The sequence below is a fragment of the Streptomyces sp. NBC_01775 genome (assembly GCF_035917675.1).
In the GTDB taxonomy this organism is placed as follows: Bacteria; Actinomycetota; Actinomycetes; order Streptomycetales; family Streptomycetaceae; genus Streptomyces.
Map to the genome: position 1 here is coordinate 2,096,322 of NZ_CP109104.1, position 57,671 is coordinate 2,153,992.

Sequence of the window (57,671 nt, forward strand, 5' to 3'; positions counted from 1 at the left end):
CCCGGAAGCGGAACGGCTCGGCGCGGGCGGGGGCCGGCGGCTCCGCCGTGAAGCCGTCACGTGCCGCCGCTGCCTGCGCTCTCGGGTCCTCGGGCGGGGTGGGTGCGAGGTTCGTCGCCGGTTCGGGGCCGGGCCCCGCAACCGGTGCGGGCCCGGCACCGAACCCCACCACAGGGCCGCCTGACTCCCCCTGGCTGGCCTGCGGCTCGATGTCGTGCCAGCGGCCGTCCCGCAGCCGGAACAGGCCGCCGGCCCCGATCCCGAAGAAGATCCGCGTCTGGCACCGGGGGTCGGCGGGCAGGAGCAGGCAGCACAGGTCGGCGGTGTACTGCTCCGGTTCGAGGCCCAGCGCCGCCGCCTGGGCGCGCAGCTTTCCGAACGTGCGGTCGGTGAGACGGTGCAGCCCGGACTTGAGCGCGCCCCTGCGCCCCGCGCGGATGTCCTCGGCGAGCCGGGCGTGGCTGCGGCCCACGGCGGACCCGATCGAGTGACACGCCTCCCGCGCCGCGCGGTGCGCCCCCGGCCCACCGTGGGCCCCGACGGCGACGGCGACGAGCAACAGCGCCCCCTCCCCCGTCCCGAACCGCGCCGTCAACAGCGCGTCCCCCCGCAACGTCCCCGCGCGCTTCGCCCCGGCCCCCCGCAGCGAAGCGGCCCGCAACGTCAGCCCGCCGTGCCGCCCCCCGTCCAGCGCGACCTCCGCCACCAACTCCGAAAGCCCGGCAGGATCGGCCAGGGGAATCACCCCGTCCTCCTCCGGGTCCTCCAGATCCTGCGGAGCCTGCGGGGGCTCCGGGAGGGCAGGATCGGGACACTCCGGGACGGGCTCCCCCCGGGCGGGCTTCCCCTCAGCGGGCTCCCCCCGAGCGGGTTCCACGGGTGCGGGGCCGTCCATGGCGGGCTCTTCCCGCGGGGCGTCTCCGTTTCCTCCCCGTGGTGCCAGGGTGTGGGTCACCGAGGCGAAGCGGTCGTCCAGGGTGTCGGGGGCGCGGGTTCTGCCGGTGTCGGAGGCGGTGGCGTCGTACAACTGGGCCCACCAATCGCCCCGTTCCCCGCCGCGCTCGCCGTGTTTCTCGTCCCGTCCCTCGCCGCGTGCCCCCTGTTCGCTCATCCGCTCATTGTCTCGCGCACGTATCGGGCGGGAAGCCCGTACGGAAGAACGGCGTGGAAGGGTCGTGGAACGCGCGGTCCGGCTCCGGTTCGGGCAGGCTTTCCCCATGGACACCTCCGGGACGCTGAGCGTGCCGCAGCCGCTGCTGGTGGGCATTGTGCTGCTGCTGGGGCTGATCGGGTCCGTGCTTCCCGGGGTGCCGGGGACGCTCGTCGTCTGGGCCTCGGTGTTCTGGTGGGCGGTGTGGGACCACAATCGCGCCGCCTGGTGGCTGCTCGTCGCGGCCACGGGACTGCTACTGCTGACGGCTGCCGTACGGATGTTCGCCCCCGCACAGCCGCGCCGGAGATCCGAGGCCGGCCGACGCCTGCTGCTCATGGCGGGGGCGTCCGGCACGGTGGGCTTCGTGCTCGTACCCGTGCTCGGCGTCCTCCCGGGCTTCCTCGCCGGGATCTACGGCAAGGAGCGGATGAGGCTCGGCAGCCACGGCGCAGCCGTCGCCTCGACCCGCACCGTCATGCGCGGCGGCGGCTGGCGGACGCTGGCCGACCTCACCGCCTCCCTGCTGGTGGCCGTCGGCTGGGTGATCATCGTGCTGTGGGGTCCCCGGGGCCAGGGGTAGGTCCGGCGGATCATGCGTGCCCGGCGCGGGGGCGGGCCCCCAAGGGGCGCGGGGAAATGCGCGACCAGCCCACAACACACCCGCACCCTGCACAGCACAGGCAGGGGCGCCCCTGCTCAGCACCCCGAGAGAGGGCAACAGAAAGATCCGCCGGACAGGCCGTAGGCCCCGTCGTCACCTTCCCGACTGCGCGGCGGCGGGCCGCGGAGCGCGGGCTTCCTCCTCGGCGAGGGTGGTCGCGTGCCACAGGTGGTGCAGGGCGTAGGAGCGCCAGGGGCGCCACAGTTCGGCCTGCCCCGCCTCGGCTCCGGCCAGCGCCAGGCCGTGACGTACGCCCACGTCGCCCGGCAGGAAGACGTCGGGGTCGCCCAGGGCGCGCATCCGCATGTAGCCGGCCGTCCACGGGCCGATGCCCGGCAGGGCCAGCAGCGCGCGCTCGGTCTCTTCGCGGTCGGCGCCCGGGTCGAGGACGACCGTCCCGTCCGCCAGCGCCTCCCCCACCACGCGGATCGTACGGCGCCGGGTCTCCGGCATGCCCAGCTCGCTCAGCGGGGCCTGGGCCAGCACCCCGGCCTCGGGGAAGAGGTGGGTGAGCGTGCCGTCCGGCGCCGCGAGCGGCTTGCCGTAGGCCACGACGAGCTTCGCCGCCAGGGTGCGTGCCGCGCCGACCGAGATCTGCTGCCCGAGCACGGCGCGCACCGCCAGCTCGTGCGCGTCGGCCGCGCCGGGCGAGCGCAGGCCAGGGGTGCGGGCCAGCAGCGGGCCCAGCGCGCTGTCACCGTCGAGGCGTTCGGCCACCGCGTACGGGTCGGCGTCCAGGTCGAACAGCCGCCGCACGCGCTGTACGGCAGTCGTCAGATCCCGCAGGTCGCCCAGGTGCAGCCGGCACTCCAGCCAGCCCTTGCCGCTGCGGGCCGGGCACTCGTCGACCTCGGCGACGCCGGTGCCGTAGGGCAGGTTCAGGGTGCGCCGGTAGGTGCGCGCACCGGGCTCGCCCCGCATCTCCTCGACGCCGGGGACGACCCGGCGCTCCAGGAAGCCGAACACCTGGCCGGTGGCGTACGGGCCCCGGTACGCCAGCCGCAGCGGCACCCCGCTGACGGCCGCTCCTCCGTGCGCCGCCGCCTCCCGCGCCTCGGGGCGCCCCGCCGGGCCGTGACCGCCGCGTGCGGACGCCTCGCGCAGGGCGGTCGGGGTGCGGGCGTAGATGTCCCGGACGGTGTCGTTGAACTGCCGCACGCTCGCGAATCCCGAGGCGAACGCGACCTCGGTGACCGGCAGCGGCGTCGTCTGGAGCAGCACCCGCGCCGTGTGCGCGCGCTGGGCGCGGGCGAGCGCGACGGGGCCCGCGCCCAGCTCAGCGGTGAGCTGGCGCTGGACCTGGCGCGCGCTGTAGCCGAGCTTGCGGGCCAGCCCGGCGACGCCCTGGCGGTCCACGACGCCGTCGGAGATCATCCGCATCGCACGGCCTACCAGGTCGGCCCGGACGTTCCACTCGGCCGAGCCGGGCACGGCGTCGGGGCGACACCTGCGGCAGGCACGGAAGCCCGCGCCCTGGGCCGCGGCGGCCGTCGGATAGAAGCGCACGTTCTCCCGCTTCGGGGTGACCGCCGGGCAGCTGGGGCGGCAGTAGATCCCGGTGGTCGTCACACCGAGGAAGAACACGCCGTCGAAGCGCGCGTCCCTGCTGCGTACGGCTTCATACCTGCTGTCTTCTGTCGTCACGCCTCCCAGTGTGCGCGCTCGCCCCGCTCAGTTCTGGCGGGAATCGGACATCACCATCCGGCGGCGTCGCGCGCGCCAGGCGCACTGCGCGCCCCGGGCTCGGCGCGGGAGCTGAGGGCGGGCGCCACGGGCAAGAACGGGAGCGCCGCGCACGCCAGCAGCCCGCCGGGACCCGCCCGTGCCGAGCCCAGCGCGTATCCGCCGTGGACGGCGACCGCCACGAGCTCCGAACCGAAGCCCGCCACCGACGCGACGGTCGCGCGGGCGCCGTCCTCGATACGGTCCTGGAGGCGGCCTCGGCGTGCGCGATCGCCCAGAAGAACGTGCCGAACGCGGTGGCGACCAGCAGGATGTCCGCCTCGTAGCCGGGCCCGCGTCGGGTGGCGTTCGGTGCCTGTGGAGGCTCAATGTCGCTTCATGGAGCCCAGGCTAGGGACGGGAGTCCGGCCCCCGCACGGAGTCTTCCGGCAGCCGCTGGAGCAGCCCCCAGGTGAACTCCGCGACCACATCGTGGAGTTCACCCTGGGTGTCGGGAGCTGTGCAGGCCAGCTGCTGGGAGAGGGGCGTGGAGCCCTCGCGAGGCCGGGCGGGAGGGAACGCCTGCGCGACCTCGTCCACGGTGCAGGACCAGGGCACCAGGTCCTCGACGGTGCGCAGCCGGGGCGGAGGCGCGCCGGGTGCCCGTACGAGCCACTCGTTCCACACCGCGCCGCCACCGGGCGCGCTCATCACCTCGAAGCGCAGGTCGGGCCACAGCGGCAGGGCCCAGCTGAGCGCCTCGCAGGTGAGGTCGCCGACCTGGCGGCGTTCGGTGGCCTCCGGCGGGCCGAGGACGGAGCGGTAGCGGGCGAGGGACCCGCGCGAGGCGCCACGCGGGGACCGGACCATGGCCTGCCAGCGCTTGTTGGCCTCGCGCATCGCGGCGAGGCCGACGCCGAGCGCGCGCAGAGCCTCCTCGACCCTGTCGCGCTGGAAGTCGGCCATTCTGCGCAGCAGGACGAGCTGGAACTCCAGCGGCCCGAACGGCGCGGCGGGTGCGGGTGTGGCCCTGGCCATCAGAAGGTCCGCGCGGTGCGGAGCGGCGACGCGTTCGGCCAAGGGGGCAACCACGGGAGCATGGAGGGGACGGTACCAACCGGCACGTAGTGCCCGGCGCCGGGCCGACCGGCGCCGTACCACCCCGGCGCCGCACCACCCGGCACGTACCGTCCCCTCCAAGACCCGCGGAGCGCTACGGCTTGCGGCGGGGGCCGCGCTTGCGTTCCGTCATGTGCCGGCCGAGTGCCTGCCGCTGCTTGAACATCTGACGCTGCTCGGCGCGCAGCCGCGCGTCGGTGCGGGCGGCCAGCCGGGTGTTCTCGCGCAGCAGCTTGCGGTAGCTGTCGAGGCGCCGCTCGGGCAGGATGCCGTCCTCGACGGCGGTCAGCACCGCGCAGCCGGGCTCGGCCTGGTGGGCGCAGTCCTGGAACCGGCACTTCCGGGCCAGTTCCTCGATCTCCGAGAACGCCTGGCCCAGGCCCTCCTCCGCGTCCCACAGGCCCACGCCGCGCAGCCCGGGGGTGTCGATGAGGACGCCGCCGCCCGACGAGGCGGGCAGCGGCAGCAGGTTACGGGTCGTCGTGGTGTGGCGGCCCTTGCCGTCCCGGTCCCGGATGGCCTGCACGGTCTGCGCCTCGTGGCCCAGCAGCGCGTTGGCGAGCGTCGACTTGCCCGCGCCCGACGGACCCAGCAGCGCGGTGGTACCGCCCGCGAGGACGGCGGCGAGGATGTCGACTGCCTCGCCGGTCTCGGCGCTGATCGACAGCACCTGCACGCCGGGCGCGACGGTCTCCGCGTCGGCGAGCAGGTGCGCGACGGTGGCCGCCTCGGGGACGAGGTCCGCCTTGGTGAGGACGAGCAGCGGCTCGGCACCGCTGCTCCAGGAGAGCGCCGACTTATGCAGCAGTGCCTCACCACTCGAACACGACATCGCGAGCGCGAGGAACCGCTCGATCCGACCAAGATCCAGATCGTCGGCGAGCGGCACACAGATGACGACGTGATCGATGTTAGTGGCCAGGACCTGGCCTTCGGAACGCTTCGACGACGTCGACCGCACGAAGGCGTTGCGGCGCGGCAGCAGCGTCCGCACGTACCGAGGGTCACAGCCCTCAGGATCGACGGCGACCCAGTCCCCCGTGCACACGACCTTCATCGGGTCTCGCGGTACGACGAACTCGGTGTCGGCACAGATGGTGCCTTCGGGGGTGACGACGTCGCACTGTCCGCGATCGACGCGTACGACGCGGCCGGGCAGGAGTCCCTGCTCGGCATACGGCGCGAACACGGCCTCCCAGTCCGCGTCCCAACCGTACGAAGTCAGCGAATCCGAGGGGGATGGGGAGGGTGAGGAGGGCGAAGATGAGCCCAGGAAAGAAGAAGAGGAAGACAAGGGGTGACCCTTCACAGGGCGGCCCCGACTGCACGTTCAACTGCGCAACTGCACGCGCCTGGGCGCGAAGAAAGGAAGCAGGTCAGCCGGTGGCCACAGAGGTGGACTTGATGAACTTCCGGATGCGGGCAGCGCCCATCTCGACAACAGCCATCGGTCACACCTCCCGGGTCCTTCTCAGAGCGTCAGCAGCGGCGAGCAGCCGCTGCACGAACAAGGGCGACCATAGCCGCACGCCCCGGGACGTGCCACCGCTTTTCCGCCGCGCCCGCGAGCCCAATCGAACCTCACGCCACCAGGCAGACATCGCCCCGCCTGCCGACCCGACGCCCCTTGACCTCAAGCACGGGCCTGCGATAGCTCACCAAGATCCCCGACCCGGTGGTGAATTCCACCAACTGATAACTCAGGACACAGTCCACTGAGGTTCCGTGCATCACACGCTCCGCCGAGGGAAGCGATTCCAGAAGCTCCCACGACGTCGAGACGAGCTGGAAAATTCCTACGTCAGGAAGACCGGCCAGCCGAAATCGCAGGCGCACCTCCGGCACCGGCCCCCGTCCTGCCTTTGCCGCCGCCTTGCGCTCCTCGACGGTGGCAGGACAGCCGCACGGACCCCCCTCGGCACCCGTGGAGTCAAGAAGATTGGCTCCATCGCAGACGTGGAACACCTCACCGGCGGCCCGCATCACCATCCGCACAGACACGGGCTGCCCGCCCGTCAGAACCACAGAGATCGATTCACATCGCGTGAGCACTTCATAACCCCGGCCGGCACCCTGGCCCGTCAGCTCCGGCTGCCCCCCGTACAACCCCGCGAGAGCATCAGCCACGTCACGGTCCCCTGTGGTGATCCGCCAAGACGACACCGCGACCGGCCTGCCGTCGACCTGTCGGCCAACATGGAAATGCCCTACCGGAGCGCCCGCCGTATCACGCAGCAGAGGAACTTCTCCTACCGCAGCCCCATGCTTCTGGTCCTTGCTGTGATCCATGGCTTCTCTCCGGTCGAGCCGTAAACAGGAGCCATGAGGATCCGCAACATCTCCCGTTTGGCGAGGCCGGATTTCCGTTGTATGCATCGGGGTGGGCTGGCCGACTACGACGGACAGCATGTAGGTCAAGTACAAGGAGACCGCGCGGGGCGGGCTCGCGATCAACGTCATCGAGTGCTGAGCGCACCACCTGTGACCAGGTGATTCACGTCTTTCAGCTCTGTCACGGTCTTGCCCTTCTGTACGGCGGAAAGTCCCTGAAAAGTCCCTGGCAATGAGCCCCGCCCTGGGTTTGAGCCTGCGTGCTCTCCCTCGTGTGCATCGATGAAGGGCTGGCGCAGCATGATCGGGGCCCCGGATCCCGCAGTCACGTACCGGTCACTCGCAAGAAGCTTGCTTGGCTCCCTCTCTCTGAGGCTTACGGGATATACCGTGATGTCCCATACGAGCCGCACGCTGGGTGCGGTACAAGAGCTGCTTCGGCGGCTCGATGGGGGGAGCAGTGGTACCTCGACCGGGAGGCGAGACCGACAAGTTCGGCAATCGCTACGAAGCCGCCTGGACAGTCCGACATGCGCTCTACGTCCTCCTCGGCAGGGGTGAATCACTCACCGTTGAGCCCGATGTCCCCCTGGGCGAGGGAGCCGAGTTCGTCTTCTACAGCAGCGGTAGGACCGAGGTACACCAGGTCAAGCGTCAGGACCGCAATGCCAACAATTGGAGCGTGGCCTCACTGCGCAGGAAGGAGATTTGGCAGCATCTGCGCACTCACGCGGAGGCGGGGCGCCACTTCCACTTCGTCTCCACGGTCCCGGCACGGCCGCTCCAAGAACTCAGCGACCGGGCTCGTCGCTCCGACGATTACCCGGCCTTTGTCGCTGGCTGGCTGACGGAAGAGCTTCGCAGTCACTTCGACGAACTCGCCTCCCCTGGTATCTACGGATCACCCGAGATGGCTTGGCGCATGCTGAGGTTCCTATGGGTGCAGTGCCACGACGAGGGGGACGTCGTCGCCATCAATACGGTCCTGGCCGAACAGACCCTCGAAGGATTCTCTGGGTGCCAGGCAGCGCTCGCCCTGGGCGATCTCCTCAATAACAACCTGGGCGCCCGCTTAGACGCAGCGGCCATCATGAGGCGGCTCGCACAGTACGGGCTTCGGCGGATGCCACAGGTGGATGCCGAGCCAGTGGTCGATGCGGTGGGAGAGGCTACCCGGCGCTGGGCCGCGAGCACCGAATCCGATTTGCTCAAGCCAGTGATTCAGCGCGAGGAAGCCAGCCGTCTGATGGCTCACGCCGGCAACGGACAGCAGATCACACTACTCACGGGCGCAGCCGGAGACGGCAAGAGCGCCGTGCTGCACCAGACGTTCGCAGCACTCGATGAGGCAAACATCCCCGTGCTCGCGTTTCGGCTCGACCGGCTGGCCTCCTTCGCGACGACCGCGGAACTGGGCGAACTCGTCGGCCTCCCTGTGTCCCCCGTCAGCGCGCTCGAAACGGTGGCGCAGGGGCGTTCTTGCTTCATGATCGTGGACCAGCTCGACGCGGTCAGCAGGATGTCCGGACGGGCGCCCGAAGCCCTCGATGCGGTGGCTGACCTGATCCGTGAAGCAACGCTACATCCCGCCATGCGAATCATCCTCGCCTGCCGCAAATTCGACGTCGATAACGATCCTCGCATCCGTCAACTGACCGAGGAGGACCGCTGCATCCGTGTCGCCGTCGGCAGCCTCACCGATACACAAATCGACGCAGCCCTCACCGCGATGGACCTGGAAGCAACCGACGTTGACCCGACTCAACGGGTACTACTGGGATCGCCGCTGAATCTGGTACTCCTCGCCTCCATCGCCCGCCAGGATGACGCCCTTTCTTTCCGCACCACTAAGCAGCTTTTCGATGCGTTCTGGGACACGAAGCGAATCAACTGCCGCCACAGGTATCCGTCCGTACGCTTCAATGATGTCGTCACGGCAGTCGCTGAGGCTATGAGCGACCGGCAGCAACTGGAAGTACCATACGCAGTACTCGACGGAGATGACCTTTCCGCCAGCGCCAACGTGCTGGTGTCAGAACACGTCTGCGTCCGCGACGGGCAACACCTCGCCTTCTTTCACGAGAGCTTCTTCGACTATGCCTTCGCCCGTGGCTGGGCCAGTCGCGGTGAATCGCTAAGCACCTTCCTCACCAGGAGCGAGCAGGAACTCTTTCGACGGGGTCAGGTCCGGCAGATTCTTACACATCTGCGCGAACTGGAACCGGAGCGATTCGCAGAAGGAATTACGGAACTGCTGGCGCGCCCAGACATCCGCTACCACATCAAACATCTTGTGCTCGCTGTCCTCCGGGACATGGAGGCACCGACCGCCATAGAATGGGATGCCGTCGCACAGGTACTGGATGGTCGGCCAGCGTTCGCGGGTCAGTTGGCGCATTCACTCAGCACCTCAGCATGGTTCCACCGGATCTATTCCGAGGGAGCCATCGAGGACTGGTTGTCGGGAAACGATCCGCGAGAGCATGACTGGGCGCTGCGGATCATGGCGGGCGGCGTCGCGGAGTACCCTGAAGAGGTGGCTGGACTTCTCGGGCCACATACGTCAGCCGCAGAGTATCCTTCGCGGCTGGCATGGATCATCCGTTTTGCCGAGATCTCGGAGAGTCGGGCGCTCTTCGATCTGCTGTTGGATGCGGTGCGAACGGGACGCTACGGAGAACACGAGCGCTTTCTATGGGTTTCCTTGGGCGACCTCGGGTCGCGTCGGCCGGAGTGGGCAGTCGAACTCCTTAGCGCCCATCTAGTGGAACGCCCCGGGGCTCTGGAACTCGACGGCACGGGGAAGGTTCGCGGGCTTCTCAGCAGAGACCATTCCGTCCTCGACCTGGTGAAGTCCGCCTCTGCTGGCGCTCCGGAAGCCTTCTGCGACTGGCTGCTTCCCACCCTACTCAAAGTCATGGAGACCACCGCGCTCTCGCCGAGACTCGGTTGGCCCGTCGCCGACCGTCACTTCGGCTTTCGTTACCCGGACGACGGCCCCAGCACACTGGACGAGGCGTTTCTGCAAGGCATCTCCGTAGCGCTGCGAACCGTCGCACAGCAGACTCCACTTCGAGCCCGCCCGTTCATGGAGCAGCTCGCGGACGTTCCCTATGACGCAGCCCAATGGCTTCTCTATCAGGCTCTGGGCGCCGCAGGGGAAGCTTCTGCTGGCTGGGCAGCCGAGCTGCTGCTTCAGGGTCGGCACCGGCTGCTTTCCCCTTACGGAAGCAACGTGTCCTGGGGAGCACGCCAGGTAATCCGCTCCATCAGCGGATTCCTCCCTGCGGCGACCCACCACCAGCTCGAAGAGGCAATCCTATACCTCCGCCTTCCCCCCAAAGAAAAGCTGTCACCGTGGACTGAGTTCAATCTACTGTCCGCCATGTCGGAGCACCAACTGTCTACGCGTGCGGCTCGCCGCCTGGGAGAACTCATCCGCCTCCACGGGGGACAGAGCCAACCAGCGGAACCACAGAAGATGACGGCACGAGTCATCGGAGCACCTATCGAAACAGAACCCGCCCAGCGCATGAATGACGACCAATGGCTCCGTGCCATGAAAACGCACCACGAGGACAAAACCGATTGGGAGCGTGGAACCGGGGGCGCCCGGGAGCAAGCCCATGTCCTGGAGAATCAGACGATGGCGGACCCAGCCCGGTTCGCCCGTCTCGCCTTGAGGTTCGACGCGGAGACCCATTCCGCTTACGGAGCATCTCTACTACTCGGCCTGGGGAAGGCTGAATCGCTGAGCAATCCAGCTCCGGTCTTCGCTGCAGTGAGGCACCTGGCCAATCTGGGCAAGCCAGAACATGACCGCTGGTTGGGTTGGTCGCTCCGGCAGTACCTCGCGTCCGTACCCCTCGACCTCGTCGGGCAGTTGCTCGACCGGGCACTCCACTCTGCAGATCCCGCGGCCGGTGACTCCGGGATCATGCAGGACGGCGAACGCGATCTACTTCACACCGGCATGAACACGGTGCGCGGAAGTGCCGCCGAGAGCCTGGGCGATCTACTCATCCACGACCCGGACGGCTCCCGCAGCGCCCTAGTGATTCCTCAGCTCGACATCCTTGCCACCGACCCATCCCCCGCGGTGAGGGCCCGTACAGCCCATACGCTCCATGCCGCGTTGCGACACTTTCGCCCCGAAGCCACTGAGGCATTCACCAAACTGATCGCCACAGACGATCAGTTGCTTGCCACACGACGCGTGGTGAACCTCGTCGCCGCCATGAGTCACGAAGGCGCAGAAACCACTAAGCCGGTGATCGAACGGATGCTGACCTCACCGGTGGACGCGGTGCGGATGACTGGGGGGGCTCCTCGCGGCACTCCGCGCCACGCAGTGGGATATGCCGGACCTGCTGGAAGCGATCCTCAGTGGGGACGATGAACTGCAGCGGCAGGGGGCCGCTCAAATGTGCGCCCAAAGAATTGCGGACACTGGCGACCTGGCAATCACACAAGCCGCGCTCGTCCAGTTCTTCCATGACCCACAAGATTCAGTACGCGAGGCAGCCTCCAAGACAGCCACCGCACTGCGAGGCAGACGGCTGCGCCCCTACCGCGAAACGCTCACCAAGCTGATCGCCTCCAGCGCCTTCAGCCATGCCCTCCCCCAACTGCTCATCACCCTGGAGCATGCGGCGGACCGCGTCGATAACTTGGTCCTGGGTTGCGTACGGCGCTTCATCGAGGTTCATGGCAGCGACGCAGCCGATTTGTCCACCCACGCAGCAGCCGACGCGTACCACATCGGAGAACTCCTGATCCGCGCCTACGCCCAGGCCAGCTCTCCAGCCCAACGTTCGGAGATTCTGGACGTGCTGGATGACCTGCTCCTCCAAGGGGCTTATGGAGTAGCCAAGGCAGTAGTTCAAGTCGAGCGTCTGTGACGACGAGCCCACCAGGTACCTGATGCGCTCATGCGACTATCCGCCATCGGCTGCCCCATCTGCCGGCCAACGGCTTACATCGCACCTAAGACCTACGCATTACGAGCACACAGGCGTCCATGCTGGCTCGTGATCGCTGGTGCCGCAGGGTGACGTCGTGCCTGATCAGGGCACGTATACCCGTCCAGGCCGCTCCCTCTCGTGTTGCACCGTCCGCAAGCGTCCGTCCAACCACGGTCCAATCGCGCCCCGCGCCCGTCCCCTCTTGGACCGAGTCAGGGCTGTTGTCGTCTCCCTCCAAACCGCTGCCGCCCGGGGGTCTCATTACGGCGAGCGGGCCGATACGACGCGGTCTTCGCTATGCGGAGATCTCTCCTGACCCACTGCCGCACAGTCTCACGATGGTTTCGGGGGACAGGCTGCTGTCCCCAGCCTGGTCAGGCATTCTCCGGAGGATGGCCTGCCACAGCTCCGCGCTGAGGCGTGCAGGAGGCTTCTCGGCGGTGGTACGCAGTTCCAGAACGGCTGTCTTGTCAGGGTCTTCGAGTACGAAATGTTGGTCGCGGTTCGGCCCCTCATCGGTGTCGCCACGAAACCGGGTCAGCCGCAGCGGCACGCCGAAGACCGGGTCCAGAAGTGCTGCGACGATGTGGTGGGGCCCGGGGCCCCGCTCTGGTGTGTGTGAGGATCGTACGACCCATCTGGTCAGGTTGGAGGCGGCCCCGCGGTATCCGTCGACGAGGTATGTGTTGGCCGAGGTGTGCAGGAGTGCAGCGCGGCGCAGTAGGGCGCTTCCGAGCCATGCACCGCGCTGCCAGGTCCGTACGAAGGAATCGGCATCGTCTTCCCACATGAGGGCGTGCTCTTGTTCGCGGGCGGTCCGCCGCGTCGGCGAGGCACTCCAGCAGAATCGCATGGTGTCCGGATCGATCCACTTGGCATGGGTGGCCTGTTCGGCTCTGTGCCAGGTCGTGGAGGGAAGGCCGCCAAGTCGTAGCTGTGCGGCTCGGCCCAGTACGCGGAGTTCGATCGCCGTGCGCAGGCGCTTGGTGATGCGCAGGCCAGCGAGGCCGTGCAGTTCCTCGTCGTCCGGGGCGGAGGTCGGCAGCAGTTCGAAGAGCACTTCTGCCGCGCGCTCTTCGCTCTCCAGTTCCAGGGTGATGCCGGTCGGTGTGGGGTGCACCGCGACCAGGCCGAGGGGGTATCGGGTGAAGCAGTCGCGTGTTTCGAGAAGTCGTAGGAAGACGGTGGCTTCCAGGCGTTCTTGGGCTGGAGAGGCCGGGGCTGGGATGGGGTTCTCGCTCGCGCTCAATCGGCCCAGGGCTCTGATGGCTTGCTGGTGCCCCTCCCCCGTGTACTGGCGACGACGGTGGGCGGCGGCTTGCATGGACGAACTCATGAATCTCCTGCGCGTCTCGGCCCAGGACGCGTGGATTCGAGGTCCGATGCGAAGGTGGTGCACTTGATGTGGTGCCGACCGGTTCACCCGAGCGTGGAGGAAGGGGCCGAATCTCTCCGGGGAGCGGTGGTCGAAAGCCGCAGCCGCACTCTAGGGGCACGCAGCGGCTGCCTGGCGCTGGGGCACCTCTCTCCTTCGCAGATTCACGCGAAAGAAGCAGGGTCCTTGCGTCGGCAATCGCTGGCGGATAATTTTCCCTCTGGGATGAGGGAGCCCTCGTCGTGCGCCCCGGATCATTGGCGCAGCGTGTCGGAAGCCCAGTGGTGTCCCCTCGTAGTTCTTCTCTTCACTCGCACGAGCGTCCACTGACAGCTCTTTCTTCACGCTGAGGTCCGGCAGCGGGATCCGAAGGAGTTCGTCATGCGTCCAGACGACGCTGTTTCCCTGTGCCGCCGGTATACCGGGGAGACCTGGGAAGGCGCCAAGGAGCGCCTCGAAGGACGACCCGAAGGCGGTCCGCTCATCCCCGCAGCCTGGGGCGACCAGGCGTTCCTGGAGAGCGAGCTGTTGCGGGCTCTGCTGGAGTATCCGACGACGTACACCACACGGCCTCTGCGCATTGAGCGAGTCATCCCCCGAGAGGCCGGGATGGTGGTGCGGTTCGCAGCCGATTCCGACGCCGATGGCCTCGCGGATCTGATCGCCTGGGGACTTTTCCCTACCGGAGGGAGGAACGACCTCAAGGGGGTCCTTGGGCTGCGCATCGTCGCTGCCGGCCACGGCAGGCTCGACGTAGGCGTGGTGGGAACCAACGCGTCCGTGCGCCTGGAGGGTGTTCCGGACCAGGCGTGGCAGGAAGCGGAACGGGAACGTCAGGCACGCGCCTCCAAGCACGAGGGCTCGGTCCCGTTCCGGCATAAGGGTCTGACGCCGGAGGAACGGGCCTTTGTCCAAGCTCACGGGTGGCACGAGGAATCCTGGCGTGAGACCGCCCCGCTGGGGAGTGCTCTTCTTCGACGGTTGATGATCTTCCGCTCAGCGTCCGACTGGCTGGACCTGGCCGGATTCACCAAGAACCAGACGTACGGCTTCCGCCTATCCTTCGCGGAGTCTCGGTGGATGTCACATGACGCCTTCATTCGGCATCTGACACGTCCAGACATCGGGGTCGCTCTGAAGAAGCACTTGAGGTCTTGCTCGTGCGCATTCGGGCAGACCGGGTGCCGTCTGTGGTTCGATGCGTCGGGGACACCCGGCGGGCGGCTCGACCTGCAGTTCCTCATCGAGGAGTCCCTCTGCGACGTCGCGGAGTTCAATCAAGCGTTGGCCTTCACCGGGAGTCCGGGCGAGGAGATCGCCCGGGTAACGGGCTACCCGCCGGGGCTGAGCGTGGACTGCGCGCCGTCATGCCACCACCGCCACGGCACCGTCGCCTTTCTGAAGCGCATGGCCAAGGGGCGCCGAAAGAGTCGCGAGAATTCCGGCCCGGGAGCGCCTTTGTGCCGAGACGGTGGGCGCTCACAAGGGAAACGCACTCAGGGTTAGAAGTCCCGGTTGGGTGCGGGCAGGGCACGGGCCCGCACCCCTCCCCTACCGGGCGGCGGTTACTGTGAGTAGATGAACGCCGCCACGGTCAGTCTGTTGGGAGTTGTGGCCGCTGCAGTGATCGCGGCGAGCGCAGCAGTCGTCGGCCCCCTCATCCTGCAACGTCGCAAGGAACGCGTCGAGGAGAGCCAACGGCTCCAGGACGAGACCACGCGCCGCATGGACCTCGTAAACGACGTCGGCGTGCACTGCCGCGAATGGCTCCTCTACCTCGTGCGTTCGCTACGGGACACGGAGGCTGGCCGGACGATCGCCGTGGCTGAGTTCGACGAGAAGTGCCAGGCTCTGAGATTCGCAGCCGAGGACGCCTTCGCACGGACCTCCAGCGCTGGGTATGAGCTGTCGGACAGCGGCCTCGCCGACACCTTGCGGGACATGGAGACGCAGGTCCGCGATTCCCTGCTCCGAGCCGCTCCTTCCGAGCATCTGACCCGGCTCCGGACCGAGGCCACCGGTTACTTCACTCCCAGGGCGATTGTCAGACTGCGGATGCTGGACGAGGTCAGCCACCGGCAAGCGCCAACCGATCCTCTTGCTGGCACGGTCTTTGAACAGCGGCGCCTTCCGCGCTCATGACTGTCTGTGGCGATTCCCCAGGAATAAATACCCGCTGGCTTTGATTTCCGCTGCGGAGTGACCGCGCACGAGCCCCCGGGGAGGGACATGAGCAATCTGAAGGTCTTCCGGGTCAGAGACGGCCGAGCGACGGAGATACCCGGGGCGTCGGTGGCGGTGGAGCGGGAGCTGCAGTCGCTGATCGAGGCCAATATGGAGGCGATGCTCGGCATCCGTTTCCTGGCCTCGGAGTACCGGACCGGTCGACACCGAGGCCGGGTGGATTCGCTCGGGCTGGATGAGAACGGCACCCCGGTGGTCATCGAGTTTACCGACCGGGGGTAGTCCTGCCCGTGATGTCCGTCTGGGACTGTGACCAGCACGTTCTGGGCTTGTTTACCGACCTTGTCCGGGGCGTCTGTCATGTTCTGGAGTCGGTACGGAGGACGAGTGGCACGGCATGTGGTGGTCGGGGACCTGAGGGTCCAGCAGATCGAGCGGAGGGACGGGCGGCGGTCGTGGACGATCGTGTGGCCCGAGGGGACAGTCCATGCGGAGGCGGATCGGTTCCTGCGTCTACATGACGGTTCGGGAACGCAGAGGACGTACGCGTATCTGCTGGTGGACCATCTGCGGTGGCTGGAGCGGGAGTGTCTGGCCTTCGCCGCAGTCCAACTGAGGGATTTGGAACGGTACATGGGCCTGGTAGGTGCAGAGGTCCGCATGCTGCTCGGCGAGCCGTGGCGGGTCGGCAAGCGCCCATACGGCCACTCCGCCCTGTCGACCGCGGCGGCTTGTCTGAAGGGCTTCTACCTGTATCAGTCCGCCCTCGGTGTGAACGGGGATCTCGGCAAGAAGCTCGATAAGTCGCGGTTGCCGTCGCGGGTGGACCGGCGCCGTTCGTTCCTCGGGCATGTGAAGTCGTCGCTGCCCACCAACCCGCTGGCGCCGAAGGGGCCTCATCGCTGGCATCCGAAAATGCTTCCGGACGGCGCCCGGGAGAGGCTGCTGGAGACGGTGAACGCCGCCCGGGACCGGCTGGTGGTCACCTGGCTCGCCGACGGGGGCTTGAGGATCGGTGAGCTGTGCGGACTGCACCTGGTTGACCTGCACCTGCGGGAGAAGGCGGCCTGCGGCGAGTGCCGCGCCCCTCACCTGCACGTCTGTCACCGGCCCGGCAATCCGAACCGGGCCGAGGCCAAGAGCAAGCACCCCTGGCGGGTCGAACACGGCATCGTGACCGGCGGCCTGATCAAGCGGGTCAGCCCCGCGATGGTGCATACCTACTTCGAGTACGTCACCACCGAGTACCCGCGCGGCGCCGGGCACGGCATGCTCCTGGTCCAGTTGCACGGCGCCGATACCGGACAACCGTGGGCGCCGGTCGGGGCCAGGCGGATGCTCGGACGGGCCGGGAAGCGCGCCGGACTCGGGACCGTGAAACCCCATGCCTTCCGGCACTCGTTTACTTCCGCGGTTCTCGACGCCGCCGACGGCAACGTGTTGATCGCCCGGGACGCCGGCGGCTGGGCGTCGGCCGCGATGGTGGATGAGGTCTATGGCCACGTCGATGTCCACAACTCGGTCTTCGACGCCGCCCTGCGCACGGTCTGGGGTGGGACAAAGTGACGGCGCCATCCCTATTGCCGCAGCAGGATGCCCGCATGCGACGGGACCGGCTGGAGGTGCTCACCGCGCTGATCAACGGGCCCGAGTTCGACCCGTCGCTGTGCGGCGGGGTGCTGAAGATCCCGCCGACGCACCCGGTCTATCCGTGGAGCTGCACGGTCGTCGACTGCGAGCGGCCCCGCTGGCGGCGCTACGCGATGTGCTCGGTGCACGCCGAGCAGTGGCAGGGGTCGGAGGAGCGCGGCATGAGCCGGGCTCAGTTCCTGCGAACCGCGGAGCCGCTGCCGGCCACGGAGATGCCGGAGGCGATGATGTGCCGGATCTGCCCGCAACGGCCGGCGTTCAGCCCGCAGCTGGTGCTGTGCTTCCGGCACCGTAACCGGTGGCTGAGCCACCTGAAGCGACACCCCGGTGGGGATGCGGAGGAGTTCGAGCGGTGGCTTGCCGACCAGCCGTCGCTGCCGGGCTACGGTGAGTGCCGCGCGGATGTGTGCGACGAGCGGGCCGCTTCGCCGCTGGGGTTGTGCGGCGCGCACGAGCGCGGCTACATCCGGGCCGGGCGGCCGGGCGGGGCGAAGCCGCCGAAGAACTTCTTCGCCACCTACGAGCGCCGTGATCGCCCTGTCCCGGTGACTTGTGAAGACGAAGTCGCCTTCCGCGCCTGGTGCCGTGCACAGCTGCCGGTGCACCGCACCGGAACGGTCAACCTGCGCGGGCTGAGGCCCTTGCTGCGGGCGGAGGTGCAGTGGGGCATGTATGTCCACGGCCTGCAGCCCGTCGCCGTGTGGTACCTGACGTGGGTGCAGTCGCTCGCGGACGAGTGCCAGCGCCGCGACGTGGACTCCCTGGCCGGCCTGGAGGCGTCCGTCTTCCGCCGCGCCTACCACCAGCGCATGGTCCATAGATGCAACAGGCCCTGCGGAAAATCTACTTCACCGCCTCCGAGACCCGGGATGCCGGCTACATCGAGACCGAGCACTTCGGGGTGCGCTTCCCCCACCGCTCCAGCTACGTCGACCTGACCTGCGTCTCCCAGCGCTGGCTGCGCGACCTGTTGTGGGATCACATCGCCGACGTGCTGCGCTCGCCCACCTGCCCGCGCAGCGCCCAGCCAGTGGACTTCGTGCGCCGCGCCGGCGCTGAACTGTCCGCGTTTTTGGAGGCGGAGGCACCGAGCGGTGGCCACGACCCGTCCGTGCTGCGCGGCGAGCACGTACACCGCTTCGTCGCCGACCTGCGCAACCGCGAACGTCTCGGCCTGGGCTTCCGCGGCCAGGCCCGCCTGGACGGCAAGAGGGCGAAGGTCACCGAAAACCCGCGCCGGATGGTGTTCAACTACGGCCGGTCCCTGCTGCGCGGCACGCTGGACAGCGGCAGCGCCGACCAGATCGGCCTGGACCGCACCTTCATCGCCGCCATGCCGGTCGGCGGCCCGGGCACGCCCCGCAGCCGCAACCCCTTCCCCGACGAAGTCGCCCAGGCACTTGCGGACGAGGCCAACCTGCAGCAGCTCGCCGACGGCTATGACCCGCACGACCGGGGCCTGAGGGACATGTGGGAAACCATCATCGTCACCGGCCGGCGCGCCAGCGAGGTCATCCAGCTCCGCCTGGACTGCGTCGGCCGCTACGGCGGGCTGCCCCTTCTGTGGCACGACCAGACCAAGGTCGGCAACCTGAACGCGGCCGTCCGCATCCCCGACCATCTCCTGGACCGGCTCGAAGCACGCCGCCAAAAGACCCTGACCCACTACGCCGACCGGCACGCCGGCCGCCCGCCCACTGCTGCCGAGCGTGCCCATCTGGCCTTGTTCCCCACCGACATCCTCAACCCCGACGGCCGCCGCGCCCTGTCCTACACCTGGTTCCACACCGGCTTCCGCAGCTGGCTCGCCGAGCTTGACCTCGGCGGTCACTACGTCGCCCACCAGGCCCGGCATACGCTGGCCACCCGGCTGCTGCGGCACGGCGCGACCCTGACGCACATCCGCCGCTACCTCGGCCAGGTCTCCGACCGCATGGCCGAGCACTACGTCCACCTGACCCAGTCGGACCTGGACGACGTCCTCCAGCATGTGTGGGTCGCCGGCCCCGGCACCGCCCACCCCGGCGAACTCCTCACCAGTGACACCACCCCGCTCACCCGCGAACAGGCCCAGGCCCTGGCCATCGACCTCTCACGCCGCAGCACCCCCGCCGAGGGCGGGTTCTGCACCTTCCAACCCGTCGTGAACGGCGGCGCCTGCCCCTTCAACCTCGACTGCCACAACTGCGACAAGTTCGTCCTGTCCGGCGCCGACCTCCTCTATTGGCGCCGCAAGCGCGAACAGTGGCGGCTGCTGGCCGAGGGCGCCTCCGACGACGCCACCGCCGACTACCTCCACCGCTACTTCGAGCCCACCGCCCGCGCCATCGACGGCCTGGAGAAGGCCCTGGCCGGACTCGGCCTCCTCGACGACGCGCTCGCTTTGGATCTGCGCAAACCCCAGGACTACTTCCACCGTGTCTGGTCCACCGCCTTCCGCGCCGCCGACCTTGCCGACGCAGGCAGCAACTGCGACGGCGAGTACAGCGATACGTGCACAGCCGACGACAACCCCGAACAGGACACTCCATGACGACCGCCACCATTCCAGGACCCCGCACCGCAGCGGCCTTAGCCGCCCGCCGCCGCAAGACCGAGACCGCCCTCCAGCGGGTCCACCAGGCCATCGCCCGCTTCCGACGCGAGAAGGACCAGGTCAGCGTCGCCGCCGTCGCCCGCCGTGCGAACGTCTCGCGCACCTTCCTTTACGACAACCTTGAGGCCAGAACCGCGGTCGCTACCGCGATGGCCGAGGCCGGCGAACGCCGGTCGCGGATGATCACCCAGCTGGACGACGAACGCGAGGCGACCTGGCGTGAACGCGCGCTGTATGCCGAGGACGCGCTCAAGGCCACCCGCACCGAGATCTTCGCCCAGCGGACCCGCCTCGGCGAACTCCTCGGCCAGATGCGCGACTTGCAAGCCGAACGGACCGAGGAGACCATCCAGCGGATCACCACCGAGAACACCACCCTAAAACAGCGGGTCCGCCAACTTACGGCCGACAACCGCACCCTTGACGAGCGACTCAAGGCAGCCCGCTCTAACCTCCGCTTCCAGGACCGCCGCGTCGCCGACCTCGAAGCCCAGATCGTCGACTCAACGACGCGTTGAATCGACCCGGCCGAGTACAGACGGCGGTCTCAGCGGCCTTGATCAGTGAGACCGCCCCTCGCTGACGCGAACACTGAGCTGGACACCCAACTCCAGGAAGTCCGACGCAAGCGCCACACGCTTTGACGGATTCGGCCGGACTCTCCACTGCAGAAGCAGCCCGGCGGCCAGCGCATGACTCACCGTGGCAGATGCCACAACTCGCGCCGGCCCCCGGCATCGGTGGTCCGGCGTAACCAATACACCGAGGTGAGCCACCGACTGCGGTCAAGCTCGCTAACCAGCGTAGGCAACCCCGTCGCCACCGTCACGGAGGACGAACGCACGAGAAGTGATGTCCTCCATGCCGGCCTCGCCGAAGTCCTCTCCACATCACGGGCCAGGAGCATTGCCAGCTCAGTCGACGCCCGTCACCTGCTCGACAGTGCGCCCCGCACCCTGAGGCAGCTCCGCATGCGCGCCGACAGGGGCATTTTCGGATGAGTTCGCTGCCGCCGCCGCAGCTCCTCTCTGGAATCGATCCAAGCCATGGCCGCCTGCAGGCATGCAGCAGATGGGTTCGCCGGGTGGGTGGGGAGCTCGATTCGCCGTCACCGCGAGCGGGGACCCGGCTCGATCCGGAGGTTGGCCACCGAGGGGTCGAGATCGACGCGGACGTTGTCCTCGTCGAGGATGCTGCCATCGAGGATCGCCTGGGCGATCCGGTCGCTGACTGATCCTTGGATAAGCCGGAGTAGTGGACGAGCGCCGTATCCCGGGTCATGGCCCTCGGCCGCCAGCCAGCGCAGCGCGTCGGGGGTCACGTCCAGCGTGAGACCGCGGTCCGCGAGCCGCAGGGCGAGACGGTCGAGTTGCAGCCTGGCGACCCCTTCCAGCTCCTGGAGCTGAAGACGGTGGAAGACCACCAGTTCGTCGAGGCGGTTGAGGAACTCTGGCCGGAAGAAGCTCTGTACCTCCTCCAGGACTGTGTCCCGTTTCTCTTCCTCGGTCAGTAGCGGGTCGAAAGCGGAGGCGGAGCCGAGGTTGGAGGTGAGGATGAGAATGGTGTTGCGGAAGTCCACCGTCCGTCCCTGGCCGTCCGTCAGGCGTCCTTCGTCGAGCACTTGCAGCAGCACGTGGAAGACGTCGGGGTGGGCCTTCTCCACCTCGTCGAGGAGAACGACAGTGTACGGGCGGCGGCGTACTGCCTCCGTCAGTTGGCCGCCGCGCTGATAGCCGACGTAGCCGGGCGGCGCTCCCAGCAGCCGGGCGATGCTGTGCTGCTCGCCGTACTCGCTCATGTCGATGCGAACCATGGCCGCCCGCTCGTCGTCGAAGAGGAAGTCGGCGAGAGCCTTGGCCAGCTCCGTCTTTCCGACGCCGCTGGGGCCGAGGAAGAGGAACGATCCGGTCGGGCGGCCCGGGTCGGCGACCCCGGCCCGAGTGCGCTGCACCGCGCGGGACACGGCTCGTACCGCCTCGTCTTGTCCGATCAGCCGCTTGCCGAGTTCCTCCTCCATACGCAGCAGCCGCCCGCGCTCTCCGTCCAGCAGGCGGCCCACCGGAATACTGGTCCAGGAAGCGACCACGCCCGCGATCTCGTTCCGGCCGACACCGTCCGTGACCATGGAGCTCGCCGTGCGCTGCTCCTCGTCAACCGCGGCCTCCAGCTTCCGCTCCACGGCCGGGATCTCGCCGTAGAGCAGCTTGGACGCGGTGTCGAAGTCCCCTTCGCGCTGGGCGCGTTCGCCTTGGCCGCGCAGCTCGTCGAGCTTCATCTTCAGCTCACCGACACGGATGAGGGACTGCTTCTCCTTCTCCCAACGGCCGGTCAGGCCCCGCAGCTCCTCTTCCTTATCGGCCAGGAGGCGCTGCAGAGCTTCAAGCTTTTGCCGACTTACGCGATTCGACTCCTGCGACAGCGCCGCCTCCTCGATCCTCAACCTGTCGACCGCCCGGCTCAGTTGGTCGATTTCCACCGGTGAGGTATCGATCTCCATGCGGAGGCGGGCGGCGGCCTGGTCCAGGAGGTCGACGGCCTTGTCGGGAAGGAATCGGGACGAGATGTAACGGTCTGAGAGCTCCGCGGCCGCAACCAGAGCAGAGTCTGCGATCAGCACCATGTGGTGCGCCTCATATCGGCCCTTGAGCCCGCGCAGCATTATGACCGTGTCCGCGACGGATGGCTCGGCCACTGCAACCCGCTGGAAGCGCCGTTCCAGCGCCGGGTCCTGCTCGATCCTTTCGCGGTATTCGTCCGGCGTTGTCGCGCCGATCATGCGGAGAGCGCCGCGGGCCAGCATGGGCTTGAGCATGTTTGCCGCGTCCAGGGCCGAACCGCTGCCGGACTTGGCGCCGACGATCGTGTGAAGCTCGTCTATGAAGCTGATGATCTGGCCGTCGCTCGACTCGATCTCCGCGAGGACGGATTTCAAACGGTCCTCAAACTCCCCCCGGGCTCTCGCACCCGCCACCATCGCGGCGAGGTCGAGTGCGACAAGCCGCCGTCCCCTGAGCGGTTCGGGGACGTCACCCGTGACGATCCGCTGTGCCAGCCCCTCGACGACGGCGGTCTTGCCGACGCCCGGTTCGCCGATGAGCACCGGGTTGTTCTTGGTGCGGCGCGAGAGCACCTCGCTGATCTGCCGGATCTCCTGATCCCGGCCGATGACCGGGTCGAGCCTGCCCTGGCGGGCAGCGGCGGTGAGGTCCGTGCCGAACCTACTCAGAGCAGTGTCCGAAGTCTCCTGCTCAGACTCCTGCGAGGAGGCGCCCCTTCGCTCCGAGGCGAAAAAGCTCTCCAGCCTCTCGGAGTTCACACCATGAGACTCAAGCAACTCGCTGGCCCGGCCACCGTTCGCAGCAATGCCGATGAGCAGGTGCTCAGTGGAGATGTGGTCGTCCCCGAGTTCCTCGGCAACCTGCGAGGCATGTGCGATGGTCGCCAACAGGGAACGGGCGGGCTGCGGTGGGACGGTTGTTTCGCCGTTCACGCTGGGGAGTTCGCTGAGTAGCCGCTCGGTCCCTTCCCGCAGGAGCGAGACGTCGGCGTCTTCCGCCGTCAATAGGTGTACATACACGTCCGGTTGCTGCTCCAGCAAGGCCAACAGTAGATGCAGCGGATCGAGGTCGGGATGCCCGGCGTACACCGCCCGCTGGGACGCGTCGTTCACCGCATCGCGAGCCCCGTTTGTTAGTTGTAGATCCACCTGTCCTAGGCACCTCCCGACCACGACGACTCGTCATCGTCGTGGTCCTCTACTTCGTGCAATTCCTCGCCGACGTCCGCAGCATCCTGATTCCGGATGGTGCCCCCGTCGGGAGGAGAGAAGTTTCCGTTGATCAGTCGCTGGACGGATGCCACGAATTCCCCGTTGTCTGCCGTCAGCCGGGCGCTGCTCCGTAGGGCACGTGCCCTACGCTCTGCCGCTGATGCGATAGCGCCGTCGCCCGTAGCTTGCGCTTGCTGCCCCAGCGCGTTCAGCCATCGTTCGGGGTCTGCTGTTTCCCCGACCGCACTCAAGACCGGGTCGAGCAGCAGATCCCGGTGGCCGATCACTCCTTGCCGCAGGGCGTCCGCGAGCAGCGGTTCGCTATCCCCGGCCCGCAGCAGCTTCCGGACACCGCTTACCCGTTGCTGGCCGGATGCCACGGTGAGAACGCGGTGAAGGAATCCCGGCTCCGCTTCGCTGTCCACGATGGCCAGGAGGCGCGCAGTGACCGCGTGGGGATGCATGCTGCCCCAGCGCGCCAGGTCGCTGGGGGGATAAAAATCTGCCAGCACCCGTTCCAGGCGCGTGCACTCGTCGCCGTCGCGCAAGGGGAGCGGGTAACGCAGCAGGCGGGCGAGCGTGGATACGGCCTCTGCTCCGGTCTCCGGCGCGAGCAGTGCCTGTACAGCCACCGCCTGCCGCATCTGTGCGGGCGAGATGTGAAGCCCGGCCTCTTCCAGGGCTGCCTTCCAGTACTTCCATTCGTGCCAGAGGACCACGTCCTCAGGCGTCTCGCCGTCCGGCACCGTGGTCCCGCCCGCGTCGAGCGACCGAAGCAGCGCCCCAAGCACGTTCACATGCAGCTCCAGATAGGTGCGGCATGGACGCGGCCGGGCGGCAAGCGCCGCCAGGGCTTCGTCCTTCAGGGTCGGCGGTGTGTCTGGGCGGGACGGTCCTGCTGGGAGGGATAGCAGGTGTTCGGCGAGGGGTCCGGCGATGCGCTCGTACCGCTCCTCGAGCCCGTACGGCACCGATCCCAGTGACTCGGTGAGCGCCAGCGGACGTCGTGCGCAGATCCCGGCGCGGGCCAAGTCGACGTCCGAACGCAGGTCCTCCCACCACACACCAGCCGAGCGCGCCAGGAGCAGGATGCGTACCTGCGTGTCGCCGTGGTGTGCGAGGAGGGTACGCAGCAGGCGGCGTACCTGCTCCTGGCGAGCCTCCGCGTAGTCGACCACGATCAGGGTGGGGAACGCCCCAGAGAAGAATTGCCGTTGCTCTTCGGGGTCTTGCGGGCCGTGCTCGGCGAGGAACCCGGTGATCCACCCCGGCTGAGACCACGGGCCCTCCTCGGTGCGCAAGCTGCCCAACGCACGGATCAGTTCGACCGCCAGCCGGGTCTTCCCCCATCCCCCGGGGGCAGTGACCAGCCGTACCGGCTGCGCGCGAGAGTCGGAGTCCAGACACCAGGCACGCAGCTCTGACAGTTCCGCGTCCCGGCCATGGAACGGTGTGACCGCCTGCCTCGCGTCCAGGAGATACGAAGGTGACCTGGGAGGGTGTTGCGGGCGCTCGTAGAGTAACTGCAGCTCCACGGACTCCGGCGTCGCCGCCGGACCGCCCGCAGCGTCGGCCAAGAGATCCCTGAACTCGGAGACTTCGAGGAGTCGCCAGACCGGCAGGGCCTGCAGCCTGGTGCTCCTCCATCGACCCGGCGCCCGGGTCACCAACCCGGCGACCACATCTCCGCAGAAGACGGCGGCGCCGGACAGTCCGCGCCAGCGCCCGGGGCCCCGACCGCCCACCTGCGGCGGAACACGGTCGAGTTCGATCTCGTAATGTCCGTCGAACACCCCGGTATTGGGATTGATCCGCCCCGACAGCCCTTGCGCGTCCCGCACCGAGTCGCCATTTCCGGCGTCCGCCCGGACAAAGCCCACCACCGAACAGTGCGCCGGCACAGCGGAGTCCTGGCCAGTGAGCCTGCCCCAGCGTGCACGCCGCGATTCCGCCGACGAGGCACCGTCGAAACGCAGCAATGCTGCATCCAGCTCCGCGGAGACCCAGACCGGTTGGGCCAGTGCCCCTGGAGAATTCGCCGGGGCCATCGGACGGATCGTGCACCCGGCAGCACCCCCGATCACGTGTGCTGCGGTCAGCACCAGACCGGGCGCCACGATGTAACCTGATCCGCTTCGTCCACCGGCAGACGGCCATCCCGCGGCGCCCACCTCCACCACGCGGGCCCGGGCGAACACGCCCCTGCCTTCTAACCGTCCTGACCTGTGCTGCCCGGGGACGGCCGGGGTGGCAAGACGGCACCGCCGTCATCCGAGATGAGCCCGCCGTCGGCGACATTCAGTACCACCTTGACGCGGTTGGACTCTGTGTGCGCCCGGTCGTGCGCAGCGTTCGCGGAGACGACCATCGCCTTTACTCCGCCCTCTCCCCGCGTTGTGCTGCGCAGTTCGACGCTGAACTCCAACTCCACCTGCTCAACGGTGAACCGCAGACCGCCCGACGCGTTGCCTGCGTGTTGCGCGTCGGCCAGCCCCGCGCGCACGGCCTCGATAGCCTGGGACAACTCTGTTCCGGACCCGTCCACCGTCTCCCCCACAAGAGTCACCACACTTAACTAAGGAATCTACCGCACGCCGATGAGCCCCACTGCCGGGGCGCCGTCAGGCAGCGGAGAACATCCAAGGTTGGTGCTGGCTCCCCAGGCCCACTGCTTGGTGACGAAGCCGGAGGAGACGTTTCCGCGCTCTCGGTACATCTCGGCGTCCCCAGCGGCCCCCGCTTTCGTGCGCGACTGCGCTGCGACAGCACGTGCCTTCCGTTGAAGAAGCCAACCACCCTCCGATATGGGGAGCGCGGGGGTGTCCCAGATTATCCGTTCCCGCCATACGCAGACAGGTCGCAACTGAGCTTCATGGCACGCGCGTCCTCGGCCCCCACCCTTCCTGCCTCCGTCTGTGGAACTTGGCGCCGTCGAAGCACTCCAGCAAGCGACGTCGTACCCCCCGGTGCAGCGTCCCGGACATGTAGTCTACGAACCGTCGCAGTTCAGAGGCAGTACACGAGCTCCTGCGGTCGGTAATGTCGGGTACAAGCGGTCGCGGGATCAGAACGTGTTCTCTGAACTACCGGTAGGGCTATCGGCGTGCGAAGAGAAACGCGTGTGAAACTTTCTCGTCCCGGTTGAGCAGCATCTGCGCCTCGACCGCGAATCCGGCGTCACGCAGCCAGGTTGCCACTTGGTCCGGTTGACGGCGGTGGACATGGACCTTCATCGGGTGACCGCCGTAGCCCTGAGTCTTCAACTGGGACTCGTCGCCGACGTGAAACAGGAGCTGCAGTGGTCCGCCTGGGCGCAATGCTCGGTGGAAGTGCCTGAACACGGTCGGCACCTCGTGGTCAGGTATGTGGATCAATGACTGCCAGGCGATCAGGCCAGCCACTGCGGCGGTCGGGAGGTGCAGGTCCGTCATTGAGTCCACCTCGAACCGCAGGCCGGGGTGGTCACGCCGGGCCGCGTCGATCATCCCTGGGGAGAGATCGATCCCGAAGGCGTCAACACCGAGCTCGTGCAGGTGGGCGGTGACGTGTCCGGGCCCGCAGCCGACATCGGCTACCGGCCCACCGCTCGCGGCCCGCACGTTGTCGGCGAACAACGCCAGAGCCGCGCGAAGGTACTGGTGTCCGGCGATGGCATCGCGCACTTGGACGGCATAGCTGACCGCGACCGTGTCGTAAGAGGTTCGGGTGTCGGCCAGCCAGTCGTCCGTGGTCATGACCGGCACGGTAGTCCGTGATCACGATGGGCGGTATGTAATGAGACAGCAGGCGGGCTTGAGGGACGCTTCATGGACCGGCTCAAGGCTCGCTCACATCGCTGGTGCGGGCGACGATCTGATCCAGTGTGGGGATGCCCAGGAAGACCGTGGACCTTTGGCGCCTTTGTCGTGCGTCAAGTTGGGCGAGCTTCTCCTCCGCTCCGGCAAGGCTCACCTGAAGCCCTTCCACCTCGCCGAGCCATCCTTCGCGTTCGGCCTCGGCAATGCGGGCAAGGAGGTTGTCCCGGATCTCGACAAGCCGGTCGCGCTGGGCGGGGTCGGGCCAGAGCATCGGGCAGCGGACGCAGGCGTGTTCGTGGATGCACGGAGCACCGAACGCGCGGCCGCATGCGCCGATGGAGACTTTGCGTCGTTCGAAGTGGCCGAGGAACTCCTGCCATTCCTCGTCGGTGGGGACGCGGTATTCCTCGCTCGGGCGGAGGGACCTGCGGCGGGCGAGGAAAGCCACGTGTGCCTGGATTGCCTCTTCGGGATAGACAGCCTTGTAACCGAGAGTCGCGTTGATGTCCTGATGGCCAGCGACCACCTGGGCGATGTGCGGCGGCAGTCCGTTCAGGATGGCATCGGTAATGAACAGGCGGCGGAAGTCGTGCGGTGTGTAGCGCAGCGGGCCGCCAGTAGCGTCGGTTAGGCCCGTGGCGATGAGGGCCTGGTCCAGCATCGTGCGGACGGTTTCGTCGGTGAACGCGCGGGCCTCGCCGGGCGCATCGCCATGGACCAGTGCGTGATCGACACCGGTGACGCGAATGTGGACGCCGGGGAGGAAGTGGTCGTCTTCGGCCCCGGCGACCGGGGAGAGCCGACAGTCGCCGAGTGGGTGGAGTGGTCCAGTACCATTCCGCACGAAGTGCTCACCGGAGTGGGCGGGCGGGTGACCCGCCGGTATGTGCCGACTCCGGCAGATGACGCCGAGGCGGCATCGACGTCGCCGCACCACACAAGTTCTGACATTGAGGAGGGGATTGCCCGTGTCTGAGCGCGGCGCAAAGAAGACGGTCGTCGTGATGTTCGGTGGCCGCAGCAGCGAGTACGACGTGTCGGTCGACTCGGGCGCGGCGGTGACAACCCATCTCGACAGGTCGCGGTACGAGGTCGTGCCGGTGCGGATCACACCTGACGGCGAGTGGGTGGCGGGCAAGGACGACGCGTCGCTCAGCCATTACGACGCACAGGATCTGATACGGCTGACTCCGTCGTCGGGGGCGCCCGTGCGGCGCAGCATCGCCGAAGCGCTGAACGTCATGGCCTCGGCGGACGTGGTGATCCCCGTGTTCCACGGGCCGTACGGAGAAGACGGGCTCTTGCAAGGGCTCCTGGAGATGGCCGACATCCCGTACGTCGGCAGCGGTGTGCTGTCGTGCGCGGTCGGGATGGACAAGGACGTCACCAAGCGCCTGCTGTCCTCCGCCGGCCTTCCGGTGGCCGCTTCCGTGGTGCTTGATGAGGAGTCGCAGACTTCGCTGTCGCAGCAGGAGCGCGAACGGCTCGGCCTCCCGGTGTTCGTCAAACCGGCGACTGCGGGCTCCAGCATGGGCGTGAGCCGTGTCGAGAGCTGGGACGCGTTGCCCGAAGCGATCGCCAAGGCCCAGGAACTGGACACCAAGGTGCTGGTGGAGGAGGCCGTGCCCTGTCGGGAGATCGATGTGGCGCTGCTGGCATACCCGGACGGGCGGGTGGAGGCGGGACCCGCGCTGGAGATCTCCGTGGGCGCCGGCCGGGGCTTCTTCGACCACTCCGCCAAGTACGCAGACCACAGCGCCCGGTTCGACATCCCCGCCCAGCTGGACGAACAGACCGCGATACGAGTGCGCGATCTGGCGCTGAACGTCTTCAAGACGCTCGGCTGCCGCGGGCTGCTTCGCGCTGACTTCTTCCTGAAGGAAGACGGCAGCCTGGTGGTGAACGAGGTCAACACCTTCCCCGGCCTTACGGCGGCCTCCCAGTACCCGCAGGTCTGGAAGGCCGCGGGGCTGGACTACCCCGAGCTGCTGGACGTGCTGATCGAGACAGCAATTTCCACGTGACCGGATCCGGGTGACCGGTGGAGCGCGCGTTCTCCTGGTCCCTGGTCCGCCGGTGAAGAACCGGGCCGGACACAGCGGTTCGCCGGGCGTGGCCTCGTCTCCGCTCGGCGAACCCTGGCGAACGACGCCTCAAGGCCGCTCGCGCCTTCCGGGACCCGCCCAGGTGCCGGTCGGGAATCCGCGCGCCGTCGGCCTCGCCCTGGCCTGACAGGTAGGGCTACGCAGTGACGTAGGGGCTCGGATGAGTATCCGCACGGATTCGCTCCGGGCGGGCGGTTTGCCTGCGGTGACGTCCATGAGCACGCCCGAGTCCGCGTCCACCCCCGCTGCTGCGCCCACCTCCGCGCCCGGCCACAGAGAGCGCTGGATCGCCGCGCTCATGCTCACACCGGTGGCCTCCTCCTCGGCCCTGGCACCTCCATCACCGCACGCGCCCTGTCCACCCTGGCCCGCCACGGCACCACCGTCGTATGCACCGGATCCGGCGTCGTACGCGCCTACGCAGGCATCCTTCCCGACTCCCTCACCACCACCTGGCTCGAACACCAAGCACGAGCCTGGACCGACGAACAACACCGCCTCGACGTAGCCACCCGCATGTACCACATGCGCTTCGGCCAGGACGTCCCGCCCGGCACCACCCTCCAGCAACTACGCGGCCTCGAAGGCCAGCGCATGAAAGCCCTCTACAAGATCTTCGCCGACCAGCACCGCATCGGCCGCTTCCGCCGCAACTACGACCCCCGCAACTGGCACGACCAGGACCCCGTCAACCAAGCCCTCTCCGCCGCCAACACCAGCCTCTACGGCGTCGTCCACGCCGCCATCCTCGCCATCGGCTGCTCACCCGCCCTCGGCTTCGTCCACACCGGAAAACAGCACTCCTTCGTCTACGACATCGCCGACCTCTACAAAGCCCGCACCACCATCCCCCTGGCCTTCTCCCTCCACGCCAGCACCGACCCCGAAGCCGAAGCCCGCCGCAAACTCCGCGAACAGATGCGGCTGATCAAACTCCTGCCGAACATCGTCAAAGACATCCAAACCCTCCTCGACCCCGACCACGACCACGACGCCGACAGCGACGACGAAGACCCCGAACGCACCGACGTACCCCTCGTCGAACTGTGGGACCCCCGCACCGGCACCGTGCCCGCCGGCACCAACTACGCAGACCCGGACTGACATGCCCGCCATGACCGTCCTCGCCACCACCGCAGTCCCCGACTCCCTCCGCGGGGCACTCAGCCGCTGGACCATCGAAGTCATCCCCGGCATCTTCGTCGGCACACTCTCCGCCCGCGTCCGCGACGAACTCTGGGCCGCGGCCTCCGCCGTCGTAGGCGACGGCGCGGCCGTCCTCATCCACCCAGCAGCCAACGAACAGGGCTTCGCCCTGCGTACCGCAGGACAACGCCGCCGAATCCCACAGGACTTCGACGGCCTGACCCTCATACGGATGCATAGCCCCCACACACAGAACCTGTCGGCAAAGAACCAGCAAAGCAGCTCCTGAAGAGCAGGTCAGAAAGGGTGCTCTCCGCCCGCGCGGAGGTGGTCCGTTTCACCAATAGGGATTTGAGGTCCGAGGCGAGTGCTCTCCGCCCGCGCGGAGGTGGTCCGCAAACCGGCCCGGTCCGGGCGTGCGCTCCGTAGTGCTCTCCGCCCGCGCAGAGGTGGTCCGCTGACGTACCCGTTGGCCCTGGAGCGCTGACGCGCTCGAAGGTTAAGGCGCGCGGGCCGGCACGCGTGCCGGGTGGTGCTGCGGAGCCTCCCAATAGAACATGAGTACGATTCTAGACTCTCGCGGCTTGGCAGACAGCGTCAGGCATCGACGCGAGAGGTCAGCCGGACCGAGACTCAAAGGGCGCTCTGACCGGCGCACGGAGTGCCCGGCGCCGATTGACTGCGCCGATGCCTTCGACGGGCGCCCAGCGCTACACCGCCCCGGCCTGCCTGTTGAGCAGTGCCCCTTCAACCTCCCTGGTCCGTCGCCGTGGGGTCAGTGCCTCAGTCGGTAGCGGGTGACGCGGGATCGCGCCGAGGTGACGCTCAGCCCGAGGGCTTCCCCGACCGCTTCCGCGGGCACCTCCTCGGCACGGATCTCGAAGGCGGCTGTACGGCCGATGTCGGCAGCGAGGCGCTCCAGCGCACTCGCCGCCCTCAGAGCGGCGGTCGGCGACTGCTCGGCCAGCGCGTGCAGCCGCTCCGCCAGCACTTCCAGTCCGTCTGTCACCTCGGCCGGGAGCGGGATTGCGCGGGCCTCGACCTCGGCGATATGCGCCGACCAGTCCTCGTAGGACTCGGAGTCGTCGAAGTCGCCGGGCCGGGTTTCCCCGATGCGGTCCCAATCCAGCTCGATGCGACGCGTACCGCGCCAGCCGCAGGTGCACGCGGCCCGCGCCTGGGCAGCCACCGGCCGGTTCAGGATGCCGCTGTAGGCCCACCACGCGCTGGTCTTCTCCATGTGGCTGCCGCTGCCGGCATCCAGGTACACCGGCTTGGGCTCACTCCCATCGGCCAGGAGTGCCCCGGTCCACCCCTCGTGCGAGTCCCCGAACTCCTCGCTCGTCCACCCCATCGCCTCTCCTCACCTGTGCCGGGCCGCTGCGGGGACACACGGCATGACGACGATGAGCGCCGCGTACCCCACAAGCCGAGCATGACCGAGCGGCTCGGGCAGGCAGGCGGGAATACCCGAATCAGTGGCGCCGAACGCTTTCCCCGCCGGACCCTGCACCCGCCCTGCACCCGGGGCGCTGGTGTCGCCAGGTCCGTTCACAGCGCACCAGGCACAGGGGCTCGGTTGCGGGAGTGCGTCGCACCGGACCCGGCGGGGATGTCACGATCACGTCGCACAGTTCCTGGTGGACGTCGTCCCACGTGTGCGACTCGCCCTTGCGCGAATTGGCGCCCATCGCCCGCCCATCGCCCCGTGCATCGCCTCGGAAACCTCACCGAACTCCTCATCGATCTTGAGCACCCGCCACAGCTCACAGCGTGATGTCGTCCGCGACCGCCGGATCCGCGATCACGTCCAGCCATCAGCACAGCCGCTCCACGCGACTCCAGGTCGTGTCGTCCGTCAGAGGACTCCTTGGACCGTTCGAGAAGGTCAGCGCACAGCCGTCAAAGACCGCGCCAACAAGCGTGCGACGGCTGCCGCGTTGTACTCGTAGGACCGGGCGCCGGCTCGTCGCCCCACGCGAGGTGGCGGCACACCCCCGAGTCCGCCGGGATGCCGGAGGATGCGGGATAGCCGCTCATCTACCGGCCTTCTCACTCGGAGCGGTGGCACTCGGCGGGCTGCCACGCCTCGTGGCCGGGATCGTGACCTGCTCCTCGGCGCGTACCTGGAGGACGGAGACCGCGAGCACGGACGGGAGGAAGGCCAGGACCAGGATGGCGTTCGCGTACGGCGGCGGCGCAAAGAGAATCAGGTCGTAGCCGAGGTGCGCTACGACGAGGGGGAGCACGCGGCGGTAGCGGTAGTACAGCCAGGCGCAGGCGACGCCGAGTGCGAGGGCGGCGAGTGTCACCCAGCCCAGGTACATGTGGGGCAGGGCCCGCATGAGCGCGCTGACCACCAGGCACTCCCACAGCGGTCGGCGGGCCGCCGCCAGGAGCGCGACCACCAACGCTGTGACTGCCACTTCCTCGATGACCGAGGACCAGACGATGCCCACGATCAACTCCACGTGCTCGCGCAGCCCCTCGGGCGGCGGCTCCGCACCCTGGGGACCGGGCAGCCGCCGCAGAGGGTTCTGGAGTGCGCCGGCGGTAAGGAACGCGGCCATGCAGGCCCCGGTGACCAGCCAGAACGGCGCAGAGCCTGTCCGGGCCTTGCGCCTCGCACGCGGGCGGACCTGCCCGAGGGGGATCCCGGCGTGGCCCGCGATCGCGACGGCCAACCAGACCAAAAGGGTGAGTTGAGCCAGGCTGCCGACCACGAGCGTGGGCTGCCCGGAGGGGGCTGCGAGCCCCGCGAAGTCGATCACGGTGAGGACCAGGAGCGCACTGCTCGCGGCGTAGCGAGCGCGTCGGTGGGATGGTGAAAGGCCGGTCTCGGCGCGTAGCAGGAGGACGAGCCAGACCCACGCCGCCGTGCTTGTGGCGCTCGTCAGGGCGTGCCCGACCTCGTTGGCCTGTGCGAGGTTCACGTCCACGCCGCACAGGCCGGCCAGGGCGTGCGAGGCGGTCCACAAGTAGGGCAGCGCGACGGCGGCGTACAGGCCGAGCACCCCTCTATAGGCGTGAGCTGGCACGGGCGGCACTGCACCGTCGGAGGATATGGAGGAGGGCACGAACGTCCATTCATCGGTAGGTAGGTGGGGGGCGTGGGCCAGGAGCGGGTTACGCCGTAGGCGAGGGCACCCAGCACAGCGGCCAGTGCGAGGAAATACAGGACCTCTTGGCGTCGGCGGTTCACCGGGCGAATCGCGGGTGCGGTCTGCGCTGGCGGTGTCCAGAGCGGTGAGGCACTACGCCCTGGCAGCCGGTCAGGACACGCCGTACGGCAAGCAGATCGGGCAGGTCGTCAGGCGCTGCCGGGGTGTGGGGGGATGTGGTCGGGTCGATGGTCGACATCACTTTCCTGAGAGGTGAAGGAGTGCTGCGGGCCCGGCGAACAGGTCGTGGTGGCCGGGACGGCGCGGACGGTCTTGGCGTGTGGGGAGTGGGTGGCCCCAGGCGGTTGGGCCGAGTCGGCATCGCGGCCCGAACCGCCCCGTCGGAGCCCGGGGTGCCGGCGGTTGCCGGCTCTCACCCGGGTGACTTGTGTCAGGAAGGGAACAGGCCGCGCTGCCGCTCGATGTCGGTGACTTCGTAATGCATGGCGGCCAGCTCGTGCAGGGCGTGCTGCGCGTAGTGCTCGACCACGTCGTCGCCCAGCGCCCCACGCACGTTCTCGCCGTAAAAGCGTTCGACCGCCGTTTCGAGGGTGTGCGGCAAGGGCGGCGCGGTGGTGTCCTCGTAGGCGTTGCCGCGACGGGGTGAGGGGGTCCCGGGTTTCCTGGTGAGGCCGTGGTGCACGGCGGCCAGGGCCGCGGCCACCGCCAGATACGGGTCGGCATCCGCGCCCGGCGCCCGCAGTTCCAGGTGCACGCCCTCGTCGTGTCCGACCACGCGTATCGAGCAGGTGCGATTGTCGTAGCCCCAAGCCATGTTGACCGGTGCGAAGGATCGCGGGCGCCACCGCTTGTAGGAGTTCACGGTCGGGGCGTAGAGGGGGGCGAGGTCGCCGAACAGCTCGGCCAGTCCGCCGACGACGCGGAGACCCTCGTCCGACAGGGCGTCGCCGTCAGGACCGGGCAGCATCGGCTCGCCCTCACGCCACAAGGACAGGTGGATATGCAGCCCGCTCCCGACGCCGGTGACCGGAGAGGCCATGAACGTGGCACCAGCACCGTTCCGGTCCGCGACCGAGGTGGCCGCGTGCTTGAGCAGTACATGCGTGTCGGCAGACTCCATCGGAGGCTGCGGCGCGAAGGTCACCTCGACCTGGCCGTGTCCGCTCTCGCACTTGAGCGCCTCCAGGGGCAGGCCGGCGCCGCGCAGATCCGCACCGATCGCCCGCAGCAGCTCGGTGCGCGGGTTCGCATCGAGGCTGTAGTCCAGGTTCGCCTCGACCATCAGGCGTGGGACATGTCCGGCGTCCTCGCCGTGCGGGTCGCCTTCGTGGAAGAGGACGAACTCCGACTCCAGCCCGATCCACGCTGTGATCCCGAGACTGGCCAGGCGGTAGATCTGGTGGCGCAGGACATGCCGGGGCGAGACACGCACAGGCGTGCCGTCCGCGCCGACCGGATCGGCGAGCACCAGTGCCGACCCGGGGACCCACGGCGCCAGGCGCAGGGTGTCCAGATCCGGACGCAGTCTGCAGTCCTGGAACCCGGTCGACCAGGAGGCGAGGTCGATGCCGTCGACCGTGCGCATCTCGGGGTCCGTGGCCAGCAAATAGGCGCACGCGTCTGCCTCACCGTTCCGGTCCAGGAAACGGTCCAGGAAGGGCGCGGCGTTGCAGTATTTCCCACGCAGACGGCCTCGGGCCGCGGGCCAGCCGAGCATCACCGAATTCACGTGGCCGGCGCCGACGGACGCCTTCAACTCGGCGGGGGTAACGGTCCCGCTTTGCCGCCGGCTGGCTGTGGGGAGCGGCTGGCCGGATGTGGGGAGCGGCGTGGGAGCGACGTCAGTCAAGGTCGGCCTCCGCCGTGGGGGCACGGTGGCTGGTCACAGCGGGAACGCGGTAGTTCTTGCGGCCCGACCCCATCCACACGACGGTCGCCAGGAGCAGCCCGAGTCCGAGAGCCACAGGGGCGTAGTTGAACGTCTCCACCGAGAACAGGCCGCCGCCTGCGGGACGGGCTTGCGGGAGGCTGAACAGCGCGGTGCCGAAGACGATGAAGACAAGGGAAATCACTCCGAGTCCGACGCCCCAGCCTTTGGCGTGCCAGTCGCCGGTCTGGAAGGTCTTGCGGTTGCGCACTCGCAGGAAGATGGGGATCGCGACCGCGGGATAGAAGCCGACCACGTTGATCGCGACCACGGCCGTGTACGCGGTCGGGCTCCACAGTGCGGGGGAGGCGAGGACTGCGGCCCAGAAGACGGTGAAGACGATGGCGAGGGCCGGGATGTTGCGGCGGTTGATCCTCGCCCAGAGGGACGAGCCGGGAATCGCCCGGTCCCGCGAGAAACTCCACACCAGCCGCGAACAGGCCGCGACCTCGGCAAAGCCGCAGAAGAGCTGGGCGCCGATCACGATCAGCAACAGCAGCTTCGCCCCGGTCATGCCCAGGGAGTCCAGGAAGATCTGGGCCGGAGGCGATTCGGCCCCCTGGGCCTTGCCCCAGTTCTGCATGGCGAAGGTGACCGCTCCCAGTAGCAGGAACCCGGCGATACCCGAGACCCATACGGAGCGGACCATGCCCCGGGGTGAGTTCATGGCGCTCTGGACTGTCTCCTCGGACACGTGCGCGGACGCATCCCAGCCGCAGAACGTGTACCAGGCCGTCAGCAGCCCGATCAGGGATACGTAGAAGGCCGGGAACCCCGTGTCGTTGTTCCAGTGCCCGACCACGAACCCGGGCGACTGGTGCTCACCGGGGACCACCACCAGGACCACGACGATGGCCGCCACCCCGATCAGGTGCCACCACGCGCTCACCGACGCGAGGACGGCCACGACCTTGGCGCGGAACAGGTTCATGGCCACGTGCAGCAGCAGAATGCCCAGGAAGATGAGGAAGATGTCATTGCTGCTCGGCGAGATGCCCCACTGCATTTCCAGGAACATCCCGGTGATGGTCGCGGCGCCGAAGTCAATCGATGCGACCGCGCCGATCAGCCCCAGCATGTTCAACCAGCCCGTGTACCAGCCCCATTTGCGGCCCCCCAGTCGCTCCGACATGTAGTAGAGGCCACCGGCAGTCGGATACTTGCTGACGATTTCCGCCAATGAGATCGCGATACACATCACGATCACAGTCACCGCGATCCAGCCGAGCATCATGACCCGGGGCCCGCCCGTGTTCATCCCGTACAGGTACATCCCCAGACAGCCTGTCGGAACGGAGATGACGGAGAAGGAGAACGCGAAATTCTGGAACCCGGACAGTCGGCGGGTAAGTCTCGGCTCATACCCCAGCGCCTTGAGTTTCCGTTCGTCGTCCAATGCCCCACCGGAATGGGTTCCGAGGGGATTCTTACTTATCACGGGCATGCGGGTTCCCTTGGTGTTGATCGATTGAGCCGGTGAGGGCTTCAGTGGTCGGGGTGGGGCGGCCAGCGTGGGCGGCCTGGAGGGGGATTCCGGTGGTTGGCCGCGTAGGACAGGCACTGACGGCGGGCCAGCGTGAATGCCTCCTCCGGGGTTTGTGTGGGCCCGTTCTCGTCGCTCTCGTAGACCCAGGGCTGCCGGGTCATATACGGGCCGAGTTCGGTGAACACTCGTGCCCCCTCGGTGAATTCGGCACAGCACCACAGGGCATAGGCGAGGTACGACAGATCCAGGTGCGAGGTCGGCTCCCGGGAGTGGTCGCGGTGGTCGAACCACCCGGACAGGGCACGCTCCGCCTCCTCCTGGGCCATCCCTCGCGTTACTGAATCCCGCCACGGGTTCAGCCAGCGCGCCTCGCCCGTTGACGCCCGGGTGCGCTGCCAGTGGTACTGCTCGGTGCGCGCGTACAACGGCAGAACGAGCAGGGGGGACCCGCGGGGCGCGCGAGAAGCGGCCCAGCGCGAGAAATCGAAGGCGACGTGGGGCTGGTCGGCCAGGAACTGACGCATTCGGTGATATGCCTCGCGTAGATGCGCGTGCTGCGTCGCCTGGCGCAAAAGCTCCCACGGGCCGCGCGGCAGCCATTCCTGTTCGGGCGGGGCGTCGTTGCACAGCCCCAATACGCTGGGGGTTCGCGTGCAGCACAGCCTCATCAGGCATATCCATGGCACCGGGTCCCTGGGCCACTGCTGCGCGATCCACCAACTCGTCCTGACGGCGGATTGCACCATGCCGGCGGCTTCGGGGAGTTCGCGTTGGAAGGCTCGCATCGCTCGTTCCGTCTCCACCCGGGCGGTCATCACCCAGGCGTTGCTCGACTGAGGCTTTTCCTCTCGCCAAGTGCCCACTGCGTTGGTCCGGGCGGCGATGCTGCCGAGAATTCGTGTCCGCGAGACCCTCAGCTCCCAGCTTGGAGTGCCGGCCAGCAAGTCACTCATGGAATTCCACAGCCCTCGGTCCACATCGCCCAGGGCTTGCCCAAGTTCCGTGTCGGACCCTGCCTCCGAATATGAGGGACGGAAATCCACCTGATTTGCTTCGGATACCTCCTGCCATACGGACTCCGGGACAGGAGGGCATCTTGAGTCTCTCTTCAGAAAATTGAATGAGGGAATGAGCGGCACGGGGAGTTCGCTCCCAAGTTGGGCATGGGGGTCTTAAGGAGTGGAATGTGTATGGGGGTTGCTGACAATGCGAGCTGTATGCCGATTTCACTGATGCTGAAGAGTCCATATCGGCGGATCGAGAATGGCGGTGCGGGCGGCCCATGCAAGGGCGCTTTGTGCGCCGATGGAGAGGCCGAGCCGGTTCCAGTGGAAGATCACGTGAAGGGAGAGAACGCGGCGGAGCCCTCTGTCGAGGGTGCCGGAACCGGCTGCTTCCTTGAGGGCGAGCCCTGTCCGGTGGAACGCGGCAGCCCAGTCGGTGCAGTTCTCCAGGGGCCCGTGGGGGCCAAGGATCGGGCCATCCGCGCGGGTGTCGGCGGTGAGCAGAGTGCGGATCTGCCCGGCCATCTCGTAAAGCCGTGAATTGGGGACGTTTTCCAAGGCGGATCGGTGTTCCTCGCCGATGACGCGCTGCCACACGTCGCCTTGCTCGTACCACTCCAGTCCAGCGGCGCGCATCATGATCGTGCACAGCAGGATGGACAGCTCCCGGTGCCCCAGTCCGAGGCCGGGGCCGGTGCCCAGAGCAAGGATCTGCCGGCTGTCGACGGTGAACAAGTCGTGGGCGGCAAGCATGCTCGGCGGGCCGCCGAAGGCAGCGGTCTCGGGCTCGTAGATGCCTCGCCACCAGCGGAGCAGATGGCCTGTTGTCACCAGCTGGTCGAGTCTGGCCCTCAGGCCGGTCGTGGCCCGGCTCTCCGGACGAACGCGTAGCCGCCAGCTCGGATACTTGCGCGTGAACCACCATTCCGTGGCGGCGCCGTTTTCCTCCCCAGCGGCCAAGAGGGGAACAAGGTGGGTTGCGACGGTCCGCTCGGCGCTCCCCCAGTCGGCGAATTCGATGTGAACCTGCCACCAGTCGGTTTGGGTGGCAGGACATACGAGGGCCTCGTGGCCCGCGCGTTGGAAGATGTCCCGCGCGTCCGCCAGGCGCACGGGAGGAATTCCGATCCGGTGTGCCACAGCTTCGAGCGGCTCGCCAGCAAGGACGTCGAGGACAGCGCGGCTCAACCGGTCCTGTGTGACGGACGGCGGTGACGAGTTCAGACGATGAGCAGGCATGCGTCCCATCCGGTCGTTGGCGCCGGGTCCGCGGCGAGCGTGGTCAGGGCGAGTGCGCATCCGGCATCGCCTGTCAGGAAGCCGGGACCCTGCGGAACGCCGGGGCGGGCCTGGGCGAGCAGGGTGTGTTCCAGAGCGGGCAGGACGGCGGCCAGTTCCGGTGTCAGAGCGTCGTAGACGGCTCGGTAAGTGGTCTGGTAGATGCCTGCCCACCCGTGGCACAAGCTGGTGTCGGACACCAGCGCGAGCTGTGCGCGGTCGCTCAGACATCCCAGCAGGGCCTCCTCGTAGGCGCGTTGGAGGGCTTGGTCCTGCAGCGCGATCCCGGCGAGCTGGCCGGCGCGGGCGATGCCGGGAGTGCCGTAGCACCAGCTCGGTCGACCGGGCGCCCTGTGGTGGGTGCGTCCTGCTGCTACGTCGGCGACGGTGAGGTGTTCGGGCCACCAGGGGCCTGCTTCACTGTCCTGTCGCCAGGCATGGAGGTGGTCGCAGATGGTGCGGATGGCCTCGGCCTGTCCCTTGACGCTCACGCCGCGGCGCAGAGCTTGGGCGAGGAGCAGAAGGGGCCCGGTGATGCCGTGCGCGGCGCCCAGGTTGCCATGGCCCGCGCGGAACGCGGCTGAATGGCGGCGGTGCGGATCGTGGCCGACCCACCATCCGGGCCGCTGGATTCCGTCGACTTCGAGCGGATGGGTGAGTTCCACGAGATAACTCAGGACCCGTTCAAAAGCGTTGCTGTCCGGGGCCGTGCGTAGCAGGTAGGCGCCGAGGCCGGTCAAGCCGAACAGGGTGTCGTACTCGGCGAAGTCGGGAAGCCCTCCGCGCCGGATGCGGGCCAGGGCAGCGCTGGTGCGGCGGTGCGCGAGCGCGGTGACGTGCCTGTGCAGGACCTTCCGCGCCACCGCGTACCGGGCTTGGCGGTCGTGCGGCACTGTGTGGAGGACGAAGGCCAGGGCCGGGGCGCCGAGGAAGAGACCCGTCGTGTCGGCGGCGCTGATCTCCCCGGCTGCCCCTTGCGTGATCCAGCGATGGGCAGCGTGCCAGGATGCCGCCTGCCGTGCGGCCTGTTCTACATGCACCAGTGCGACGCCCACGGCTCCCTCCGCCAGGGACTGCCCCGCCCACGGTTCGTTCAAGGTCACAGGCGCGGGCTGGGCCAAGTGATCGGTGAATTCCTGGATCAGGCTGTGCGCGCTGGGTGCGAGTGCGGTGTTCACCGGGCGGCCCCTTGGGTATGGCGCAGGGCGGCGGTGCGGGCGAGGCGCAGTGTGGTGGTCTCCGCGTCCGGGCCGACTCCCATGGCCCGCACGTGGTGCTGATGGAAGAGCGAGCGGGCGACGCTGAGCGGATCGCGCTGCTTTGCGAGGACCTTGCGGTATTCGCGGACGGCGCGAGCACGCGCGGCCCACTTCTGCGCCAGCTCACCGCCCCCGAGTCGCCGCACGGAGTCCGGACCGGCGACGGCGAGGTGGAGTACCTCGTCGCGCAGGCCCCGGTCCAGACGTCCGTGCTCGTGCGGGACGTGCTTGATCAGCCATCGCATCCCGCGGTCGGCCGTAGGAGCGAGGAGCCGGGCCAGGTCGAGGACGCTCGCGGCGGCCAGAGAATGAAGAGCGGGAGCGTCCGCGTGGGCGGCCAGTCGGATCTGGGCGATGGCGGCGGCAGAGTCCGCGGCGAAGAGCCGGTGCGCGGCATCCATGGCTGTGCCGTGGCCGTAGCGCCCGGTCTGTGGTTGGTAGGTGGCCAGGGTCAGGTCCGACGCCAGGCGGGCCCGATGCAGTGCCTCGGCCCACGTGCTCAGATGCTCGGCCGCCGTCGCATAGGTGCCCTCGGGCAGGTGGAGGAAGAGCGCGAGATGCTGTCCGGCCTCGGGGCGGGCGACCTCCCGCTGTCGGCTGAACCACCACGGCGGTGCCTGGTCGAACTTCGCGATGAGGTGGGGCAGATGCCGGTCCAGGATCTCGTCGTACCGTGCGGGATGCGCGTGCAGGTGGGCGCGTAACACGCGGCCGGAGCCGGTCAGGTGCAAGAGCTGCCGGGGCGTGGGCTGCACCGGACGGGTAGCGGGCGTGAAGCGGGCGGTTGCGGGCCGGGCCCGCTGGAGAGGCAGCAGAATCTCGTGAGCGCGGCCGATCCAGCCGTACGCGTCGGGGTCCGGTGCTTCGTGCAGTTCTACGTGACGGACGTCTTCGACACGCGAGCGCAGCAGGTGCCGGTGGACAGGGTGGGTGAGGTCGAGCGGAAGACCCTGATCGTGTTCCACCAGGGCGACCCTGTCGGGAACATGAAGACGGGTGCGCCAGTCCGCGAAAGCAGTCTCCCACTCGGCAGCCGACGCGGACCGTCCGGGAAGGCCGTCGGCCGCCAGCAGCCAGCGGGCGGGCGCGAGGAGTGTGCGGCGGTAACGCACGCGCGGCAGGTACGGCAGACGGGATGCCGCGCCGAAGTCGAAGGGCTTGTAGACGGCGCACCGCGCCTCCGCGATTTCCGCGAGAAACCGGGCCAGGGGCGGAGTCTGCACCCCGGCCTCCAGCGCGTGCGGGATCCGGATGTCGACCGGGATGCCGGTGGAGACCTGGATGAGGTGGAAGCGGCGTGCCTCTGCGGTGATCGCGAGGTCATCGACATCGATCGTCCGCCGGCCTTCGGTGGGGTGCTCAGCCAGGGGAACGACGAGGTCGAGCAGCGCGGGAGTGCGGGCCACGTTCTCGTTGCGCCGACGGCGCGGGCCGAAGGAGAGCTGCGCGGTGCTCGCACCCGGAACGGTGCTGCGGTACGTGGACGCCCAGGCAGCCTGGTGTGCGGCAGGCAGGAGGTGCATGAAGCGGCCTGCCATGCTGCTCGCGGGGCGCGGGACGCCGGTGATCGCGAGCTGGAACGCGCCGCGCGCCAGGGACGAAGTGGAGGCGGCACGGACCTCGAAGGCAACTTCGGTGCGCTGGGCGAACAGCGGTTCGTCGAGCCCGGCGGCCTTGGCGAGTGCCGTTATCTCCTTGGCGGTGAGGACGAGTTCTTCGCGGCCTTCCATGAGGGTCTCCTGCACAAGCCTCATGACCAGGTCGTCGCGGTCGCCGAGTTGTCCCGGTGCCTTGCCGCGATCCGAGCCGATGTACCCGGCGGGCCAGCCGAGCCCGCTGTCGGCTACGAGGTCGAGGACGGGAATCACAGCGCCGACGCCGTACCGGTCGCGGAAGCGCCGGTGGTAATCGCGCCACTGCCGATGTCCGTAGGGCAGCGGGCTGACCTGGCACAGCGCCGCGACGGCCACCTGAGCCTCCGCGATGACCTGCTCAGGGACTTGGATGTCGCAGTCCAAGGCGGTGTCGATGAGGACCGGGGTCGGGGTGACGTCGGAGAGCGCTGTCATGCGGTCGGTGACACCGCACAGGTCTGCGGCGGGCGCGACGAGCTCACGGCCGGAGAGGTCATCGTGGAGGTCGTACAGCTCACGCGCCAAGTCCCCGATGTGGGGCAGGGAGTGCGCGTCCACTTTCTTCAGCTCGCCGCAGACGTGCTCCAGAGCATCCGGCACGGTCATGGGGGCGCCCAGACTGGTGATGAGGAGGTTCTGTACGACGAGTTCCCAGAGGAGGCCGTCGATCTTCTCTCCGGCTCCGGCGGGGAACCGGTCGGTCAGCTCCTCCCGGAGGTCCTGACAGCGAATCGGCGTGCGGGCGATCTGTAGCGCGGCCTCCACCGGGCGGGAGCACCGGAGCGAGACCTCGACCGGCGCCATGAGGTGCGTGCGACCGTCTACGGGTGGGCCGGAGGCAACGAGACGGTCCCCTCTGGTCTGCGCGGTGTTGTTGGCGACCACGGTCAGGCGGTCCAGCAGAGCGCGATGTTCCTGGAGGCGCCGAACGATGTCGGCGAGCCACTCACCGTCGGCGCGCCGCACCACCTGGCGCTCCGCGCCCCACCTGACACGGGGCGCTGCTCCGGCTGTCACCGATGCCGTGCCGGCGAAGTATCCGAAGGGAGTGGGGCGGTGCTGCCAGCGCAGCAGATAGGAGACCATCGACAGCGCCGTTCGGCGAATCTGGCGCGGCCGGCTCTGCGCACCGCGCGTGATCGCATCGACCGCTTGGGACAGCGCCGGGCTTGCGGCGCGGACGGTGTTGCGTACGTCCTGGTGCTGCCAGACCCTCCCCAGCCACGCCCGCAGGACGAGTGGGGCGTGGGGATCGAGCGCGTGCGGAACGTCTGCCGGACCCGGACGGGTCGTGGCACGCAGCAGAGCCACGCCCTGCCACCGATAGTGAACGACGTCGTGGGAGGCCATGGCGGAGCCCTTTCCTTTCCAGTGGTCAGGAACAGCACAGGAGGTGGGGCTGGGGGCGCCGGGCGGGGAATGCCCGGCGCCGTCCAGCCCGGGGCCTGGGTCAGGCCGGGTCCTCGATGAACGAGGAACACGCGGAGGCGCCGCCCGAGCAGGTGTTGCCGCAACCGTCACCCGTTTGGCACATCAGCTTTCCGTGCGGGTGCGCGGCCACGACCACCTTGACGTCGAGCGGCGCGAAGTCGTCCTCCGCGAAGACCACCGGCGGCGACTCGACCATGGCGGTAGCGGTACTCATGTCGATCACTCTCCTTGCTGGGGTGGAGTGGTGCATGACGGCCTGACGCCCCTCGGCTATGCCGAGGGCCAGGACAGAGAGATGCGGCTGTGGGTCTTGTCGATGATCCGGTCCCCGGCGATCTGTGCCTCAGGGGTGCCGGCCGGGTAGACCCGGATGTCCGGGCCGGGGCCGCCGCGACGAACGCGTTCCCACTCGCGCAGATGTCCGGCGATCTTCTCGGCGAACGCTTGCGCGTCGGGGCCGAGGGCGTGCACGGCGAACTCGACGTGCTTGTTGTCCTCGGTGCGGCGAGTGGTGAGGTAGGCGAAGGTGCCGTCTTCCACCGCGGCGAGCGAGAATCCCTTGTTGGCGGGTGCGACGATGCCCGTGTCCAGGTCAGGGTCCACCGCCATGGTGCAAAAGCCCGGAAGCGTGATCGCCAGGTGCATCTGGAGCGTGTCCAGCAGTTCGCTGACCCCGATCGTCACGCCCGTCCACCGCTCGACGCGTGGTGTGCGCACGGCGTTGTCGAGCGCGCTCGGCTCGGCCGGGAGCCCGTCGTCGAAGCGAAGACCGATCTCTGGTGTGCCGGTGACGAGCAGCAGCTCCTCCCGGTGCGCGGACGAGCCCTGCATGGGAACGAATCCGCAGATCTTCGCGGACTCGCTCTCCAGGTGTCCCCCGGAACGGACCAGGGCCACCGAGCGCGTCAGCCCTCGCATCCGCAGCGGCACCACCAGCCGACCGCCCGGCTTGAGCTGGTCGAACCAGGCCGGCGGGATGTCCCAGGCCCCCGCGGTGACCACGATGACGTCGACCGACCCCGGGCTCTCGATGGGCTCGGTCGCATCCGCGGTGACAACACGGATTCGCTCATAGCCGTTCTCGACAAGCAGGCGCGCGGCCCGCTCGGTGACGTCCGGGTCAATGTCCACGGTCGTCACCGACCCGTCCTCGCCCGCGAGTTCCGCGAGGTAGGCGGCGTTGAGCCCGCCGGACCCGATCTCCAGCACCCGCATACCGGGGCAGATCTTGGCCTGCTCCAGCATGAGCGCCTGGATCTGAGGAGCGGAGACCGAGCTGAGCTGGACTCCGTGCTCGTCGGTCTTCGTGATCCACGCCGTGTAGGGCTCGTACGCCTTGTCCAAAGACGCGTCCAGAGTGAAGAGATGACGAGGAACCTTGCGCATCACGGCCTCGACCTCGGGCGAGACGATCACGCCGTCCTTGAGGAGTTGATCCACCACCTGATCACGCAGCTGAGCAGCGCGGTCGCCGTCGACGGTTGCATTAGTCATGAAGGGAACTGCCCTCTTTCTTGGGGTGTTCGGTCGCGCTGGACGCTATCCGTGGTGCTTGTGTTCCGCGGCTGCTTACACGCTGCTGGCCAGGGACTCTCCCGAGCCCATCCGAGAAGAGCCACCTGCGGACGCTGCCGGATCGTCATGGAGGAGTGGAACGTGGTCACGAGGCGTCATCCCCCATCAGGTCGAGAATCGCGAGGATGGCGACGGCGAACCGGCGCAGGTGGACAACGGCGTGGTCCGCCTCCGGCCGCTCGTCACGAAGGGCGATCAGCCGCAGGAGTTCATCCGTTGGGTACATCGCGACGCGGTGGGGCGCGACCTGCAAGAGCTGCGTCGTCGCCCTGCGAAACCTGTCGCTGATCCGCGCGGCTTCCTCGGGAGGCGGGGAGGCCGTCCCTGACCACCGAGGCCGCAGCGGTTGAGGTAGGCCGAAACGGACCAACAGGTCATCTGTCCAGTGGACGCGGCCCGTCGGAGCACTCTGAGTCTGGCCTCCGAGGACCTCCTCCAAAGTGTCGTACAGGTCCTCACTGATTCCCTCGTTCGCCAACGAGCGGGACAGGGAGAAGGTGAGCCTGCGCATCGTCTCCTCCTCGGAAGAGACCGGCCGGCCGAGCAGCTCGACAGCGAAGGCATTGTCCACTGCGATCATCACGGCCTCCCCGTAGGAAGCCGGAACGTGCACCACGTCGTCTTGCCATCGACGCTGACACCCCAGTCGTGCGCGAGTACGGCGACGAGGAACAAGCCGCGCCCGTTCTCATCGGTCTCGGTGGTGGAGCACAACTGCGCCGGGGCAGGGTTGTCATCAGAGACTTCGATGCGCAGTTCAAGGGCCGAGCGCGTCACCCTGAGCCCAATACGCTGCCCGTAGCCGTACTGGACAGCGTTGGTCACGAGTTCGGAGACCGCGAGTATGGCGCTGTCCACACACTCGGCCAGACCCCAGCAGCGCAGGTGATCTGCGGTGATCCGCCTCATTTCCGCCACCCGGGACTCTGCTGGGAGAAAGCCCGTCTCGAAGCCGAGCGGGGTCGCCTCGCCAGCCGCTGAGGCGACCGTTGTTCCGGCGGTAGTACGGGTCATCATGGCTCCTCCAGCGCCCTGCCCTTGATTCCCCCAGGGGAACGACTTGGATTGCCCGGAGGTGGTCCGAACCCAGGTCGGTGTGGGGAGAGCCAAGATTCCCGCTGTCGGGCGGACATCGCCATGTCACGTCGGGTGTCACTTCGCGCGTGGCCGGGTGACACGGGTATCACCGACGCGTCATTTGGAGCCCACATCCGCCCGAGATCGCTTTCGCGTAGGCGAGTTGGGCGATAGTGGTGCGGGGAGGGCCGCGCGAACTGCGTGCCCGCTTGCGATCAGTGGCCAGGAGAGGAACCACGGTGAAGTTGAAAGCAAGGACGCTGCTCCAACTTCTCGTATGGGAGCGGGGATGGACGTACGACTCGTTCAGACGCGCCTACGAACAGGCCGCCCGGGAGCTTGCAGCCGCCGCGAGCGAGCCACCCTCCACCGCGACCGTGGAAGAGCAGACCTTCCGGCGATGGACGGCGGGCCGTGTGAAAGGGCTCCCGAATCAGCCGGCTCCGCGGGTACTGGAGCACCTGTTCGGCTACCCCGTCGCTCAGCTCTTGGGGCCGCCGGTGGAGACGCCTCCGGCTCCACCCCACCAGCACGTATTTGCGCTCAATGAAAGTGAACTTGCGATGACTGCTCGGGACGCAGCGGCACACGCCAGCGGCGCCGCCTCCCTCAACGTGCCGGACATGACGCTCGACCAGCTCGAAGACGACGTCATTGCCCTGGCTCGCGACTACAACCGCACCTCTCCTGTCGAGGTGTACCGCCGGGCAAAGGAACTCCTGGGTATTGCGCAGTCCCTGCTGGAGCGGACGGAAGTGCCCCGGCAAAAGCAGCGCGGGTATCTCGCCTCCGGCCAGTCAGCCGCTCTTCTTTCGGCAATCTGCTTCGACTTGGGGTCCCTGCCCACCGCCGTATCGCTCTCACGTACAGCGGCTCTCTACGGACAGGTAATCGAGCACGGTCCCCTCCAGGCATACGCTCACGGCGCACTCGCCTTCCTCGCCTACTGGGGAGGCCGGCCTGCGGAGTCGGCCCGGCTCATCCGCACAGCACAGCGATTCGGCGGGCTCGGCGACACCGCTCGAATCCGCCTCTCCGTCATCGAGGGGCGTTCCTACGGCCACCTGGGCAACCAACCGGCCGCAGAGCGCGCCATGCGTAATGCCCTGGACCAGAGCACGGGGACACGCGACGAACTCCACGACGATGTCGGTGGCGAGTTCGGCTTCCCGAGTGATCGAGTCGCGATGAGCAACGCCACCACATACCTTCTGCTCCGCGACGCCGAAGGAGCCGAGGAGGCAGCGACCACCACCCTGGGGCTGCTGGCGAACAGGCCCGAGGACCAGCGACCGATCCTCACCTCGGCTCAGGCTTCGGTCGACCTTGCCCGCGCCCGGCTGCTCCGTGGCGAACTCGCCGGGGCCCACGAGGCTCTGGAGCCCGTCTTCTCCGTGCCCGCAGTGTGGCGGGGCGCCGGAATTCTGGAGCGGCTGGCGGCGGTCCGAGCCGAACTCTGCCGCCCCCACTTCAATGGTGCGGCCGAGACGAACGCGCTGGGCGAGCGGATCGAAGAGTTCACCGCCGCTGCCACCGCGCAGACGCTCGGCCCCGGCGCGCCGCTGGCTCTCGAAGCCTGACCTCAGCCGGTCACCTTGGCCAGTATCTCCGTCTCCTTTGCCACCGAGATCCCGTGCTCAGCCCAGCGGGGATGTTCGACCGGCGTTCCACCAGTACGCAACCATTCCCACGTATCGGCGACGGTCTCTTCGAGCGGGCGGCATCGCAGTCCGGCTCGCTGGGCCCGCGTGGAGTCGATCCTCCATACGCCGGCGTGGGTACGCCACAGCGGTAGCTCGGTCCACTGCTGTATTCCGTGGTCCACAAGTAGGTCATCGCGGGCCCAGACAAGGTGCCCCGAGCCGCCGGTCACCTTCAGACAAGCGTTGAGAAGGCCGCCCATCGTCCCGTGACCGATAGGAGCCGTGACGTTGTACGCACCACCATCAGAAACCTGCGACTGATCGAGAGCGAACGCCGCCACATCACGGACGTCCACAGGCTGGATCCCCTTGTCCGGGGCTCCAGGCGCGAGAATCGCACCACCCCTCTTCGCCCGGCCCAGCCACCACGGCAGTCGGCCGATGTATTCGCCCGGACCCAGAATGACCCCCGGGCGCAGGACCGAGACCCGCTCGGCTCCGAAAGCTTCCAGAGCCGCTCGCTCGGCACCCGCTTTCTGCCGCCCGTAGTACCAATCCGGCCCCTCCCAGCCGGGGGGCAGGCGACCGTAGTCGACGTCCGCGTCCGCCGGACCGTCCAGCACCTCCGAGGTCTCCGTCAGCGGCTCGCTCGGCCAGCCCCGGTAGGCGTTCACCGTGGAGACGTAGATGTACTTTCCTGCCACCGGTTCCAGAGCTTTCGCCCCCGCCAGCACGTCACGGGGAGCCAGCTCGGAGGCAGAAGTGTCAATCACCGCGTCCCACGGTCCATGCGCCGCCAGGGCCGCCAGATCCTCCGAAACGGTGCGGTCCCCGTGGATCTCCGTCACCCCGTCCGGGGCAGAGCCGGAGCGTCCTCGGTTGAAGGCAGAAACCTCCCATCCCCGACCGAGCGCCGCCTGAGCGACTGCCCGGCCCAAGAACCACGTTCCGCCCAGCACAAGAATCCTCATGCCTCCGCATCCTGCCTGGAACGCCCTCACAAGCGCTACGGCGACGGGGCGGTGGGGAATGTCTCTGATCCGTCGGGGTCTTGGTGTGTCACGTCGGCTGTCCGATGCCGGTCGGCGTACGCACTCGTCGGCGGCGGTTCCACGACGTGCCCCTCGTTGTCCGGGAGTGATGGACACGGTCGAAGGTCATAGAGTTCAGCCCGCAGCTACGCTGCGGATGTTTCCTCGACGACCCAGGACAGGTACGGCTCTGACCCACCCGTCACGGGAAGGGTGATCCACTCCGGAACGTCGTAGGTGGTGTTTCTGCGCGACCCAGGACTCAGGAGCTGGGAGCCGCTCAGAGGGCTTTTGAAGTAGGCGGATTGCACTGTATCTCCTAGTAGGTTCCTCGCCAGGCGGGTGTGGTCTCGTCCGTTATGCGCTTGGCGAGGTTGTCAATCGAGGCGATGTGGATCACCGCTTCGGAGCTGGCAATGAGGGTCTCGTAGTCGCGGGCGAGGCGGCGGTGCATCATGATCCAACCGATACTCCGCTCGACCACCCAGCGCCTTTTCAGGACGTGGAACCCACGGGTATCCGGGTTTCTGTTGACGACTTCCACATCGATTCCGAGGCTGGCACCGTGCTCGACGACGGTGTTCTTGAAGCCGGTGTCGACCCAGCTCTTGGAGATGGTCGGGTACTTCTCCTTCGCCTGGTCGAGGAGGCGTATTCCCAGAGCATTCTCCGAGAGGCCGGGGGCGGTGACGGTCACGGCAAGGATGAGGCCGATCGTGTCGGTGATGATGCCGCGCTTCCTGCCGACAATCTTCTTGGCTGCATCCGTTCCCTGGCTGGTCAGAGGCACGTTACTGGAGGTCTTCACGCTCTGGGTGTCGATCACGGAGGCGGTCGGCTCGATCAGGGCCCATCGGGCGTCGGACAGGCCGCTGGGGTACGGCTTGCGCTCGCTCACGGCGTAGCGTGATCACGGGTGAGCCGGAGGGCTCGGCTCCGCTGTTCATCAGGCGATTCCGTGGCATCTTCAACCAGACGGACTTCCGGGTGCAGAAGCGAACGAGGCGGATGGCCGAGCGCCCGTCCCGGAGAAGGTCATTCGCCGCCTACGGGATGAAAGCCCTCAGAGTGGGGCAGGGACGAGAGCCGCATATGGGTCCTGAACTGCATAAACGCCCTCTCAGATGCGGCGGAGTACCTCAGTCCGCTGGCTCAACCTCTCGGATCGCCCCTCCCCCAACATCCAGGGCGCGGCGGCTCTTCGCGAGGCTGGGTTGGCGGGTCAGAGAGCTGCGAAGCCGCCCGAGCAGTACCAGGAGCTGTTGGCCAGCGCCCAGTACGTAGCCGTCTTCCAGTGGTTACGGCGTACAGCGCTCTCGCTGAGCGCGCGTTCTTTGGCGTAGTCACGCACCCCCTCGGCTCCCGCCACATCGAAGAGCTGTTGCAGCACATAGGCGAGTCCCGCCAGCTCGTCGCTGGCCTGGGCGGCATACAGGCGGTCGAGTCGGAAGGTATTGAAGTGGTGCCGAACGCGGGCGGCCAGACATGTCGACCACTCCCCCGACGGTCTGACGCAGAACCGTAGCGCCGCCAACCCCTCCTCCAGTACCTCAGCGGACAGCCACGTCTCTTGGTCTATGTCGTCGAAGTACGGGTGCAGAGTCTGCTCTTCAGCGGTGGCCGGCGCCGCGCTCGTCTTCGTCTTGTTGCAGTCACTGCACGCCGGCACCAAGTTCGAGGGGATCACAGCGAGGTAGGGGTAAGCGGACTTCGGCAGGTGATGATCGAGAGTGGTCACGGTGCCGTGCCCGCACAGGGGGCAACGGCGGGCAGCCAGCTTCAACTCGTCATACACCCGCCTGCCCGGCGCGCCCCGGCTCGCCATCGAGTTCGTGTAGACCTTCGTGAGGTCCTCTGCTGCCGTCGGCTCCCCCTTCGTCGGCCCGAAGTCCGTCGAGCTCAGCGTGTGGAGCGTCGCCGCTGCAGCGCTTTGTTCGTAGCGCTCTGCGGCGAGGACTACGACGGTTTCAAGCGATTCCAGACGGGCCTTGAGGAGAGGATCTCTGCTGCGGCTTATACAGGTGCGGTAGGTGTCACGCGGGGTGTGGGAAGGTTTTCCCAGCGGCCACATCAGCAGCCCTCCTCCTGGTCCCGCCGGTCCCGGATCGCAATCATGGAGCGGAGCAGGGCGCGTGCCTCACCGCCGAGCTGCCCGCCAAACCTGTCAACGATCTGCTGGTAGTCCAGGCGCCTGGCCACGGCCTCTTCCAGCTCGCGGTGAAAGCCTGAGCGGGTGACCTCCAGGCCGAAGACCTCACGTGTGAGCACGCCGACGTTCTCCCCGAAGGTCTCCACATCCGGTCTATCTGCCACGAGCGCGGTCCCGGAGCGGCGTAGCACCGATACGCAGGAGCGGGGGGTTTCCTGCAGCACCACAGGTGAGTGGGTAGCGATGATGGCGACGCCGTTGCGGTTGGTGAGGAGGTCGGAGACGGCCCGGATGAACGCGGACAGCAGTGGTGGGTGCAGGTGTGTCTCCGGCTCATCGATCAGCACCAGGGAGCGTTCGGTGACGCGGCGGACCAGGTGGGTTATCGCCAGCAAGACGATCTTGTGTCCGGAACTCATCCGACTGAAGCTGCGCGCCATGGATGTCCTGTCGGCCGCTTTGAGCGCCTCCCCGATCTCAATCGAGTCGGGGTTGTAGGGCGCTTCTCCCATCGCGAAGGGCTTGATGAGGTAGACCAGAGAGTCGAACCCCATGGTCTCCAAAGCCGTGATCCATCGGCGCAGAAGTTCACCGTTCAGGTCTGCGAGCACCTCCACGTACTCGTTCGCAAGCTGGTGAGGCTCCTTGAAAATAGGGGTGCTGTTCTCCATCTCCCCTGAAGGTTCCTGGCTGAGGCTCACATACGTGTGCGGGACGACGGAGTCTGGCTCGACGGCGGTGAATGGATCGAACGCACTGAAGCTCACTGACACCATGTTTGTGAACAGCTGCTCGTCGTCAGCGATGTTGGTGACCACTCCCCCGGTCCCGTCCCCGAGGCCGACAGCAGCCCTCGCGAAAGCCCGCAGCAGATGCGTCTTCCCGACACCGTTGCTGCCGATGAGGGCGTGGATGTTGGTCGGGGGCGTGGACTCCGGAGTCACATCGAAGCGCAGACGCACAGACGGCTCCGTGTCTGTGCCGCCGGTAGGCGCGTCAAAGGTGAACCGGAACGGAGTAAGTCGTGCCCCGCCATGCGCGATGCGGTGGAACTGCGCAACCACAGTCGTGAGCGTGACGGACCGCAGGAGGGACCTGTTCAGCACCTCCTCCCCCATAGCCCCTTCCAGCAGAGTCGGGCTGTAGGCGACATCGCACAGAGCCGTCAGTATCTGTGTCCGTGCTGTGGGGCCGAGGGCCTGGAGGCCCTCGTAGTAGCCGTCGTCCTGGCCGAGAGAGAAGAACCTTTCGGAGTCCAGCGCATCGAAGCTCAGCGGCAGTTCGGGCCGCCCGCTGTCCAGACCGAACTGACCGATGCCCACCTGGCCGATCGTGTAAGTTTCGCCGTCGCTTGTTCGAACGACCAGGAGGTAGGTCGTCTTGAAGCCGAAGTCATCCCAGCTGTCAGAGAACAGGTAGTACCCCCGCTGCGACGGCACGGGAGAAAAGTACGGTCGCACCTCGAACTGCATCGGGCCGCCCCTCCCTTTGCGGGGACGACGCCCCGCTCTCCAGCACCGAATTATGACAGTGTGCCGGTCAAGTGTGGTTCGACGCAGCAGCCTCGCCCCCGTCGCTGTCGGCGCACCCCAAGACCGTATTGTCGAGTAGCACATCGTGAGGGCCGACCGTCGATGCGTTAGCTGCCACTCCCCCGTCCTGCTCCCGCTCGCGCTCATCCCAGCTCAGCCTCTTAAGCCACCCACTCGACCGTAACCCTGTCCAAGATTGGTGTTCGATCCCCTTGGTACCGAGCCGGGGCTATCGTGAGGGACTTCAGAACGCACTCCAGCAGCATCCGCCGGTCCGGCATCATCGATTCTTCCCAGGCTTCCATCAGCGCCTGCCCATCGGCGAAGAACAAGGAGAGGTCGGCCTGCTGAGCAAGCTCTCCGGCTTCGCGTTCCAGCAAGTCGATGACCGACGTCTGTTCTGCTGACAGCTTCTTGAAGCGGATCTCTGAGAGAGAACCGTCGACGTAGTAGTCGTGCTCCAGTTTGTCGCGCCGGGCACCGGCGGCGTCCAGGGCGGCGATGACGTCCTTCCTGCGCTCCTCACGTTCCGTATCGTGCAGGACTGCCCAGCGCCGGACGATCGCGTCGAGGCCGGGGTCTCCGTATTCGAGCGCGGACACGTGGCTCAGCCACATGGCCTCGACCGCCGCGTCCATGCGCTCGGCACGGACCACAACGCCCGCACACTCCTCATTGCCGTACATGCTCCTCGTACGGCACCGGTAGTGGCGGCCTCGGTTACCACCGCTCCCAACCATCGGGCCGGCACAGTACGGGCAGGTGAAGATGCCGCCCAAGAAAGTCGTGTGGGGGCGCTTCCCCCGCGCCCCTCCGCCCATCCGCGTGACCCTGGAATCGATCGCTGCGAGGATGCGCAGCCTCTCCCCCGGCGTCACGACCCCCTCGCCCACGACGACGGGATTCCCCTTCGCGTCCCTGACCGGCTCCTCCGTCGATGTCCAGACATCCAGCGGCTGGCCGAACTCGTCGTGCAACCGCTGCTTCGCGGGCAAGAGGCCGGCCCATGCCGCCGACCTGACCATGCGTGTGACGGCCCGTGAATCCCAGCGGAAGCCATCCCTGGTCCGGACGCCGTTCTGGTTGAGTTCCTGGGCCACTTTCATCGCCGACCGCCCCTTGAGCAGCTCGTCCGCGGCGTAGCGGGCATGGGGGTATTCGGCTGGATGCCGCTCGATGTGATCCGAACCTTTCGGTGACACGACGCCATAGGGCGTCCTTCCGCCCGACCACTTTCCCGCCGTGCGTGCTGCCGCTTTGCCGGTGGTCACTCGAAGCGTCAGGTCCCTGATCTCATCCCGGGCACGCTCGGCCAGGATGGCGAAGACGATGCGGGTGCCGGGCTGGCTGGAGTCCAGATTCTCCTGAAGCACATAGAGACGTGCCCGGCGACGGTCGAACTCATCGAGCGCGCCACCGATGGCTGCCATGCCACGGCGATCGAACCGGTCTGTCTTCCAGACCGCGAGCGTCTTGACCTCGCCGGCGATCACTGCAGCCATCGCGCCTTCGAGCTCCGCACGGCGCACGTGTGCCTTGGAGGCGCTCCGCTGCTCCAGCCAGACCTTGCGAACGGTCAGCCCCTGCCGGTCCATCTCACGACGCAGGTCCCGCGCATGCTGCTTGAGGGTCTCGACCGTTTCCCGCTTCTTGCTGCGACGGATGTACAGATCGACAAGGTCTCCCGGACCCTTCCCCCGCAGCTCCTGGGGAGTCGCCTCCCGGAACTCTTCCGCCACTTCTTTCTCGCTCATAGTCCCCTCCTACACACAGATCCCGGCCTCTCCAAACGGCATCTGTGCAGGTGAGGGCTGAGCTGTATGAGACGGCGCTCTCCCAGGCCAGCGAGATGAACCGCTCGATGCGGCCCAGGTCCAGGTCGCCGCCGAGCGGGGCGGCGATCAGCGCGTGATCGACGTTCGCCGCCAGGACCTGGCCTTCGGAGCGCTTCGAGGACGTCGAGCGCACGAAAGCCGTACGACGAGGCAGCAGCGTCCGCACATACCGAGGGTCACAGCCCTCGGGATCGACGGCGGCCCAGTCCCCCGTACACACGACCCTCATCGGATCGCGCGGCACGACGAACTCGGTATCCGCCTGCACCACACCGGCAGGCGTGACGACATCGCACTGCCCGCGATCGACACGGACGACACGGCCGGGCAGCAGCCCCTGCTCGGCGTACGGCGCGAACACGGCATCCCAGTCCGCATCCCAGCCGTACGAAGTCAGCAGATGCGCGGAGGACGAAGACGAGCCCGGAAAGGAGGAGAGAGAGGAAGCGGAAGAAGAAGAGGAAGACAAGGGTGACCCTTCACAGGGCGGCCCCGACTGCACGTTCCACTGCCCAACTGCGCGCACATGGACGCGAAGGAAATAAGCAGGTCAGCCGGTGGCCACGGAGGTGGACTTGATGAACTTCCGGATGCGGGCAGCGCCCATCTCGACAACAGCCATCGGTCACACCTCCCAGGTCTCTCTCAACGCCTCAGCAACGGCGAACAGCCGCCGCACGAACAAGGGCGACCGTAGCCGCCCGCCCTGGCACGCGCCACCGCTTTTCCACCCGCGCCCGCGCCGAACGGAACCTCACGCCACCAGGCAGACATCGCCCCGCCTGCCAGCCGGGCGCCCCTTGACCCCAAGCACGGGCCTGCGATGGCTCACCAAGATCCCCGACCCGGTGGTGAATTCCACCAACTGATAACTCAGGACACAGTCCACTGAGGTTCCGCGCATCACACGCTCCGCCGAGGGAAGCGATTCCAGAAGCTCCCACGACGTCGAGACGAGCTGGAAAATTCCTACGTCAGGAAGACCGGCCAGCCGAAATCGCAGGCGCACCTCCGGCACCGGCCCCCGTCCTGCCTTTGCCGCCGCCTTGCGCTCCTCGACGGTGGCAGGACAGCCACACGGACCCCCCTCGACACCCGTGGAGTCAAGAAGATTGGCTCCATCGCAGACGTGGAACACCTCACCGGCGGCCCGCATCACCATCCGCACAGACACGGGCTGCCCGCCCGTCAGAACCACAGAGATCGATTCACATCGCGTGAGCACTTCATAACCCCGGCCGGCACCCTGGCCCGTCAGCTCCGGCTGCCCCCCGTACAACCCCGCGAGAGCATCAGCCACGTCACGGTCCCCTGTGGTGATCCGCCAAGACGACACCGCGACCGGCCTGCCGTCGACCTGTCGGCCAACCTGGAAATGCCCGACCGGAGAGCCCGCGGTATCGAGCAGCAGGATGGCGTCTCCTACCTCAGTCCCGTGCTTCGCGCTGTGATCCATGGCCTCTCTCCGGTCGAACAGCAGACAGGAGCCATGAGGATCCGCAGCATCTCCCGTTTGGTGAGACCGGATTTCCGTTGTATGCAGCGGGGGCGGGCCAGCTGCGCGGACGGCATGTAGGTCAAGTACAAGGCGACCGCGCGGGGCGGGCTCGCGGTGAACGTGATTGAGTGCTGAGCGCGCGACCTCTGACCAGGTGATTCGCGTCTTTCAGCTCTGTCACGGGCTTGCCCTTCTGTACGGGGCGAATGTCCCTCGGAAGTCCCTGTGACAGAGCTGAAAGTCCCTGAAAAGTCCCTGGGATGTCCCTGGCGGACCGGTCGGTGACCTGGACGCCAGCGGGACGAACGGCGCTTGGTGAGTCCCCTCCGCTCCACCGCCGGGGCTCTGGTCGGCACATTTCGAGCTGCCCGGAGACTGGCGGCCCAGCACCCGCGCTAGACGGGGAGCCTCTGACCTACGCATTACGAGCACGTTAGGGCTCATGCTGCGAGCATCCTTCAACTGGTCGCGCAGCGCCGCCGTCTGATGCCCGCATCGTGTCGCTCGGCCAGGAGCTTCTCCTCCTCGTCGAGTTCAGCCCGACGAGCCGCGACGCGTTCGGCGATCTCGTTGATCTCCGTCCTCCCGCGAGCCAACGAACCCGTACGCCTCCGCGACCTGGAAACGGACAGACCGGCCTTGACCGCCACCTGACGATCAAGGCCCCAGACTGCCCACGACCAGACCGAGCACCCTCCCGAACGATCACGCCACCCCGATGACCTGCGACTTCAAGATGGCGCGGCTTCAATCACATCACCGCCGCCCTCGACCGGCTCGCACTCCTGCCGGACCCCGGCTGACCAGCGAATTCACCCGTCCCTACGAAAGACCCCTCCAGTCGGAGCAGTGGAACCCGGCATCCACCCGAGACGACACTCGGGCCCCCGGCCTACCCCACCTCGGTCCACGGCACGAAGACGAGCCACCGACTCCCTCGGCGGCTCGTCATGAAACTTCGAGGTTAGAGGTCGTTCTCTTTCCGAACCCCATGTGCGGTTTCTGCTGGTCAGGCATGAGGTAGCGGCTGGCGCCGAAGTCTCGCTCCGTCACCGACCGAGATGTCATCGGATGTCATGCGGGTTGGGAGTCCCAGAATCGGTTGAGTACCTCCGCGCCCCGGTCAGGGTCCTGGAGCATCCAGTAGTGGGTGAGGTGGTCCAGTTCCACTGCCAGTGCTCCGGTTCGCGCGGCCATGTCCAGGTCCATCGCGGGCTGTGCCATGGGATCGCCGGTCGGGATCAGGACGAGCCCCGGCGCCTGAGCGGGGCGGTCGAAGTCCTTGCCCCAGTCGGTGTGGAAGTTGGGCCAGGCCGAGCGGTAGAGCGTCAGGATGGCGGTGCTCATCTCCTCGTCGTGGACGGTGTCGACTTCTGCCGCCAGTTCGGCGCTCATCCCCCGGGGGCGGAGGAAGTCGCCGAAGCTAGGGCTGCCGGGGGCCTGGGTGCGCAGCGACGCGAGCAGCTCCTCGCCCTCCGGGCTCTTCTGGAAGAGGGTGGCCGCCTCGTGCCACTGATAGTCGGGGTGCCAGCCGTGTGCGACGTCGGACACCCAGCTGCGTACCGGAACGTCGTAGGCGGAGACGATCCGCATCACCAGGTGCGCGCCCCAGTCGTGGCCCACGAGATCGACGGGCTCACCGAGGGCGCGCAGCTCCTTCGCCAGCCAGCCGGCATAC

At 67.7% G+C, this 57,671-nt stretch carries 43 protein-coding genes and 5 pseudogenes (2 of these 48 cut by a window edge); 15 read left to right on the top strand and 33 right to left on the bottom strand.

Annotated elements, in window-relative coordinates:
• Window positions 1–1,111 carry the 5' portion of a protein phosphatase 2C domain-containing protein gene (locus OHB04_RS09450; RefSeq protein WP_326807282.1) on the bottom strand. 302 nt of this gene lie to the left of the window's left edge, so only the first 1,111 of its 1,413 coding nucleotides appear in the window; its start codon is at window positions 1,109–1,111; the stop codon falls past the left edge of the window.
• A 106-nt stretch (window positions 1,112–1,217) separates the two neighbouring features.
• Here OHB04_RS09450 and OHB04_RS09455 point away from each other — a divergent pair, with 106 nt between their 5' ends.
• Window positions 1,218–1,733: a DUF456 domain-containing protein gene (locus OHB04_RS09455; RefSeq protein WP_326687221.1), complete on the top strand. Its 516-nt coding sequence runs from the start codon at window positions 1,218–1,220 to the stop codon at window positions 1,731–1,733.
• Between the two features lie 174 nt (window positions 1,734–1,907).
• Here the strand turns inward: OHB04_RS09455 and OHB04_RS09460 are convergent, their stop codons facing one another.
• The 5 genes from OHB04_RS09460 to OHB04_RS09480 form a co-directional block, all read right to left on the bottom strand.
• Window positions 1,908–3,458 carry an AlkA N-terminal domain-containing protein gene (locus tag OHB04_RS09460; RefSeq protein WP_326687222.1) on the bottom strand — a complete coding sequence of 517 codons (1,551 nt, stop codon included), beginning with the start codon at window positions 3,456–3,458 and terminating at the stop codon, window positions 1,908–1,910.
• Window positions 3,459–3,508: 50 nt separating this feature from the next.
• Window positions 3,509–3,703: a hypothetical protein gene (locus OHB04_RS09465; RefSeq protein ID WP_326807283.1), complete on the bottom strand. Its 195-nt coding sequence runs from the start codon at window positions 3,701–3,703 to the stop codon at window positions 3,509–3,511.
• Between the two features lie 184 nt (window positions 3,704–3,887).
• Window positions 3,888–4,514 carry a hypothetical protein gene (locus OHB04_RS09470; RefSeq protein WP_326809423.1) on the bottom strand — a complete coding sequence of 209 codons (627 nt, stop codon included), beginning with the start codon at window positions 4,512–4,514 and terminating at the stop codon, window positions 3,888–3,890.
• A gap of 175 nt (window positions 4,515–4,689) precedes the next feature.
• Window positions 4,690–5,868, bottom strand: coding sequence for a ribosome small subunit-dependent GTPase A (gene rsgA, locus OHB04_RS09475; protein WP_326809424.1), 1,179 nt, complete (start codon window positions 5,866–5,868; stop codon window positions 4,690–4,692).
• A gap of 308 nt (window positions 5,869–6,176) precedes the next feature.
• The gene (locus OHB04_RS09480; RefSeq protein ID WP_326807284.1) at window positions 6,177–6,884 is read right to left on the bottom strand and encodes a recombination directionality factor; all 708 of its coding nucleotides are present in this window, start codon (window positions 6,882–6,884) and stop codon (window positions 6,177–6,179) included.
• A gap of 460 nt (window positions 6,885–7,344) precedes the next feature.
• On the opposite strand from OHB04_RS09480, the gene OHB04_RS09485 reads away from it, so the two are divergent.
• Window positions 7,345–11,325 (top strand): hypothetical protein, encoded by a 3,981-nt coding sequence (locus OHB04_RS09485; protein ID WP_326687225.1) that lies wholly within the window; start codon window positions 7,345–7,347, stop codon window positions 11,323–11,325.
• On the top strand, window positions 11,285–11,827 hold the full coding sequence (locus OHB04_RS09490; RefSeq protein WP_326687226.1) for a hypothetical protein: 543 nt from the start codon (window positions 11,285–11,287) through the stop codon (window positions 11,825–11,827). Before OHB04_RS09485 ends, OHB04_RS09490 begins: the two co-directional genes overlap by 41 nt.
• A gap of 358 nt (window positions 11,828–12,185) precedes the next feature.
• Here OHB04_RS09490 and OHB04_RS09495 read toward each other — a convergent pair whose 3' ends face one another.
• Entirely contained in the window at window positions 12,186–13,226 is a 1,041-nt protein-coding gene (locus tag OHB04_RS09495; RefSeq protein ID WP_326687227.1) for a hypothetical protein, read from the bottom strand.
• A 420-nt stretch (window positions 13,227–13,646) separates the two neighbouring features.
• Here OHB04_RS09495 and OHB04_RS09500 point away from each other — a divergent pair, with 420 nt between their 5' ends.
• The 7 genes and pseudogenes from OHB04_RS09500 (at window position 13,647) to OHB04_RS09530 (ending at window position 20,213) form a co-directional block, all read left to right on the top strand.
• On the top strand, window positions 13,647–14,771 hold the full coding sequence (locus OHB04_RS09500) for a hypothetical protein (protein WP_326687228.1): 1,125 nt from the start codon (window positions 13,647–13,649) through the stop codon (window positions 14,769–14,771).
• A 72-nt stretch (window positions 14,772–14,843) separates the two neighbouring features.
• Complete coding sequence (locus tag OHB04_RS09505) at window positions 14,844–15,407, top strand: hypothetical protein (protein WP_326687229.1); 564 nt, start codon at window positions 14,844–14,846, stop codon at window positions 15,405–15,407.
• Window positions 15,408–15,494: 87 nt separating this feature from the next.
• Window positions 15,495–15,716: pseudogene (locus OHB04_RS09510) on the top strand (DUF5655 domain-containing protein); the annotation flags it as partial.
• A 42-nt stretch (window positions 15,717–15,758) separates the two neighbouring features.
• Window positions 15,759–17,015 (top strand): tyrosine-type recombinase/integrase, encoded by a 1,257-nt coding sequence (locus tag OHB04_RS09515; RefSeq protein ID WP_326687230.1) that lies wholly within the window; start codon window positions 15,759–15,761, stop codon window positions 17,013–17,015.
• Window positions 17,016–17,050: 35 nt separating this feature from the next.
• Window positions 17,051–18,037: a hypothetical protein gene (locus OHB04_RS09520; protein WP_326687231.1), complete on the top strand. Its 987-nt coding sequence runs from the start codon at window positions 17,051–17,053 to the stop codon at window positions 18,035–18,037.
• The gene (locus OHB04_RS09525; RefSeq protein ID WP_326687232.1) at window positions 17,920–19,632 is read left to right on the top strand and encodes a tyrosine-type recombinase/integrase; all 1,713 of its coding nucleotides are present in this window, start codon (window positions 17,920–17,922) and stop codon (window positions 19,630–19,632) included. Before OHB04_RS09520 ends, OHB04_RS09525 begins: the two co-directional genes overlap by 118 nt.
• Complete coding sequence (locus OHB04_RS09530) at window positions 19,629–20,213, top strand: DUF6262 family protein (RefSeq protein WP_326687233.1); 585 nt, start codon at window positions 19,629–19,631, stop codon at window positions 20,211–20,213. The genes OHB04_RS09525 and OHB04_RS09530 overlap by 4 nt, the downstream gene beginning before the upstream one ends.
• 590 nt (window positions 20,214–20,803) lie before the next feature.
• Here OHB04_RS09530 and OHB04_RS09535 read toward each other — a convergent pair.
• From OHB04_RS09535 to OHB04_RS09555, 5 genes are all read right to left on the bottom strand, one after another.
• Window positions 20,804–23,401: an ATP-dependent Clp protease ATP-binding subunit gene (locus tag OHB04_RS09535; RefSeq protein ID WP_326692652.1), complete on the bottom strand. Its 2,598-nt coding sequence runs from the start codon at window positions 23,399–23,401 to the stop codon at window positions 20,804–20,806.
• Between the two features lie 5 nt (window positions 23,402–23,406).
• Entirely contained in the window at window positions 23,407–25,512 is a 2,106-nt protein-coding gene (locus tag OHB04_RS09540) for a hypothetical protein (RefSeq protein WP_326687234.1), read from the bottom strand.
• A 161-nt stretch (window positions 25,513–25,673) separates the two neighbouring features.
• The gene (locus OHB04_RS09545) at window positions 25,674–26,033 is read right to left on the bottom strand and encodes a trypco2 family protein (RefSeq protein WP_326687235.1); all 360 of its coding nucleotides are present in this window, start codon (window positions 26,031–26,033) and stop codon (window positions 25,674–25,676) included.
• A gap of 526 nt (window positions 26,034–26,559) precedes the next feature.
• The gene (locus OHB04_RS09550) at window positions 26,560–27,198 is read right to left on the bottom strand and encodes a class I SAM-dependent DNA methyltransferase (RefSeq protein ID WP_326687236.1); all 639 of its coding nucleotides are present in this window, start codon (window positions 27,196–27,198) and stop codon (window positions 26,560–26,562) included.
• 82 nt (window positions 27,199–27,280) lie between these two features.
• The gene (locus OHB04_RS09555) at window positions 27,281–28,105 is read right to left on the bottom strand and encodes a site-specific integrase (protein WP_326687237.1); all 825 of its coding nucleotides are present in this window, start codon (window positions 28,103–28,105) and stop codon (window positions 27,281–27,283) included.
• Between OHB04_RS09555 and OHB04_RS41765 the strand changes: the two genes are divergently transcribed.
• From OHB04_RS41765 to cas2e, 4 genes and pseudogenes are all read left to right on the top strand, one after another.
• Entirely contained in the window at window positions 27,986–28,237 is a 252-nt protein-coding gene (locus tag OHB04_RS41765) for an alanine racemase C-terminal domain-containing protein (protein WP_405806061.1), read from the top strand. The two genes, OHB04_RS09555 and OHB04_RS41765, sit on opposite strands and share 120 nt — an antisense overlap.
• Complete coding sequence (locus OHB04_RS09560; RefSeq protein WP_326687238.1) at window positions 28,230–29,285, top strand: D-alanine--D-alanine ligase family protein; 1,056 nt, start codon at window positions 28,230–28,232, stop codon at window positions 29,283–29,285. The genes OHB04_RS41765 and OHB04_RS09560 overlap by 8 nt, the downstream gene beginning before the upstream one ends.
• A 330-nt stretch (window positions 29,286–29,615) precedes the next feature.
• Window positions 29,616–30,470 (top strand): annotated as a pseudogene (gene cas1e, locus OHB04_RS09565) (type I-E CRISPR-associated endonuclease Cas1e); the annotation flags it as partial.
• Window position 30,471: 1 nt separating this feature from the next.
• Window positions 30,472–30,801 carry a type I-E CRISPR-associated endoribonuclease Cas2e gene (gene cas2e / locus OHB04_RS09570; protein WP_326687239.1) on the top strand — a complete coding sequence of 110 codons (330 nt, stop codon included), beginning with the start codon at window positions 30,472–30,474 and terminating at the stop codon, window positions 30,799–30,801.
• A gap of 486 nt (window positions 30,802–31,287) precedes the next feature.
• Here cas2e and OHB04_RS09575 read toward each other — a convergent pair whose 3' ends face one another.
• The 12 genes from OHB04_RS09575 to OHB04_RS09630 all read right to left on the bottom strand — a co-directional run bounded on the left by OHB04_RS09575 (window position 31,288) and on the right by OHB04_RS09630 (window position 46,242).
• Window positions 31,288–31,866 carry a hypothetical protein gene (locus OHB04_RS09575; RefSeq protein ID WP_326687240.1) on the bottom strand — a complete coding sequence of 193 codons (579 nt, stop codon included), beginning with the start codon at window positions 31,864–31,866 and terminating at the stop codon, window positions 31,288–31,290.
• Between the two features lie 682 nt (window positions 31,867–32,548).
• Window positions 32,549–33,550, bottom strand: a complete 1,002-nt coding sequence (locus OHB04_RS09580) for a CPBP family intramembrane glutamic endopeptidase (protein ID WP_326687241.1) — start codon at window positions 33,548–33,550, stop codon at window positions 32,549–32,551.
• Between the two features lie 514 nt (window positions 33,551–34,064).
• Window positions 34,065–35,483, bottom strand: coding sequence for a glutamine synthetase family protein (locus OHB04_RS09585; protein WP_326807285.1), 1,419 nt, complete (start codon window positions 35,481–35,483; stop codon window positions 34,065–34,067).
• Complete coding sequence (locus OHB04_RS09590) at window positions 35,476–37,005, bottom strand: amino acid permease (RefSeq protein WP_405806057.1); 1,530 nt, start codon at window positions 37,003–37,005, stop codon at window positions 35,476–35,478. Before OHB04_RS09590 ends, OHB04_RS09585 begins: the two co-directional genes overlap by 8 nt.
• Window positions 37,006–37,046: 41 nt before the next feature.
• The gene (locus OHB04_RS09595) at window positions 37,047–37,832 is read right to left on the bottom strand and encodes a hypothetical protein (RefSeq protein ID WP_326687244.1); all 786 of its coding nucleotides are present in this window, start codon (window positions 37,830–37,832) and stop codon (window positions 37,047–37,049) included.
• A gap of 441 nt (window positions 37,833–38,273) precedes the next feature.
• Window positions 38,274–39,239: a thiopeptide-type bacteriocin biosynthesis protein gene (locus OHB04_RS09600; protein WP_326687245.1), complete on the bottom strand. Its 966-nt coding sequence runs from the start codon at window positions 39,237–39,239 to the stop codon at window positions 38,274–38,276.
• A 32-nt stretch (window positions 39,240–39,271) separates the two neighbouring features.
• Window positions 39,272–40,507, bottom strand: a complete 1,236-nt coding sequence (locus OHB04_RS09605; RefSeq protein WP_326687246.1) for a lanthionine synthetase C family protein — start codon at window positions 40,505–40,507, stop codon at window positions 39,272–39,274.
• Window positions 40,504–43,572 carry a lantibiotic dehydratase gene (locus OHB04_RS09610; RefSeq protein ID WP_326807286.1) on the bottom strand — a complete coding sequence of 1,023 codons (3,069 nt, stop codon included), beginning with the start codon at window positions 43,570–43,572 and terminating at the stop codon, window positions 40,504–40,506. The genes OHB04_RS09605 and OHB04_RS09610 overlap by 4 nt, the downstream gene beginning before the upstream one ends.
• 100 nt (window positions 43,573–43,672) lie before the next feature.
• A complete protein-coding gene (locus OHB04_RS09615) occupies window positions 43,673–43,867 on the bottom strand; it encodes an FxLD family lanthipeptide (protein WP_326687248.1) in 195 nt (64 codons plus the stop codon).
• A 56-nt stretch (window positions 43,868–43,923) separates the two neighbouring features.
• Window positions 43,924–45,147, bottom strand: coding sequence for a methyltransferase, FxLD system (gene fxlM / locus OHB04_RS09620; RefSeq protein WP_326687249.1), 1,224 nt, complete (start codon window positions 45,145–45,147; stop codon window positions 43,924–43,926).
• A 166-nt stretch (window positions 45,148–45,313) separates the two neighbouring features.
• On the bottom strand, window positions 45,314–45,808 hold the full coding sequence (locus OHB04_RS09625) for a hypothetical protein (RefSeq protein WP_326687250.1): 495 nt from the start codon (window positions 45,806–45,808) through the stop codon (window positions 45,314–45,316).
• Window positions 45,808–46,242 carry an ATP-binding protein gene (locus OHB04_RS09630; protein WP_326687251.1) on the bottom strand — a complete coding sequence of 145 codons (435 nt, stop codon included), beginning with the start codon at window positions 46,240–46,242 and terminating at the stop codon, window positions 45,808–45,810. The genes OHB04_RS09625 and OHB04_RS09630 overlap by 1 nt, the downstream gene beginning before the upstream one ends.
• Window positions 46,243–46,868: 626 nt before the next feature.
• On the opposite strand from OHB04_RS09630, the gene OHB04_RS09635 reads away from it, so the two are divergent.
• A complete protein-coding gene (locus OHB04_RS09635; RefSeq protein WP_326687252.1) occupies window positions 46,869–47,885 on the top strand; it encodes a hypothetical protein in 1,017 nt (338 codons plus the stop codon).
• A 2-nt stretch (window positions 47,886–47,887) separates the two neighbouring features.
• On the opposite strand, the gene OHB04_RS09640 is transcribed toward OHB04_RS09635, so the two are convergent.
• The 9 genes and pseudogenes from OHB04_RS09640 to OHB04_RS09680 all read right to left on the bottom strand — a co-directional run.
• On the bottom strand, window positions 47,888–48,919 hold the full coding sequence (locus tag OHB04_RS09640) for an NAD-dependent epimerase/dehydratase family protein (protein ID WP_326687253.1): 1,032 nt from the start codon (window positions 48,917–48,919) through the stop codon (window positions 47,888–47,890).
• Between the two features lie 206 nt (window positions 48,920–49,125).
• Window positions 49,126–49,264, bottom strand: a pseudogene (gene cutA, locus OHB04_RS09645) (divalent cation tolerance protein CutA); the annotation flags it as partial.
• Window positions 49,265–49,298: 34 nt separating this feature from the next.
• Window positions 49,299–49,820 (bottom strand): annotated as a pseudogene (locus OHB04_RS09650) (transposase); the annotation flags it as partial.
• A gap of 381 nt (window positions 49,821–50,201) precedes the next feature.
• A complete protein-coding gene (locus OHB04_RS09655) occupies window positions 50,202–51,050 on the bottom strand; it encodes an HNH endonuclease (protein ID WP_326687255.1) in 849 nt (282 codons plus the stop codon).
• Window positions 51,050–52,600, bottom strand: coding sequence for an ATP-dependent nuclease (locus OHB04_RS09660; protein ID WP_326687256.1), 1,551 nt, complete (start codon window positions 52,598–52,600; stop codon window positions 51,050–51,052). The genes OHB04_RS09655 and OHB04_RS09660 overlap by 1 nt, the downstream gene beginning before the upstream one ends.
• Before the next feature lie 221 nt (window positions 52,601–52,821).
• Entirely contained in the window at window positions 52,822–54,414 is a 1,593-nt protein-coding gene (locus OHB04_RS09665; protein WP_326687257.1) for a recombinase family protein, read from the bottom strand.
• Window positions 54,415–54,448: 34 nt separating this feature from the next.
• Window positions 54,449–54,964: pseudogene (locus OHB04_RS09670) on the bottom strand (ribosome small subunit-dependent GTPase A); the annotation flags it as partial.
• A 285-nt stretch (window positions 54,965–55,249) separates the two neighbouring features.
• Window positions 55,250–55,951, bottom strand: coding sequence for a recombination directionality factor (locus OHB04_RS09675; protein ID WP_326807287.1), 702 nt, complete (start codon window positions 55,949–55,951; stop codon window positions 55,250–55,252).
• A gap of 1,116 nt (window positions 55,952–57,067) precedes the next feature.
• On the bottom strand, window positions 57,068–57,671 hold the 3' portion of the coding sequence (locus tag OHB04_RS09680) for an alpha/beta fold hydrolase (RefSeq protein WP_326687258.1). 143 nt of this gene lie beyond the right edge of the window; 604 of the gene's 747 nt are visible here — the last part of the coding sequence; the start codon falls outside the window, past its right edge; it ends in the stop codon at window positions 57,068–57,070.

Excerpts from the sequence above, each read along its gene's own strand:
- OHB04_RS09530 (WP_326687233.1), top strand. The coding sequence starts at position 19,629 with ATGACGACCGCCACCATTCCAGGACCCCGCACCGCAGCGGCCTTAGCC.
- OHB04_RS09540 (WP_326687234.1), bottom strand. The coding sequence starts at position 25,512 with ATGGCCCCGGCGAATTCTCCAGGGGCACTGGCCCAACCGGTCTGGGTC.
- OHB04_RS09500 (WP_326687228.1), top strand. The coding sequence starts at position 13,647 with ATGCGTCCAGACGACGCTGTTTCCCTGTGCCGCCGGTATACCGGGGAG.
- OHB04_RS09495 (WP_326687227.1), bottom strand. The coding sequence starts at position 13,226 with ATGAGTTCGTCCATGCAAGCCGCCGCCCACCGTCGTCGCCAGTACACG.
- fxlM (WP_326687249.1), bottom strand. The coding sequence starts at position 45,147 with ATGACTAATGCAACCGTCGACGGCGACCGCGCTGCTCAGCTGCGTGAT.
- OHB04_RS09665 (WP_326687257.1), bottom strand. The coding sequence starts at position 54,414 with ATGAGCGAGAAAGAAGTGGCGGAAGAGTTCCGGGAGGCGACTCCCCAG.
- OHB04_RS09550 (WP_326687236.1), bottom strand. The coding sequence starts at position 27,198 with ATGACCACGGACGACTGGCTGGCCGACACCCGAACCTCTTACGACACG.
- OHB04_RS09505 (WP_326687229.1), top strand. The coding sequence starts at position 14,844 with ATGAACGCCGCCACGGTCAGTCTGTTGGGAGTTGTGGCCGCTGCAGTG.
- OHB04_RS09655 (WP_326687255.1), bottom strand. The coding sequence starts at position 51,050 with ATGTGGCCGCTGGGAAAACCTTCCCACACCCCGCGTGACACCTACCGC.
- OHB04_RS09660 (WP_326687256.1), bottom strand. The coding sequence starts at position 52,600 with ATGCAGTTCGAGGTGCGACCGTACTTTTCTCCCGTGCCGTCGCAGCGG.
- OHB04_RS09635 (WP_326687252.1), top strand. The coding sequence starts at position 46,869 with ATGACTGCTCGGGACGCAGCGGCACACGCCAGCGGCGCCGCCTCCCTC.
- OHB04_RS09470 (WP_326809423.1), bottom strand. The coding sequence starts at position 4,514 with ATGGCCAGGGCCACACCCGCACCCGCCGCGCCGTTCGGGCCGCTGGAG.
- OHB04_RS09625 (WP_326687250.1), bottom strand. The coding sequence starts at position 45,808 with ATGATCGCAGTGGACAATGCCTTCGCTGTCGAGCTGCTCGGCCGGCCG.
- OHB04_RS09480 (WP_326807284.1), bottom strand. The coding sequence starts at position 6,884 with ATGGATCACAGCAAGGACCAGAAGCATGGGGCTGCGGTAGGAGAAGTT.
- OHB04_RS09520 (WP_326687231.1), top strand. The coding sequence starts at position 17,051 with ATGCGACGGGACCGGCTGGAGGTGCTCACCGCGCTGATCAACGGGCCC.
- OHB04_RS09610 (WP_326807286.1), bottom strand. The coding sequence starts at position 43,572 with ATGGCCTCCCACGACGTCGTTCACTATCGGTGGCAGGGCGTGGCTCTG.
- OHB04_RS09490 (WP_326687226.1), top strand. The coding sequence starts at position 11,285 with ATGCCGGACCTGCTGGAAGCGATCCTCAGTGGGGACGATGAACTGCAG.
- OHB04_RS09675 (WP_326807287.1), bottom strand. The coding sequence starts at position 55,951 with ATGGATCACAGCGCGAAGCACGGGACTGAGGTAGGAGACGCCATCCTG.
- OHB04_RS09575 (WP_326687240.1), bottom strand. The coding sequence starts at position 31,866 with ATGGGGTGGACGAGCGAGGAGTTCGGGGACTCGCACGAGGGGTGGACC.
- cas2e (WP_326687239.1), top strand. The coding sequence starts at position 30,472 with ATGCCCGCCATGACCGTCCTCGCCACCACCGCAGTCCCCGACTCCCTC.
- OHB04_RS09525 (WP_326687232.1), top strand. The coding sequence starts at position 17,920 with ATGCAACAGGCCCTGCGGAAAATCTACTTCACCGCCTCCGAGACCCGG.
- OHB04_RS09590 (WP_405806057.1), bottom strand. The coding sequence starts at position 37,005 with ATGCCCGTGATAAGTAAGAATCCCCTCGGAACCCATTCCGGTGGGGCA.
- OHB04_RS09615 (WP_326687248.1), bottom strand. The coding sequence starts at position 43,867 with ATGAGTACCGCTACCGCCATGGTCGAGTCGCCGCCGGTGGTCTTCGCG.
- OHB04_RS09640 (WP_326687253.1), bottom strand. The coding sequence starts at position 48,919 with ATGAGGATTCTTGTGCTGGGCGGAACGTGGTTCTTGGGCCGGGCAGTC.
- OHB04_RS09630 (WP_326687251.1), bottom strand. The coding sequence starts at position 46,242 with ATGACCCGTACTACCGCCGGAACAACGGTCGCCTCAGCGGCTGGCGAG.
- OHB04_RS09455 (WP_326687221.1), top strand. The coding sequence starts at position 1,218 with ATGGACACCTCCGGGACGCTGAGCGTGCCGCAGCCGCTGCTGGTGGGC.
- OHB04_RS09595 (WP_326687244.1), bottom strand. The coding sequence starts at position 37,832 with ATGCGAGCCTTCCAACGCGAACTCCCCGAAGCCGCCGGCATGGTGCAA.